This is a genomic window from Allobosea sp. RAF48, from assembly GCF_052114025.1.
Taxonomy (GTDB): domain Bacteria; phylum Pseudomonadota; class Alphaproteobacteria; order Rhizobiales; family Beijerinckiaceae; genus Allobosea.
Map to the genome: position 1 here is coordinate 338876 of NZ_JBFRDZ010000002.1, position 55774 is coordinate 394649.

At 62.2% G+C, this 55774-nt stretch carries 53 protein-coding genes and 1 tRNA gene (2 of these 54 cut by a window edge); 24 read left to right on the forward strand and 30 right to left on the reverse strand.

Going from position 1 to position 55774, the window contains the following annotated elements:
• Positions 1–1108: the 3' portion of an MFS transporter gene (locus tag AB4Z10_RS04950; protein ID WP_441469264.1), read on the forward strand. 233 nt of this gene lie to the left of the window's left edge; only the last 1108 of its 1341 coding nucleotides appear in the window; the start codon falls outside the window, past its left edge; its stop codon occupies positions 1106–1108.
• 197 nt (positions 1109–1305) lie between these two features.
• Here AB4Z10_RS04950 and AB4Z10_RS04955 read toward each other — a convergent pair whose 3' ends face one another.
• On the reverse strand, positions 1306–1851 hold the full coding sequence (locus AB4Z10_RS04955; protein ID WP_441469265.1) for a cupin domain-containing protein: 546 nt from the start codon (positions 1849–1851) through the stop codon (positions 1306–1308).
• A gap of 135 nt (positions 1852–1986) precedes the next feature.
• Here AB4Z10_RS04955 and hisD point away from each other — a divergent pair, with 135 nt between their 5' ends.
• The 5 genes from hisD to AB4Z10_RS04980 all read left to right on the forward strand — a co-directional run bounded on the left by hisD (position 1987) and on the right by AB4Z10_RS04980 (position 7719).
• Positions 1987–3294: a histidinol dehydrogenase gene (gene hisD, locus AB4Z10_RS04960; protein WP_441469266.1), complete on the forward strand. Its 1308-nt coding sequence runs from the start codon at positions 1987–1989 to the stop codon at positions 3292–3294.
• 125 nt (positions 3295–3419) lie between these two features.
• The gene (locus tag AB4Z10_RS04965; protein WP_441469267.1) at positions 3420–4472 is read left to right on the forward strand and encodes an ABC transporter substrate-binding protein; all 1053 of its coding nucleotides are present in this window, start codon (positions 3420–3422) and stop codon (positions 4470–4472) included.
• A gap of 180 nt (positions 4473–4652) precedes the next feature.
• Positions 4653–5723: an ABC transporter ATP-binding protein gene (locus AB4Z10_RS04970; protein WP_441469268.1), complete on the forward strand. Its 1071-nt coding sequence runs from the start codon at positions 4653–4655 to the stop codon at positions 5721–5723.
• Positions 5720–6889: an ABC transporter permease gene (locus tag AB4Z10_RS04975; RefSeq protein ID WP_441469269.1), complete on the forward strand. Its 1170-nt coding sequence runs from the start codon at positions 5720–5722 to the stop codon at positions 6887–6889. Before AB4Z10_RS04970 ends, AB4Z10_RS04975 begins: the two co-directional genes overlap by 4 nt.
• Positions 6886–7719 carry an ABC transporter permease gene (locus tag AB4Z10_RS04980; RefSeq protein ID WP_441469270.1) on the forward strand — a complete coding sequence of 278 codons (834 nt, stop codon included), beginning with the start codon at positions 6886–6888 and terminating at the stop codon, positions 7717–7719. The genes AB4Z10_RS04975 and AB4Z10_RS04980 overlap by 4 nt, the downstream gene beginning before the upstream one ends.
• A gap of 261 nt (positions 7720–7980) precedes the next feature.
• Here AB4Z10_RS04980 and AB4Z10_RS04985 read toward each other — a convergent pair whose 3' ends face one another.
• Complete coding sequence (locus AB4Z10_RS04985) at positions 7981–8394, reverse strand: DUF411 domain-containing protein (protein ID WP_441469271.1); 414 nt, start codon at positions 8392–8394, stop codon at positions 7981–7983.
• A 270-nt stretch (positions 8395–8664) separates the two neighbouring features.
• Here AB4Z10_RS04985 and AB4Z10_RS04990 point away from each other — a divergent pair, with 270 nt between their 5' ends.
• Positions 8665–9150, forward strand: coding sequence for a DUF6790 family protein (locus AB4Z10_RS04990; RefSeq protein WP_441469272.1), 486 nt, complete (start codon positions 8665–8667; stop codon positions 9148–9150).
• The gene (locus AB4Z10_RS04995; protein WP_441469273.1) at positions 9147–9365 is read left to right on the forward strand and encodes a hypothetical protein; all 219 of its coding nucleotides are present in this window, start codon (positions 9147–9149) and stop codon (positions 9363–9365) included. The genes AB4Z10_RS04990 and AB4Z10_RS04995 overlap by 4 nt, the downstream gene beginning before the upstream one ends.
• A gap of 203 nt (positions 9366–9568) precedes the next feature.
• Here AB4Z10_RS04995 and AB4Z10_RS05000 read toward each other — a convergent pair whose 3' ends face one another.
• Both AB4Z10_RS05000 and AB4Z10_RS05005 read right to left on the reverse strand, forming a co-directional pair.
• Complete coding sequence (locus AB4Z10_RS05000) at positions 9569–10201, reverse strand: HAD hydrolase-like protein (RefSeq protein WP_441469274.1); 633 nt, start codon at positions 10199–10201, stop codon at positions 9569–9571.
• A 316-nt stretch (positions 10202–10517) separates the two neighbouring features.
• Complete coding sequence (locus AB4Z10_RS05005; protein WP_441469275.1) at positions 10518–10742, reverse strand: hypothetical protein; 225 nt, start codon at positions 10740–10742, stop codon at positions 10518–10520.
• Between the two features lie 189 nt (positions 10743–10931).
• Between AB4Z10_RS05005 and AB4Z10_RS05010 the strand changes: the two genes are divergently transcribed.
• Together AB4Z10_RS05010 and AB4Z10_RS05015 are read left to right on the forward strand one after the other, a co-directional pair.
• Positions 10932–11174, forward strand: a complete 243-nt coding sequence (locus tag AB4Z10_RS05010) for a hypothetical protein (protein ID WP_441469276.1) — start codon at positions 10932–10934, stop codon at positions 11172–11174.
• Between the two features lie 128 nt (positions 11175–11302).
• Positions 11303–11563 (forward strand): PsiF family protein, encoded by a 261-nt coding sequence (locus tag AB4Z10_RS05015; RefSeq protein WP_441469277.1) that lies wholly within the window; start codon positions 11303–11305, stop codon positions 11561–11563.
• Between the two features lie 85 nt (positions 11564–11648).
• Here the strand turns inward: AB4Z10_RS05015 and AB4Z10_RS05020 are convergent, their stop codons facing one another.
• The 3 genes from AB4Z10_RS05020 to AB4Z10_RS05030 all read right to left on the reverse strand — a co-directional run bounded on the left by AB4Z10_RS05020 (position 11649) and on the right by AB4Z10_RS05030 (position 14136).
• Entirely contained in the window at positions 11649–12188 is a 540-nt protein-coding gene (locus tag AB4Z10_RS05020) for a hypothetical protein (protein WP_441469278.1), read from the reverse strand.
• 188 nt (positions 12189–12376) lie between these two features.
• On the reverse strand, positions 12377–12523 hold the full coding sequence (locus AB4Z10_RS05025; RefSeq protein WP_441469279.1) for a hypothetical protein: 147 nt from the start codon (positions 12521–12523) through the stop codon (positions 12377–12379).
• A gap of 140 nt (positions 12524–12663) precedes the next feature.
• A complete protein-coding gene (locus AB4Z10_RS05030) occupies positions 12664–14136 on the reverse strand; it encodes a DUF2252 domain-containing protein (protein ID WP_441469280.1) in 1473 nt (490 codons plus the stop codon).
• A 310-nt stretch (positions 14137–14446) separates the two neighbouring features.
• Between AB4Z10_RS05030 and AB4Z10_RS05035 the strand changes: the two genes are divergently transcribed.
• Complete coding sequence (locus AB4Z10_RS05035) at positions 14447–14653, forward strand: DUF3311 domain-containing protein (protein WP_441469281.1); 207 nt, start codon at positions 14447–14449, stop codon at positions 14651–14653.
• A 51-nt stretch (positions 14654–14704) separates the two neighbouring features.
• Positions 14705–16252: a monocarboxylate uptake permease MctP gene (gene mctP / locus AB4Z10_RS05040; RefSeq protein WP_441469282.1), complete on the forward strand. Its 1548-nt coding sequence runs from the start codon at positions 14705–14707 to the stop codon at positions 16250–16252.
• Between the two features lie 122 nt (positions 16253–16374).
• On the opposite strand, the gene AB4Z10_RS05045 is transcribed toward mctP, so the two are convergent.
• From AB4Z10_RS05045 to AB4Z10_RS05065, 5 genes are all read right to left on the reverse strand, one after another.
• Complete coding sequence (locus AB4Z10_RS05045; RefSeq protein WP_441469283.1) at positions 16375–17064, reverse strand: anti-sigma factor family protein; 690 nt, start codon at positions 17062–17064, stop codon at positions 16375–16377.
• Between the two features lie 107 nt (positions 17065–17171).
• Positions 17172–17702 carry a sigma-70 family RNA polymerase sigma factor gene (locus AB4Z10_RS05050; RefSeq protein ID WP_441469284.1) on the reverse strand — a complete coding sequence of 177 codons (531 nt, stop codon included), beginning with the start codon at positions 17700–17702 and terminating at the stop codon, positions 17172–17174.
• A 47-nt stretch (positions 17703–17749) separates the two neighbouring features.
• Positions 17750–18094: a cupredoxin domain-containing protein gene (locus AB4Z10_RS05055; RefSeq protein WP_441469285.1), complete on the reverse strand. Its 345-nt coding sequence runs from the start codon at positions 18092–18094 to the stop codon at positions 17750–17752.
• Between the two features lie 29 nt (positions 18095–18123).
• The gene (locus tag AB4Z10_RS05060; RefSeq protein WP_441469286.1) at positions 18124–19077 is read right to left on the reverse strand and encodes a metallophosphoesterase family protein; all 954 of its coding nucleotides are present in this window, start codon (positions 19075–19077) and stop codon (positions 18124–18126) included.
• Between the two features lie 504 nt (positions 19078–19581).
• Positions 19582–20262, reverse strand: a complete 681-nt coding sequence (locus AB4Z10_RS05065) for a hypothetical protein (RefSeq protein ID WP_441469287.1) — start codon at positions 20260–20262, stop codon at positions 19582–19584.
• 401 nt (positions 20263–20663) lie between these two features.
• Here AB4Z10_RS05065 and AB4Z10_RS05070 point away from each other — a divergent pair, with 401 nt between their 5' ends.
• From AB4Z10_RS05070 to AB4Z10_RS05090, 5 genes are all read left to right on the forward strand, one after another.
• Positions 20664–21890, forward strand: coding sequence for a tyrosine-type recombinase/integrase (locus AB4Z10_RS05070; RefSeq protein WP_441469288.1), 1227 nt, complete (start codon positions 20664–20666; stop codon positions 21888–21890).
• Positions 21891–22743: 853 nt separating this feature from the next.
• On the forward strand, positions 22744–25266 hold the full coding sequence (locus AB4Z10_RS05075) for a DEAD/DEAH box helicase family protein (protein ID WP_441469289.1): 2523 nt from the start codon (positions 22744–22746) through the stop codon (positions 25264–25266).
• An 87-nt stretch (positions 25267–25353) separates the two neighbouring features.
• Complete coding sequence (locus AB4Z10_RS05080; protein ID WP_441469290.1) at positions 25354–25545, forward strand: ribbon-helix-helix protein, CopG family; 192 nt, start codon at positions 25354–25356, stop codon at positions 25543–25545.
• 298 nt (positions 25546–25843) lie between these two features.
• The gene (locus tag AB4Z10_RS05085; RefSeq protein ID WP_441469291.1) at positions 25844–28189 is read left to right on the forward strand and encodes an AAA family ATPase; all 2346 of its coding nucleotides are present in this window, start codon (positions 25844–25846) and stop codon (positions 28187–28189) included.
• A 1-nt stretch (position 28190) separates the two neighbouring features.
• On the forward strand, positions 28191–29228 hold the full coding sequence (locus AB4Z10_RS05090; RefSeq protein WP_441469292.1) for an HNH endonuclease family protein: 1038 nt from the start codon (positions 28191–28193) through the stop codon (positions 29226–29228).
• 217 nt (positions 29229–29445) lie between these two features.
• On the opposite strand, the gene AB4Z10_RS05095 is transcribed toward AB4Z10_RS05090, so the two are convergent.
• From AB4Z10_RS05095 to AB4Z10_RS05115, 5 genes are all read right to left on the reverse strand, one after another.
• Positions 29446–30102, reverse strand: coding sequence for a recombinase family protein (locus AB4Z10_RS05095; protein WP_441469293.1), 657 nt, complete (start codon positions 30100–30102; stop codon positions 29446–29448).
• Between the two features lie 267 nt (positions 30103–30369).
• On the reverse strand, positions 30370–31995 hold the full coding sequence (locus tag AB4Z10_RS05100) for a type I restriction-modification system subunit M (RefSeq protein ID WP_441469294.1): 1626 nt from the start codon (positions 31993–31995) through the stop codon (positions 30370–30372).
• Complete coding sequence (locus AB4Z10_RS05105) at positions 31992–33221, reverse strand: AAA family ATPase (RefSeq protein WP_441469295.1); 1230 nt, start codon at positions 33219–33221, stop codon at positions 31992–31994. Before AB4Z10_RS05105 ends, AB4Z10_RS05100 begins: the two co-directional genes overlap by 4 nt.
• On the reverse strand, positions 33218–34582 hold the full coding sequence (locus AB4Z10_RS05110; RefSeq protein ID WP_441469296.1) for a restriction endonuclease subunit S: 1365 nt from the start codon (positions 34580–34582) through the stop codon (positions 33218–33220). Before AB4Z10_RS05110 ends, AB4Z10_RS05105 begins: the two co-directional genes overlap by 4 nt.
• Positions 34572–37595 carry a type I restriction endonuclease subunit R gene (locus tag AB4Z10_RS05115; RefSeq protein ID WP_441469297.1) on the reverse strand — a complete coding sequence of 1008 codons (3024 nt, stop codon included), beginning with the start codon at positions 37593–37595 and terminating at the stop codon, positions 34572–34574. The genes AB4Z10_RS05110 and AB4Z10_RS05115 overlap by 11 nt, the downstream gene beginning before the upstream one ends.
• A gap of 714 nt (positions 37596–38309) precedes the next feature.
• Between AB4Z10_RS05115 and AB4Z10_RS05120 the strand changes: the two genes are divergently transcribed.
• A complete protein-coding gene (locus AB4Z10_RS05120; protein WP_441469298.1) occupies positions 38310–39272 on the forward strand; it encodes a hypothetical protein in 963 nt (320 codons plus the stop codon).
• Between the two features lie 178 nt (positions 39273–39450).
• Here AB4Z10_RS05120 and AB4Z10_RS05125 read toward each other — a convergent pair.
• Positions 39451–39526, reverse strand: a tRNA-Ala gene (locus AB4Z10_RS05125).
• Between the two features lie 118 nt (positions 39527–39644).
• Here AB4Z10_RS05125 and AB4Z10_RS05130 point away from each other — a divergent pair.
• Both AB4Z10_RS05130 and AB4Z10_RS05135 read left to right on the forward strand, forming a co-directional pair.
• The gene (locus AB4Z10_RS05130) at positions 39645–39935 is read left to right on the forward strand and encodes a YggT family protein (protein WP_441469299.1); all 291 of its coding nucleotides are present in this window, start codon (positions 39645–39647) and stop codon (positions 39933–39935) included.
• 109 nt (positions 39936–40044) lie between these two features.
• On the forward strand, positions 40045–41640 hold the full coding sequence (locus AB4Z10_RS05135; RefSeq protein WP_441469300.1) for a gamma-glutamyltransferase: 1596 nt from the start codon (positions 40045–40047) through the stop codon (positions 41638–41640).
• Between the two features lie 56 nt (positions 41641–41696).
• Here the strand turns inward: AB4Z10_RS05135 and AB4Z10_RS05140 are convergent, their stop codons facing one another.
• Positions 41697–43277, reverse strand: coding sequence for an ABC transporter substrate-binding protein (locus tag AB4Z10_RS05140; protein ID WP_441469301.1), 1581 nt, complete (start codon positions 43275–43277; stop codon positions 41697–41699).
• 40 nt (positions 43278–43317) lie between these two features.
• Complete coding sequence (locus AB4Z10_RS05145; protein ID WP_441469302.1) at positions 43318–44811, reverse strand: amidase; 1494 nt, start codon at positions 44809–44811, stop codon at positions 43318–43320.
• Between the two features lie 131 nt (positions 44812–44942).
• On the opposite strand from AB4Z10_RS05145, the gene AB4Z10_RS05150 reads away from it, so the two are divergent.
• Positions 44943–45275, forward strand: a complete 333-nt coding sequence (locus AB4Z10_RS05150) for a DUF167 family protein (protein ID WP_441469303.1) — start codon at positions 44943–44945, stop codon at positions 45273–45275.
• A gap of 69 nt (positions 45276–45344) precedes the next feature.
• On the forward strand, positions 45345–46043 hold the full coding sequence (locus AB4Z10_RS05155; protein ID WP_441469304.1) for a carbonic anhydrase: 699 nt from the start codon (positions 45345–45347) through the stop codon (positions 46041–46043).
• Positions 46044–46160: 117 nt separating this feature from the next.
• Here the strand turns inward: AB4Z10_RS05155 and AB4Z10_RS05160 are convergent, their stop codons facing one another.
• Positions 46161–47090 carry a site-specific tyrosine recombinase XerD gene (locus AB4Z10_RS05160; protein ID WP_441469305.1) on the reverse strand — a complete coding sequence of 310 codons (930 nt, stop codon included), beginning with the start codon at positions 47088–47090 and terminating at the stop codon, positions 46161–46163.
• Positions 47087–47233: a histidine kinase gene (locus AB4Z10_RS05165; protein ID WP_441469306.1), complete on the reverse strand. Its 147-nt coding sequence runs from the start codon at positions 47231–47233 to the stop codon at positions 47087–47089. The genes AB4Z10_RS05160 and AB4Z10_RS05165 overlap by 4 nt, the downstream gene beginning before the upstream one ends.
• Before the next feature lie 174 nt (positions 47234–47407).
• Here AB4Z10_RS05165 and AB4Z10_RS05170 point away from each other — a divergent pair, with 174 nt between their 5' ends.
• Positions 47408–48001 carry a shikimate kinase gene (locus tag AB4Z10_RS05170; RefSeq protein ID WP_441469307.1) on the forward strand — a complete coding sequence of 198 codons (594 nt, stop codon included), beginning with the start codon at positions 47408–47410 and terminating at the stop codon, positions 47999–48001.
• Between the two features lie 5 nt (positions 48002–48006).
• On the forward strand, positions 48007–49146 hold the full coding sequence (aroB, locus tag AB4Z10_RS05175; protein WP_441469308.1) for a 3-dehydroquinate synthase: 1140 nt from the start codon (positions 48007–48009) through the stop codon (positions 49144–49146).
• 15 nt (positions 49147–49161) lie between these two features.
• Here the strand turns inward: aroB and AB4Z10_RS05180 are convergent, their stop codons facing one another.
• From AB4Z10_RS05180 to AB4Z10_RS05215, 8 genes are all read right to left on the reverse strand, one after another.
• On the reverse strand, positions 49162–49497 hold the full coding sequence (locus tag AB4Z10_RS05180) for a DUF1330 domain-containing protein (RefSeq protein ID WP_441469309.1): 336 nt from the start codon (positions 49495–49497) through the stop codon (positions 49162–49164).
• Positions 49498–49596: 99 nt separating this feature from the next.
• Complete coding sequence (locus tag AB4Z10_RS05185) at positions 49597–50706, reverse strand: calcium:cation antiporter (protein ID WP_441469310.1); 1110 nt, start codon at positions 50704–50706, stop codon at positions 49597–49599.
• 129 nt (positions 50707–50835) lie between these two features.
• A complete protein-coding gene (locus AB4Z10_RS05190) occupies positions 50836–52650 on the reverse strand; it encodes a glucan ABC transporter ATP-binding protein/ permease (protein WP_441469311.1) in 1815 nt (604 codons plus the stop codon).
• Between the two features lie 78 nt (positions 52651–52728).
• The gene (locus tag AB4Z10_RS05195) at positions 52729–53151 is read right to left on the reverse strand and encodes a hypothetical protein (protein ID WP_441469312.1); all 423 of its coding nucleotides are present in this window, start codon (positions 53149–53151) and stop codon (positions 52729–52731) included.
• A 126-nt stretch (positions 53152–53277) separates the two neighbouring features.
• A complete protein-coding gene (locus AB4Z10_RS05200) occupies positions 53278–53574 on the reverse strand; it encodes a hypothetical protein (protein WP_441469313.1) in 297 nt (98 codons plus the stop codon).
• Between the two features lie 5 nt (positions 53575–53579).
• A complete protein-coding gene (locus AB4Z10_RS05205; protein ID WP_441469510.1) occupies positions 53580–54578 on the reverse strand; it encodes a WD40 repeat domain-containing protein in 999 nt (332 codons plus the stop codon).
• Between the two features lie 182 nt (positions 54579–54760).
• Positions 54761–55723, reverse strand: coding sequence for a CobW family GTP-binding protein (locus AB4Z10_RS05210; RefSeq protein ID WP_441469314.1), 963 nt, complete (start codon positions 55721–55723; stop codon positions 54761–54763).
• A gap of 43 nt (positions 55724–55766) precedes the next feature.
• A protein-coding gene (locus tag AB4Z10_RS05215) for a metal ABC transporter substrate-binding protein (protein ID WP_441469315.1) crosses the window boundary here: on the reverse strand, positions 55767–55774 show its end. 931 nt of this gene lie beyond the right edge of the window; only the last 8 of its 939 coding nucleotides appear in the window; the start codon falls outside the window, past its right edge — the gene reads right to left on this strand; its stop codon occupies positions 55767–55769.

Genomic DNA, 55774 nt, shown 5'->3' on the forward strand with positions numbered 1-55774 from the left:
GATGCGTCCGGTCGGGGCGCTCGTGCTCGGGACGCTCGCCGACCGGCGCGGCCGCAAGGCGGCGCTCTCGCTGACGATCCTGCTGATGGCGCTCGGCACCGCCATGATCGGCTTCGCGCCGACCTACGCGACGGCCGGCGCCTGGGCGCCGGCGATCATCGTGCTCGCGCGGCTGATCCAGGGCTTCTCCGCCGGCGGCGAGATCGGCGGCGCCACAGCCTTCCTGGTCGAGCATGCTCCTCCCAAACGCCGCGGGCTCTATGCGAGCTGGCAGCAGGCAAGCCAGGCCGGGGCTCTGCTGCTGGGCTCGCTGACCGGCGCGCTGCTCACCGGCTTGCTGCCGCCGGCTGAGCTTGAGGCGTGGGGCTGGCGCGTGCCGTTCCTGATCGGGCTCTTGATCGCGCCGGTCGGTCTCTACATCCGCTCGCGCGTCGACGAGACCGAGGCCTTCAAGGCCATCCTGCGCGAGCGCGCCGCGCGGCCCGAGTCCGACTTCTCGCCGCTGCGCGACACGCTCGGCCAGCATCGTGCCGCCGTGATCACCGGCTTCGGCATCACCATCGCCTGGACGGTCTGCACCTATTTCTTCCTGGTCACCATGCCGACCTATGCGGTGCGCCAGCTCGGCGTGCCGCAGAGCGCGAGCCTTCTCGCCAACAGCGTCGGGCTCGTCCTGATCGTGGTGCTGGCACCCGTCTTCGGCGCCTGGTCCGACAGGGTAGGCCGGCGTCCGATCATGCTGGCTTCAGTGGTCGGGCTCTTCCTGCTGAGCTGGCCGGTGCTCTTCTGGCTGACGGGGCAGCCCAGTGCGTTCAACCTCATGCTCGCGCAGATCGTGTTCGCCGTGCTGATCGCCGGCTTCAGTGGCCCCGCGCCGGCGGCGATGGCCGAGCTCTACCCGCCCGCCATGCGCTCGACCGGCCTGTCCATCGCCTACAATCTCGCAGTCACCGTTTTCGGCGGGTTCGCGCCGTTCATCACCACCTGGCTGATCGCCCAGACGGGAAGCGCCCTCGCGCCGGCCTGGTATGTGATGCTGGCCGCAGCTATTAGCCTGAGCGCCTTGCTGATGGGCAGAAACCTGCTGAAGGCGTCATTCGGCCGCTAATTGGGGATCGCGCGACCAATCCGACGGGCGGCAGATCCGGGAGCTCGGCGGCAAATCGCAACAAGATTGCGGACGGAAGCCAAACCATGTGGCAACGGGACTTACTTGTCATGTTGGATTCGGTAGGGCGCACAACCAGACACCGCGCTTTGGCCCGAGAGCGGGCATATCCAACGCGGTTATCCTCGTCAGGGCCGCTAGTATGTCGGAGGCGTGATGGCGCTCACGATCTCGCTCGGCTCATTCGCGGCATTGCGGAATCGGTGCGGCTCCCGGCTGTCGAAATAATAACCATCACCGGTCTGCAAGATCGACGTTCGGCCCGCGACCGTGACCTCGACCGCGCCGCGGATAACGAGGCCACCTTCCTGAGCCGAATGGGAGAAGGCCTCGCCCGTATCGGCCCCCGGAGCGTAGGTCTCGTGCAGCATCAGCATCGAGCGGTTGGGAAATCCGGTTCCGATGACGCGGTAGGAGATGGCGTCGGCGCGGCCGATTTCGGCCATCTCCGCAGCTCGGCAGAAAGGATTTGGCGGAGAAACGGCATGAAAATCCAGAAAGAAGCCGGACATGGTCGTTCCGAGCGCGTCCAGCACGGCATGCAGCGTATCGAGCGAGGGACTGATCAGATCCCGCTCGATCAGGGAGATGGACGAGTGGGAAACACCTGAGCGCAAGGCGACGGCGCGGACGCTGAGCTTGCGGCGCTGGCGAAGCTCCCTCAAACGGTCGCCGATTTTCATGGAAGGCCTCCTTCACCAAGCCCTGCATGTGAGCGCAATTGGTGAGGATCTTCAACAGGCCCGCCGGCCCTCCTTGCCTTGTCGTCGCGTGCCGCTGAAGCTTGCAGCTCTCTCCTGCTCACCGGAACACGCTGCATGTCCAAGTCAGATCCCGCCCTGGAACGCCGGATAACGCGCATCAAGGCACCCCAGCGCAGCGCCTGGAGCGACAACACCCCCGTCGAGACAACCGTGAAAGCCGTTCTGGAGGCAGTGCGGCGTGATGGCGACGCCGCCTTGCGCCGCTATTCGCGCGAGTTCGACAAGGTCGATATCGAGGCGTTCGAGGTCACGCCGGCGGAGCGCGCCGCTGCGCTCGATGGACTGGAGAAGCAGACCCGCGCCGATACCGAATTCGCGATCGAACGGGTGCGGAGCTTCGCCGAGGCGCAGCGCCGGACCCTGCTGCCCCTCGACATCGAAGCGCTGCCGGGGCTGCATCTGGGCCACCGCATCATCCCGATCGCTCGCATCGGCGCCTATGTGCCGGGTGGGCGTTACCCGCTACTGTCGGCGCCGATCATGACGATCGTGCCGGCCAAAGTCGCCGGCTGCGACGAGGTTATCGCCTGCCTGCCGCCCGGAGCCCATCCCGCAATGGTCGCGGGCTGTCACCTCTCAGGGGCGGATCGGATTTTCCGTATCGGCGGCGCCCAGGCGATCGCGGCGATGGCGTTCGGCACGGAGAGCATTCCGGCCGTCGACAAGATCGTCGGGCCCGGAAACGCCTATGTGAACGAGGCCAAGCGGCAGGTCTTCGGCCAGGTCGGGATCGACCAGTTGGCCGGACCGAGCGAGATCTTTATCGTCGCGGATGAAACCGGCGATGCCGTGACGATCGCAGTCGATCTGCTGGCGCAAGCCGAGCATGACGTTCGTACCCGTGTCGGCCTCATCACCACCGATCGCGCTCTGGCCGAGAAGGTCCTAGTCGAGATCGAGCGCCAGCTCGGTAATCTCTCGACCGCGCCGGTGGCCGCCGCCGCCTGGCGCGACTATGGCGAGATCGTCGTCTGCGCTGACCAGGCGACGATGCTGGCCTACTCGGACCATATCGCCGCCGAGCACCTGGAAGTGCACACGCGCGATGCGCAGGCGACGGCCGCGAAGCTGCGCAATTACGGCTCGATCTTCGTCGGGGTCGCCGCCAGCGTGGTCTATTCCGACAAATGCTGCGGCACGAACCACACACTGCCCACCATGGCGGCCGGGCGCTACACCGGCGGCCTCTGGGTCGGCTCCTATCTCAAGACCTGCACGCATCAATGGCTCGACGAGCGCGGCGTCGCGGCCGTCGCTCCGCCGGCCATGCGCCAGAGTGCGAGCGAGGGCCTGGAAGGACACAGGCGGGCAGCGGCGCTGCGGCTCGCCCCGGCGCAGTTGCTGAGCGAGATCGGAGCCTGACCGGCGACAAGATTTTCCGGAAACCCTCTATCGCACCACGAAAAAGGGGGTTCCAATGAGGGCAACACCGATCCTGTCCGCGAGGGGCGGAACGGATCGCTGCAGCAGAAGCAGGGAGACAATCCATGACGTTTCTGAAGTCCATACTCGGCAACACCGCGCTCGCGGCGGGGCTCGTCATTGCCGGTCTCGGCGCGGCATCCGCCCGTGACCTGACCGTCGTATCCTGGGGCGGCAACTACCAGGACGCGCAGCGCAAGATTTACTTCAAGCCCTTCGCGGACAAGACCGGCAAGCCGGTCCTCGACGAATCCTGGGACGGGGGCGTCGGCGTCGTCCAGGCGAAGGTGAAAGCGGGAACGCCGAACTGGGACGCGGTACAGGTCGAGGCCGACGAGCTTGCCATCGGCTGCGCCGACGGCCTTTACGAAAAGCTCGACTGGAACAAGCTCGGCGGCAAGGACAAGTTCCTGCCGAGCGCGGTGAGCGACTGCGGCGTCGGGGCGATCGTCTGGTCGACGCTGCTCTCCTACGATTCCGAGAAGCTGAAGACGGCGCCGACCTCCTGGGCCGATTTCTGGGACACCAAGAAGTTTCCGGGCAAGCGCGCCCTTCGCCGGGGGCCGAAATACGCGCTCGAATTCGCGCTGATCGCCGACGGCGTCGCGCCGAAGGACGTGTACAAGGTGCTGCGCGAGAAGGGGGGCGTCGATCGCGCCTTCAAGAAGCTCGACGAGATCAAGTCCGACATCGTCTGGTGGGAATCGGGCGCGCAGCCGCTGCAACTGCTGAAATCCGGACAGGTCGTGATGACCTCAGCCTATAACGGCCGCATCAGCGGCATCAACAAGACCGAGGGCACCAAGTTCAAGACCGTCTGGCCAGGCAGCATCTACGCAGTCGACAGCTGGGTGATCCTGAAGGGCAGCCCCAACAAGGACCAGGCGATGGACTTCATCGCTTTCGCCAGCCTGCCGGAGAACCAGTCGAAGCTGCCGCAGGACATCGCCTACGGCCTGCCCAACAAGGCCGCCGCCACAGCCGTTCCGGCCGATCTCGCCGTGGATCTGCCGACCGCGCCGCAGAATCTCGAGAACGCGATCGCGATCGACGTCGATTACTGGAACGACAACATCGAGGACCTGACCAAGCGTTTCAACGCCTGGGTCGGCAAATAGCTCGGCGACGAGGGCGGCAACCTGCCGCTTTCGGTTCGCAGGTCTTCATGCAGCGAAGCCCCGGGTGCGCCAGAGCGTGCCCGGGGCCGTTCCGGCCGGCCGGCGTGGCGCGGCCATTCCCTCACGTTCCTCGCCGCGGCCGCAACGGCAGCGCCTTATTCGTCACGGGAAGATTGATCTTTGCGAGCTCCGGATCCGTTCATTCATTTCGCGGCCATCAGCAAGGTATTCGGCGCGGTAACCGTGGTCGACTCGCTCGACTTCCATGTCGCGCGGGGAGAGTTCGTCAGCCTCCTCGGCCCTTCGGGCTCGGGCAAGACGACCCTCCTGATGATGCTTGCCGGCTTCGAGACGCCGTCCGGCGGGAGCATCCATGTCGACGGGCGGCGCGTCGAGCATCTGCCGCCGCACAAGCGCGAGATGGGCGTGGTCTTCCAGAACTACGCTCTCTTCCCCCATATGACGATCGCCGAGAATGTCGGCTTTCCGCTCAAGATGCGCGGCGTCGCCCGGGCGGAACGCGAGACGCGGGTGAAGCGCGCGCTCGACCTCGTGCGCCTCGGCCATCTCGCCGACCGCAAGCCTTCGCAGCTCTCCGGCGGCCAGCAGCAGCGCATCGCGCTCTCCCGCGCCCTCGTCTACGAGCCCAAGGTCGTGCTGATGGACGAGCCGCTGAGCGCCCTCGACAAGCAATTGCGCGAGCATATGCAGCTCGAGATCCGCGCCCTGCATCGCGACCTCGGTCTGACGGTGATCTTCGTCACGCATGATCAGGGCGAGGCGCTGACCATGTCCGATCGTGTCGCCGTGCTGAACCGCGGCAAGATCGAGCAGTTCGATACGCCCTCGGGCCTCTACGACAGGCCGCGCACACGCTTCGTCGCCGAGTTCATCGGCGAGACCAATCTGCTTGCGGGACGAGTGTCCCAGCGTCAGGGCGAAGCCGGGACGGTCGCGCTCGCGGCCGGCGGGAGCGTGACCTGCGACAGGGCCGGAGCTTTCGAAGCCGGCCATGACGTCATGGTCTCGGTTCGTCCTGAAATGCTGCATCTCGTGCCGGATGCTGCGGCGAACGCATTGCCGGTGACCATCGAGGACCATGTCTATCATGGCGATCACATCCGCCTGCACCTCGCCTACGGCGAGAACCGCCTCGTCGCCAGGGCCGGGCGCCGCGATGCGGCACCGCCGATCGGCAGCAAGGCCTTCGCCAGCTTCGCGCCCGGCGACTGCTCGCTGGTGGCGCCATGAGCGCACGCCTCAAAGCCTTCCTCCTCGTGACGCCGATGGTGGTCTTCCTCGGCCTGTTCTTTCTCTGGCCGCTGTGGATGATGATTTCGACCGCGGTGCAGGGCGGCACGGTGCGCCTCGCCTTTCCGCAGACGGCGACCGCGATCACGAGCTGGGATGGCAACAGCCCGCCGTCCGCGCCGTTGCAGGCGGCGCTCATCCGGGATCTGCGGGCCGATACGCCGCAGGAGCGCTTCGGCGATGCGGTGCGCACGCTCAACAGCCAACAGGCCGGCTTCCGCACGCTGCTGCCCCGCACGGCGCGCGCCGTGCGGGAGGCCGGTGAGGCCGACGTGGTCGATCTCGCCGCCGTCGATCCGCGCTGGAGCGACCAAGCCTACTGGCTGGCGCTGAAGCGCAGCATGCCGGCCTATACGGACGCCAATCTGCTGGCGGCGGTCGACCTCAAGCGCAATGACGACGCGCGGATCGAGCCCGTGGAAGCCGACTTCGCCGTCAACCGCGCGATCATGCTGCGCACCTTCATCATTGCAGCGCAGGTCACGCTCCTCTGCGCAGCGATCGGCTTGCCTTTCGCGATGCTGGCGGCGAGCGTCAGCGGCTGGAAGCGCAATGCGCTGCTAATCGCCGTGCTGCTGCCGCTATGGACATCGCTGCTGGTGCGCACCGCCGCCTGGCTGATCCTGTTGCAGGACAACGGGCTCATCAACCAGACGCTGCGCGCGATCGGGCTGATCGATTCGCCGCTTTCGCTCATCTACAACCGCACCGGCGTGCTGATCGCCATGACGCATGTACTGCTGCCGCTGATGGTGCTGCCGATCTATGCCAGCCTGATCGCGATCCCGCGCAACCTGATGCCAGCCGCTGCGGCTCTGGGCGCCCCGCCATTGCAGGCCTTCCGGTACGTCCTGCTGCCGCTCGCCATGCCCGGACTGCTCTCGGGCTCGCTGCTCGTTTTCATGGTGGCGCTCGGCTACTACATCACGCCGGCGCTCACCGGTGGAGCCGGCGACCAGATGATCAGCTCGGTCATCGCCTTCTACGCCACCGGAACGGCGAACTGGGGCATGGCGGGCGCGCTCGGCCTGTTCCTGCTGGTGCCCACGATGGTACTCTACATCGCATACAGCCGGCTCTCGCGCACGCCGCTGGTGCAGACATGAGCGGCGTTTCGGTCCGCCCCGGCGGCGCCGCCTTCAACGCGCTGCGGCTCGCCTTCGCGGCACTGGCCGTCGCCTTCCTGCTACTGCCGCTCGTCGCGATCCTGCCGCTCGCCTTCACCGACAGCGTCTTCCTCGTCTACCCGATCAGCGGACCTTCGATGCGCTGGTTCGGCGCGCTCGCGGAAAGCCAGGCCTGGACGCGTGCGATCGTCAATTCGCTGATCATCGGCACGGGCGCGACCATCGTCGCCACAGTGGTCGGGACGCTGGCGGCGCTGGGCCTCAGGCGCGAACTCGTGCCGTTCTCCGGGCTGCTGCGTTCTGTGTTCCTGTTGCCGATGGTGGTGCCGGCGGTCGTGCTCGGCGTCGGCATGCAGATCCTCTACGCCCGCATGGGGCTGGCCTCGAGTTATCTCGGCGTCATCATTGCGCATGCCGTGCTGTGCGTGCCCTTCGTGCTCGTCAACGTCGCGAGTTCGCTCGCCAGCATCGATCCGGCGCTGGAGCGTGCCGCGTCCAGTCTCGGAGCCTCGCCGGTCAAGGTCTTCCAGAGCGTGACGCTGCCGCTGGCCATGCCGGGCATTTTGACCGGCGCGGTCTTCGCCTTCGCCACCTCGCTCGACGAGGTGGTGATCACGCTCTTCGTCGCCGGCCCCAACCAGACGACGCTCGCCCGCCAGATGTTTTCGTCTTTGCGTGAGAACATCAGCCCTGCAATCGCAGCAGCGGCCTTCATCATCATGATCCTGACGTTCGTGCTGCTCCTGACCGTCAAGGGCGCTTCGCTGTACCAGGCTTTGCGCAAGAGGCAGAGGATCGAGATCGGCTAGCTCGGGCATCATTAGAAGCCATCTGTCGCTTCGGTACTGGTCTGCGCAATAGCGGGATCTGGGCCCCGCTCGAAAGCAGACTTCCAGAGCTCCCGTGTCCGCATGACCGAAAATCGATCCAACTCAACGGAGGTGGATCAATGCCCGGTCCCCGGCCGGGCATCTTTCGTTTGTAGAATCGCGCGCTTCCGCTCGCTTGGCGTTCCGTCGAGACGCTGGAGATCCATCGTGCAAGTGGGGAAGGAGGATTGATTGCTCGGTTCAGATCTGTGCGAGCCCCCGGCAGCGCCCGAAGACGCTCTGTCTGCCCGCCGAGAAGATGATGACCTCGTGGGTATCGGGCGCCTGTCCACGCACCTCCATACCGGGCGAGCTGATGGGCATGCCTGCGACGACGAGGCCCGTCGCCTTGGGGCGCTCGACCAGCAGGCGCTTGATCGCCTCAGCCGGCTTGCTGCAGCCCTTATTCGGATAGTGCTTCGCGACGCAGGCGCGAGCCTCCTCGTCAGTCTGCTCGAAGCGCTCGCGCACCGGGACCATGCTGGCACAAACCACCCGCCGCGCCGTCGCGAGGCCATAGGCCAGCGTCTTGTCGCGGCCATCGCCGGCGTCCCCGAGGCCGTCGAGGATGCCCTCGATGCCCTTGACCTGACTGGTCAGCGACGAGCCGAACATCGGAGCCTTGCCTGATCGCAGACAACCGAACTGGGAACCGCAGCGGTAACCAGCCGCTTGGCGCTCTCTTCCTTGACCCTGCGGGCGATGTCCTGGGTCCAACCGCAACGCTTCGCGCGCTTGATGACGGCGACAGTGGAGATGCCGGCGCCGTTGGCGATATCGCGGACCGAGAGGACGCCGGCCCGGTATTCTCGCTATTCGGCTTCCCGATCAGTGGGTTTCCGCTCACGCAGCGTCTAAGCTCCGGCAAAATGCGCGGGGGGCACTATGGAAACGCTGATCCGGTTCGTGCTTGGCAATCTGACGGTGCTGATGTTCCCAGCGGCATTCGTCGCGGCCGCCGTCTCCAAGAGACCGGCACCGTACGAGGAGCGGCTGCTGGATTGGCTGCTTCTGCTTTTCCTGGGCATTGGCAGCATCTGGTCCGGGATATTTCACGTCTTCTTCCCGGCAATCGCCTCGAAGTCGATCGGGTGGAGCCCCAGCCCGTTCGAGACCGAGATTGGCATTGCCGACATCGCCATGGGGATCACCGCAATCGTTGCCTTCTGGCGACCGGTTCAGTTCAAAGGTGCGATTATTCTCTACGCAGTGGTCTTCTTCATCGGTGTCGCGATCAATCACGTCTACGATGCCGCCGCCGGCAACCTGGCAGTCAATAATTTCGGCTTGCTGCTAGTCTCTACGATTGTGAGCATCTTCCTGCTGCCCTGGCTCTACTTCAGGGCCCAGTCACGTGAGGCCGCCCGATGACCGATGTAAAGGCAGAGCCTGCAATCTTCGACGCGGCGCCAGCGCACCCGGAGGAAATCCGATCGGTGTTCGACCTGCGCGTTGGCAATCACATCACGCTGCAGGGCAAGTTGCGTATCACGCCGGCTGGACTGGTCTGTTCCGGGCTCGCGGTTGCCATGATGGGCTTCGGGCTCGGGTACATCGCCCGGTCCTTGTCGCGGCGAAACTGGTGAGCTTCTTCGAACTTCGGAACCGGCCAAGCCATAATGCAGCCCAGACCTACGCCGCCATTGGATGGCGAATTCCGGCTATCAGTCTAATCGGAAGGCCATGAGCCTAGCCTCGCCGCCCTGACATTGCGACACCAATGCAGCGGCCCGCTCTACGGCTCCCCAGTCGAGTCGATGGGCGTGCGGTCAGTCAATCCACGCATCCCTCAGGCGTGCGTCAGCCTCGCCGACAGTTCGCCGATGCTATCAAACGTCATGTCCGGCTTCGCTGCCCGCAACGCGGAAGCAGCATTGTAGCCGAAAGTCACTGCGCCGGCGGCGATTCCAACGCTTCGGGCAGCTTCGATGTCACGAACTTCGTCGCCCACGGCGATGGAACCTTGCTTGCTGGCCCCGCTGCGTTTGATGACAGCCTGAAATTTGGCGGCCTTGCCCCAGAGGGATGCTCCACAATTGAAATGGCTAACGTGGACAGCAGCAGAGCCGAGCTTCTCTCGAATTGCTTCCTCGCCATTCGAGCTCACTATGGCGACCTGAATATTGGATGCGGCCAAGCTGGCCAGCATGTTCTCGACGCCGGGAAATAGCCGCACCTCATCGCGGCTGTCTGCGCTCAGCTTGCGCATGTGCACGGCTATCGAAGGCATTCTCCAAAGGGGAACCTGAAGTCGCGCCACGATTTCTCGCGAACCTAACCCCCGAAGTTCTTCGATCTCATGCTCTGCGACCTCGCGAAATCCAAACCGCCGGGCAGTCTGATTGAGTACCGAGCAGAACCACGGGAAGCTGTCCGCCAGTGTTCCATCGTAATCGAATATGGCGAGCGAAAAGGGAGGCATAATGGCTCCTGAACTTCAGGTGTCATTGCCCCGAGCCGTCGAAGCGGTCAACCAGCCGCGCGCTAGCCAACCATGAGGCCGCGCGGGAATGTCGCCCCCCTCGCCGCGTCGAACTTTAAAATCGGCACCGGACCATGCGGCGGGCCCGCCCGCATCGGCACTCCGGGCCTTGCGGTGACGCGCGAAGCGGTCCGAAACGATCGAGGAGGCCTGGCGGCCATCCTTCCGGGGAGGCCGATCCTCGCAAGCGGCCTCTTCGAACTCTGAAAATGGTAGGCCGATGTTCGGCCTCACCTTCAGCCGCGGCGGAATAGCCTCAGAAGATCTCGTTCTTGATGCCCTTCACCAAACCGATGGTCGCTCCGACAGAGGCGCCGACGCCGAGGCCGAGCTTTCCGCCGTAGCTGCCGATTTCAATACCCTTGTCCAAATCGGTCTTCACCGACTCTCCGATGCGCCCCAGGGCATCCTTCAGGCCCGCGCCGTTCACGCTGTCCAGCGTCTCGTCGTCCAGAGCGACATTGTCTCGGTTGGCGTTCATCGTTGCGCTCCTGCTCATCGGGCTAGGCCCGTTGTTTCGTTGAGCAAGGTGTAGTCAGGCCGGCTTACAGAACGCTTACAGGGATAGCGGAGTTCTCGTCGAACTCCGAAGCCAGCCTCCCTGGCGGGCAGGAACATAGTGCTCCAGGGCCGGGTTGATCCACCACATCAACCTGCCAAGGAGGGCGCCATGATCAAAGCTGCGATAGTCGCAGGTTTCGCCGTTGCCGCGCTTCCCACCTTGGCCGCGGCCGAGCCCAACCGAGTTGGGCCTGCGTGTGAACTGCCGGGGCAACCTGTTGTTGACCCAGGCGTGCTCCGGACCGAGTTCTCGCCGGCTGCTGAAGCGCCAAAGGAACAGGTGATCGATATGACCCTGTCATCGCAGCAACTCAACGCGATCCGCGTCGGACCGAAAGGCAGCACCCGCTAGCGGGTCTGAAACGTTGCCGGCGAGCTGTTCAGTACCCGTTCAAGTCAGTCCGCGCGATCATTCGTCATCCGACAGCCGACCCGGCGACTGCCAGGAACCGACCATCCGGGTTAATGACGGACGATGCCATGAACCTCTCGCGCTATCTGCTGCCGGTTGCCGCGCTCGCGATGATGACGGGTTACGGCTTTGCGCAAACACCCGTGCAGATGACCCCAGACACAAAGCCCGCGATGACGGCCCCTGCGCCCGCAGCGCCGGCCAAAAAGGCTACGACAACCTCCGGTCAAAGGACCGCCAAGTCGAAGGCCTGCTCTGATCAAGCGGATCAGAAGGGCCTTCACGGGAAGGCCCGAAAGCAGTTCCGCGACGAGTGCAAGAAGGCCTAAGCTCGACGCGGCTGGGCGCCATCCTGAACGTTGGGTGGCGCCTCTGTGGCCAGCACTTCGCGGCCGCGAGCTCTGAATGCCGTAGTCACCCCGGAATCGTGAATCCGTACTTTCCGCCCAATGCTTTGAAATCGGCCCGGCTGATCATACCGCCGTCCGGTTTCACGTACTGAGGCATGGCAGCGTAGTTGTCTTCGATCGTGTTCGGCTTCAGTGAGCGATCGAGCGCCGGCCCCGTGTTCGTGACCACGTAGCAGCCGGTGATCTTCGCCAGCTTCTTGCAGAAACCCAGGCCGCTGCCTCCGATGTTGCAGGCAGAAAGCCAGATCACTCTGAGGCTGTTGATCCGCATCCATGGGAAGCAGACCTCCACGTTGTCCTCGAAGAGCATCTGCCCGATCGCGATGTAGGCCTTGTAGGGTGGCTTTGCAGAGAAGCCGTGGCAGTTGAAGACGACGTGTTTGTCGCCCTCCTTCACCATGCCCACCATATCCTCGTTGCTGGCGCCGTTCCGGATGTATGGATTCCGGGTCAGGCTCGTGCGGAACAGCACTCCCTCCCCGTTCAACCCCACTGAGGGGCCAACGAGAGTGACCAGCTTTTGAGGAGGAACACCGCTGCTCATGGGATAGCCCCCGCCAGGAGGTTGAACCTGATCAGGGGCGTCTCGGATAGACGTCAGCCAAATGGATGACGCGGCATCGTCGCAGGGGCCGTTTCGCGCTGAGCGCTGGCCGGGAGGTGCCGTCCTCGACACATTTCGTAACAATGGCCACGGCAAAAGCCCGACCCGCATAGTCGGCGCTGTGCGCTTTAGCTGCGATTGGCCTTTTTGGCCGCGCTCAACTCTTCCAGTTCGGAAAGGGCGTAAAGGGGCCACCGCCCGCGCGGCTCGTTGGGCAACGGCGGCGACAGGATCGCCGATTCGTGGTCGGCGAGTTCGTAGCGACGGCGCGTCATCAAGCCCCCATTGGAAGCCTTGAATCACGCAACAGCCTAAAACCCAAAAGGACTTATGAGTTTACGGCCTAGGGGGCGGCGCCCGCGATGCGCTCGACAACAAGTGATCGCCCGCGCCCGGGCCGAGGCTGCTCCTTCGGTCAGTGCCTGCCGGATGCCCGCGTCTCCGCATGGCGAGTTGGCTGACCGGCGCGACCGGAAACGGAAGCTTTCGGTCCAGGTTTGACCGTTGGTTTCTCCATCGTCTTGCCGGAGCCCTTGGCGGCAACGAGCGCCGCATGGTCCTGCGTGGTCTGCGCCGCATAGACCATTGCGAAGGACGCGACGGCCTCGTCGAATATCCCGGACCCGCCCATGTAGCCCGCGATGGCTGCCGCATCGCCGGAGCGGACATGCGCGCGCGCTAGCGTTCGGCCGCACAATTCTGCATATGCCGTCAGGGCTTGGCCCTCGACCACTTCGGCGATCGATCCCAGACGGCGGTTCTTGAGTTGCCGGACGTAGAACTGGCGCCCGCTGGCACTGTCGTCCGCCCACCCCAGGAACACGTCACTCGCCGCCTGCAGCATGCGCTGGCCTTCCACCACACGCTGCCCCTGATGGGGCTGCGCCGGGCTCCTGCCCTTCGTCAGCCGCGTGAGCACGGACGCCTGAGCCTCCTTGACCTGCAGGAACAGCGGCTCATCGTCCGCTGTCATGAACAGGCCGACCACGCAGAAGGTACCGACGCTGCCGACACCGACGACCTTGAAGGCGAGGTCCCGCAGGCCGTAGCGCGTAACCAGCACGCGGCGCTCCGGCGGCAAGGTCTCGCGGTAATGACGGAAGACCTTGTCGGCCTGCAGCGTTCGCGTGCCGTCGTGTTCCTCGGGAAGATGGTAGATCAGGGGCGGCCGATCCTCGATGTGCCAGGAGCCGTCGGCGGTGGCTTCGAGATGGGGAAAGTTGTCATCCTGCTGCGGGTTGTTCCGCGCTTTGGCGAGGAGGCCCTGCACATGCCGGCGCAGCGCCGGATCATCGATCCGCGCCAGTTCCTGCCCGAGTTCCGTGCGCGCCTGCCAAGCCTCTATCGGAGCGAGCTTGGCAAGCCTGCGCAGCCGGCGGCGGTAGGCCGCGACCGTCGCGGTGACAGTGAGACGGGCGGCCTTCTTGGAAAATCCGGCGTCGAGCGCCGCTACGGCGATACTCGCGGCCAGGCGCTTGAGGTCGACGGAGAAGTCGATGCCCGGCAGCGTTTCGTCGAAGTCGTTGATGTCGAAGAGGATATTCTCCTCCGGGGTGGCGAAGACGCCGAAGTTCATGAGATGGCAGTCGCCGCAGGCCTGCACGTCCAGCCCGGCCGATGGAAGATCCGCAAGATCCGCCGCCATCACCGCCGCCGCACCGCGCAGAAAGGCGAATGGATTCTGCATCATGCGCTCGTAGCGAATGGACAGAAGCTCCGGAATGCGGCTGCCATCGGTCTCGGCGAGAATGGAGACCGCGTCGCCGCCGTCGCGAAGCGACCATTGAGCATGGCTCTCGCGCGGAACCTTGCTGCGCAGGGCCTTGCCGGCGGCGTAGCGCTCGGCACGGGACAGGAGGAGTGGCTTGGTCGGTTGATGTCGTGCCATCGGTGACCTCGATCCTGACGTTTCGGCCCGCACGGCTTTCTCGTCAACGGGCCCGCCCCTGCCGGCGATATCCCGCGATCCGGCTTCGCATTCCGGCATCCCATGGAGAAAGGTGAGACGCCTCGCGCTGGTTCGTCAAATGACGCAACCGTGATCGCAAAACACTCGTTGCTCGGACACTGGCCAATTCCGAAACACACAAGTATCGGCCTTCGCCGTGGTGCGTATTCGGAAAGCCATTGCCAGGCCCTGCCCAAGAGGAGCATAATTTTCATTCTGACCCAAAGGCGCGATGTCGGGAGGGCTCGGAATGAACGGCACCGGAGAAAGACGGGGCAGATGGAGCTGGTGGTACCTGCTCTTCGTCATCCAGTTCGTCGCGGTCCTCTGGCCGCCCTTCTACAACCGGGCTGAGCCCGCCTGGGCAGGCATACCGTTCTTCTATTGGTACCAGATGCTCTGGGTGCTGATCGGGGCCGCCCTCACCGCCATCGTCTACTTTGCGGCAAAGGATTAGCTCGCCTCACCAGACCTTGCGCCTGAGGACGACGAGTTCGGGGAGCGTGTCATGCAGAACGTGAACTGGACCGCCACCATCGTGTTCGTGGCATTGTTCGGCTTCATTACATGGCTTGGCTTCGCCGCCGCCAACTGGCGCAAGGGAGATCTCGATCTCTTGCACGAATGGGGCCTTGGCGGCCGCAGATTCGGCACCTGGGTCACCTGGTTCCTGATCGGCGGCGACCTTTATACCGCCTATACCTTCATCGCCGTGCCGGCCCTCGCCTTCGGTGCCGGCGCGGTGGCATTCTTCGCCGTACCCTACACGATCGTCATCTATCCGATCCTGTTCCTCGTTTTTCCCAGGCTCTGGCACGTCTGCCACAGGCACGGCTACATCACCGCCGGCGACTTCGTCCGTGGCCGCTTCGGCAACCGCTGGCTGGCACTCGCCGTGACCATCACCGGCATCGTCGCGACCATGCCCTATATCGCGCTGCAGCTCGTCGGCATCCAGGTGGTGATCGGCGCGCTCGGCATTTCCGGCACCGGCCTTGCCGCGGACCTGCCGCTGATCATCGCCTTCCTCATCCTGGCGGCCTTCACCTATTCGAGCGGCCTGCGCGCGCCGGCCTCGATCGCGATCGTCAAGGACATCCTGATCTATGTCACCGCCTTCACCGCGATCATCGCCATCCCGATCCAGCTCGGCGGCTTTGCCAAGATCTTTTCCGCCGTGCCGGACGCGAAGATCCTGCTCGAGACGCCGGCTCCGGGCACGACAGGTGCCTACAGCACTTACGCGACGCTCGCCCTCGGATCGGCTCTCGCGCTGTTCCTCTACCCGCATTCCATGACCGGCATCCTCAGCGCCAGCAGTGGCCAGGCCGTCCGGCGCAACGCGGCCATGCTGCCGGCCTACTCCTTCCTGCTGGGTCTTTTGGCGCTGTTCGGCTTCTTCGCGATCGCCGCCGGCGTCCGCGCCATGCCGGAATATGCGGCGGGGTTTGCCGAGTTCGGCAATAATTTCGCGGTGCCGGCGCTGTTCCTGCACAGCTTCCCGTCCTGGTTCGTCGGCGTCGCCTTCGCCGCCGTCGGCATCGGGGCACTGGTTCCGGCGGCGATCATGTCGATCGCCGCCGCTAACCTCTACACCCGCAACATCCACCGGGAATTCATCAACCAGAACCCCACCGACCGGCAGGAAGCGCAGATGGCGAAATGGGTCTCGCTGATCGTCAAGCTCGGCGCGCTCATCTTCATCCTGTTCGTGCCGACGCAATACGCCATCCAGTTGCAGCTCCTCGGCGGCATCTGGATCATCCAGACGCTGCCGGCGGTGATGCTCGGCGTCTACACGCGCTGGTTCGACTCCTGGGCCCTGCTGATCGGCTGGCTCGCCGGGATCGTCGCGGGGACGCTGATGGCCGTCGCGTCCAATCTCACGCCCACCTATCCACTCAGCTTCGGCGGCCATGTCTTCCCAGGCTATACCGCCGTCTACACGCTCGTGCTCAACCTCGCCATCGCCGTCGTGTTGACCTTGGTCTTCAGGGCGTTGAAGGCACATTCAGTCCCTGCCGACGAGACGATTGCCGCCGACTACTACGGCTGACGTTCTCGCGGCCCGACCCGAACTTCACGAGCACGGCAGGCGCAACCGCAGGCCCTGCGAGCCTCCGCACCGGAGCTTGCAAGGGAGTAGCCCCGCCGGCCTTCCAGGCACGAAGACGCGCATCAGCCCGCTGCAGCCGCGGCCCGGAAGCGGCTGACGAAGTCTTCGAGCGTGGCGCGATCGGTATCCGAGATGGCCCAATAGGAGAAAGCGCCGTCGGTCCAGCGGAGCAGCGAAAAGCCGCCGGCGGAACGCTCCGCCGCGACTGGCATCGCTGCGCTTCCGCTGTCCTGCGGCGCGGCCACGAGGGTGATCAGATGCTCACGGTGCTTGTAGACGAGAGCCGGCACCGGCTTGTCCCCGATCACTTCGACACGGCCGCCCAGGAGCGAAAAGCCGTCCTTCGCCAGGTCCGGCGCGGCGGGAGACAGGCCAATCCGGGCGTCGAGCCAGGGCTTGACCGTGTGCCGGTCCGACGAGGCGACATCCACCGGGCTTGCGGCAAGCAGGCTGCGGCGATGGCTGCTGGCGATCGCCGCCGCAAAGCTGTCGGGCGCACCACGTGTCATCGCCCATTGGGTCGACCCACTCGCCAGAACCGTGGTGATGAGGACCGACGCCGCCATGGCGCGCCAGCCGAACGAGCCGAAGCGGGGAATTTCCGGCTGTCCCGCTTCTCCGCGACGAACGCCAAGCGCCGCGATGCGAGCCTGGAATGCCTCGCTGATGTCGGGCCGAGGCAATCTGCGAATGGCGGCCTGCGCCGCGGCGATACGGGCGTGCTCGGCCGCCAGCGCCAGATCGTTTGCCATACGCCGCTCCAGCGCCAAGCTCGTGGCCGCATCGAGTTCGCCATCAACCAGAGCGTGAAGCAGCAACCGAAGATCCGCAGGGTCCAGCGGCAATCCCATCGCTTCCTTCATCGGTTGCCCCCAAGTTCCGAGATCAGCAGCCCGCGCGCCCGCGACAGGCGCGACATCACCGTGCCCAGCGGCACATCGAGCATCGCCGCGATCTCCCGGTAGCTGAGGCCGTTAATATCCCGCAGCACCAGAACCTCGCGGAAACAGTGCGGCAGCATGGCGATCGCCGCTTCCAGCGCCGCCGCGTCCGCCTTGGCAATCAAGGCCGCCTCCGGCGTATCGACGCCTGTTTCGGCGCAGGCCCCAAGGGCGTCGAGATCGGCAAGGTCGCCAACGGCAACAATGCGACGTGGGTGGTTTCGCGCGAGCCAGGCGTAGGACACATTGCGCACGATCGTCAGCAGCCAGGCTCGCGCATTGCCGCCCGCATAGCCTGCCAGCCCCTTATGCGCCTTCAGGCAGGCCTCCTGCACCACGTCCTCGGCGTCATCGGCATTGCCGGTCAGCCAGCGGGCGAGCGCCAAGGCATCGGAGAGATGGGGCAGGACCACCTCGCCAAAGCGTTCCGCCGAGGCTTTGTCGCTCAACACCGCGGCATCGTCCGGTTCTCCGGGAACGGCTCGCCCGGCCACTCTCACGGGGTGACGGTGATGGTACCCTGCATATGCGGATGAAGCGCGCAAAAATAGGGAAAATCGCCGGTTTTCGTGAAGGTGAAGGCGTAGGCATCGCCCGTGTCGAGCGCCTTGGACCGAAACGAAGCATCGTTTGCAACGACGAGATGGGGAATGTCGTCATCGTTCTCGAAGGTCACGGCCGTCCCGACCTTCACCGTGAGGGTCTTGGGGGCAAAGGTGAAGTTCTCGATCTTGACGTGGGCGGCATCGGCGCCCCGAAGCGGGTTCTGCGTCAAGACGATGAGGCCGAGACCGACGAGCGCGGAGGCAAGCCGTCGAGCATTGAGGCCTGTGCGGATCATGGGAGGCGTCCTTGTTTGCGCCACGGGGGTCAGCTTCCCGCGAGCGTGCTGTCGATGATCGCGAGTTCCTCCTTGCCCCGCTTCACTGCGACATTGGTGATGCCGAGGAGATTGCGCAGCTGGCCGGGAGGCACGGTCATCGGCCCGGGCGATGGCGCGGTGCCGGGCGCCGGCTGCGGGAAGGCGGTCGAGAGGGCCGTGTGGAAGGTGACGTTGCCCTCCACCTTCTGCATGATCTGATGGATATGGCCGTTGAGCACGGTGACCGAGCCGAAACGCCTGAGCAGAGCAAGCGCCTGCGACGCATCGTCGGTGCCCCAGCCCCATTCCGGGTAGACCGCCCAAAGCGGAATATGGGCGAAGACGACGACGGGCGTGGAGGCACTGACAGCCTTCAGATCGTCGGCCAGCCAGGCGAGTTGCTCTGCCCCCAGATTGCCGAGGCCTCCGGCCTTGAGATTCACGACATTGACCAGGCCGACGAAGTGCACGCCATTCTGGTCGAAGGAATACCAGCCGGCCCCCCGTGTGCCGGCGCCGTAGCGGTCGAGGTAGGCGCGCCCGTTGTTCTCATCGATGACATCATGCTCGCCGGGCACATAGTGCACGTCGAACCCGGCGCCGCCGATGACCTGCGCGGCGGTGTCGAACTGCGAAGCCGTCGACAGATGGGTGATGTCCCCGGTGTGGATCATGAAGGACGGCTTTTCGGGCAGCGCCCGAACCTTGCCGATCGCCTCCTTCAATGTGTCGATGGCATATGGATTGGCGGCCTTGTCGAAGCCGATATGGCTGTCCGAGATTTGCAGAAACGTGAAGCCGGTGGATGCCCCTTCAGCCGCGCTGGCCTCGCCAAGTAGGCCGAGCGATACGGGCACACCGCTCGAAACCGTCCAGAGAATGCCGGTGCCCGCCCAGATCATGCACTCGAGCGCATGCCGGCGGTCGATAGGTTCGCCATTGCTGTCGCGATGATGAGTCATGTCGGTCTCCTGCAATGCCGCCGATGGCAGATGCTGAGAAGACCGGGAGAGAAGCGGGTTTATTCCCGTCCCCGCCGCGCCGGACGTTCACAGGGGCGTGATGGCATGAGGTCGGGGGATTGTACCGCGCGTCCGTGCATTCCTGCCAATGGGCGCGACGTCCATACAGGTGGCGCTCGCCTGGCTGTTCCGGTGGGCTCAGAGCATTCTTCCAGCGCTGAATGCGAGCGAACGACGGGCTGGATTGTTGTTGCGTATTGTTTGCCCGGTCACACCGGCGAGGCAGCGACGCGCGCTCGCGCCATCGCGACCGGGCTGAGCACACCTATGCGCACGACGCGCATCACCAAGGCTCCAGCGGAATCTCTGCCTGGCTGAGCCTTGGTGTCCGGTGAGGGCTTCGATCGCCCAGCTACGACTACTCCGGCTTTCGGGCTTCCTGCACAGCCGGGACCCTACTGGCGGCGAAAGCAGCCGTCGACGCTTCAAGCGGTCCGATACGGACTAGTTGATCGACTTGATGCTGCCAAAAATGGCATCGAGCGCTTTGCCGTGTGTCTCGCGTTCCTTGTCATTGCCCCACACCGTAAGCATCATCACCCGATTGTTGGTGGCCGGCATCAGGATCAGGTCGACAGTCGTCGGGCCGTTTTCGTCGGCCGTCCGGAACTGGAACACGGTTGAGTCGATGCCATTGATCTTCATGTCGGCTTTGATCGGCTCGACAGCTTTGATCTTGTTGTCGCGCATCCATTTCTGGGTGTCGGACAGCATCTTGTCGATTTGACGTGCGTTTGCCGATTCAATGGACAAGAAGATTGCTTCGTCATCGGGCCGAGCCTGAAAGCCGAATTCGATCTCCTCGGTCGACCAATCATCCGGCAGAGCGATTGTGATCGTAGGATTTTTGGCCGGAACCGCGAAATTCTTGGCGAAGGCTGGAAATGCAAGGAGACCAAGCGCCAAGGCGCCCGCGGCAATACGAGTGAAGAACATCGGGAATGGTCTCTTGCGCCAAGTCAAGAAGATGGCCTGCAGCGCGCAACCCGAATACCGAGAATGAACGACCTTACGCAATGGGAAGCCGCGAAGAAATATAATGTCCGGCCAGGCATCAACGGAATAACGAAAGCGGCATCCCGACGAAGCCCAAATGCATGCAGGCCAGGGCAACGATGACGCCATGGGCGCGAATCTCCGCGCCCCCAACTGCACCCGGATCGAGGATCGACGCGGCACAGAGGCCCCAGCGGAATTGCCGCCTGCATCAGCCATCGATTGCAGCCGAGGGCCTCGCCCGCGCGCGCTTGCGGAGTTCTGGCTTGTTTCAGCCCGACCTCAACCGCGTACGATCTTGGGGCAAATGCAGCGATAATGGCGGCCGCACAGAAGCGATGCCAACACTATCGCCCACTTAACGGAAAGCCTTGGTGGAGCTGAGGGGAACCTAAGCATAGTCCACACCGATCCAACTCCAGTCGACTTTTCTTCATATTTTCGCTTATTCTGCGTCGTTCTGGCTGTTTCAGTCCAGACCAATCCGCTATCATCCGGCGCAATCGTTGGGGTGAATGTTGGGGTAAATGATGGCTCGCGCTGTCAAGAAACTTTCGGTAAGGACGGTCGCAGCAATAACCGAAGCCGGTCGGCACAGCGACGGTGATGGGCTCTACCTCGTCGTCGATCCCGGCGGCGCACGCAGATGGCTCTTTATGTTCCGCTGGCAGGGCAGACTAAAAGAGATGGGATTGGGCGGTTTTTCGCGAGTTTCGCTCGCGGAGGCTCGGGAGCTAGCCGCCGCTGCTCGCCGCCAAGTTCATTCAGGCACCAATCCAATTGAGGCCCGGCGGGTTGCCAAGGCCGAAGAGAAGACTGCTCATGCCGACCGAACCTTCGGCGCGTTCGCCGACGATCTTGTCGATTCCATCAAGGTCGGATTCCGGAACGAAAAGCATCGTTGGCAGTGGTCCCATACCTTAAAAACGTATGCGGCGGCGCTTTACCCACTGGATATCGATACCATTGAAACCAAGCATGTAGTCGATGTGCTCAGGCCGCTTTGGTCGACCAAGCAAGAAACTGCCTCTCGGCTTCGCGGACGCATTGAACGCGTACTCGACGCCGCCAAGGCGAACGGGTTGCGCTCCGGCGATAATCCGGCTCGCTGGCGCGGCCACCTCGATCAGTTGCTACCTCGTCGGCAGAAGCTGCAGCGCGGACATCATCGGGCCTTAGCCTATGAAAAAGTGCCCGAATTTATCACGGAATTGCGCAAGAGAGCCGCGGTAGCCGCTCTCGCGCTCGAATTCACGATCCTCGGCGCCAGCCGGTCTGGAGAGGTAATAGGCGCAAAGTGGACCGAGATTGATCGGAAATCTAAAATCTGGACGATCCCGCCGGAGCGGATGAAAGGCAATAAGGAGCATCGCGTGCCGCTGACAGCCCGGATGCTGGCCATTTTGGACGAGATCGAAAAGGTGAAGACAAGCGAGTATGTTTTTCCGGGGGGACGGAAGGACAAGCCGCTTTCCAATATGGCGATGTCGATGCTGCTGCGCGACAGGATGAAACGCACGGACATCACAGTTCACGGGTTCCGCAGTTCATTTCGAGATTGGGTAGGCGAGAAAACGCAATTTCCGTGGGACGTCGCAGAGGCAGCGCTCGCCCACATAGTCGGCAATGAAACCGCGCGCGCCTACCGACGTGGAGACGCTCTCGAAAAAAGACGCGAGCTGATGCAGGCTTGGGAAAAATTTCTGACGAATCCGGCTTCCAGCCTTCAAGCATCTATGGAAACCAATGCGGCTTAACGGGCGCGCCCCACCAAAACGGCCACCTATTTCGCAAGACGCGAAGCGAATACCGTAGGTATCCGTAATATATGTCACCTCTCCAGCGCGGGAAACAAATCTGCCGCGACCGAAATCCCGCAGAATGACGCAGGAATTACACCGCAGTGCGTATTTTTACAACTAATACTCATGCCTATATACTTTACTTATGATTTAAAATGACGCTAATTCTATGGCTAACATTTATATTTAGGCTAGCATTACGACTTTACTCTGAAATAAACGACATTAAAGCACGAGATTGCGGGCATTATACAATCTTGACATCCTGCCATAGTTCAATTAAATGAAGAAAAATCGGATTGATTATTAGAGAGCCTGCAATTTCTTTGTTGTCCTAAGCAATCGACTTCTCAATCACGAAAGGAACCCAATTAAAGGACTCGATAACCTATGGCAGAAGAGCGCAAAAAGTATTTTCCCCTAGCATATGACATTAATGGCCTAGCCAGCGCCTGTGGGCGAGGTCGATCTACAATCTTTGAAGAGATCGCCGCTGGCCGCCTCATAGCCCGAAAGGCTGGAGGCAAAACCATCGTGTTGTACGCTGACGCCATTGCGTGGCTAGAAGCCCTACCCATTCGCGAACCGTCCCGTTCCGCATTACAAGTGACGGCATCTGCTTGAGCGCGATCCGCGCCGCCAAAGCCGACTGGAGCCAACACGCCGCTTCCTCGTTTTCGTTCAAGTCCTCTAGAGCGTAGCACCAGCGCCGGGGATCGTGGCTTGATCGGAGAGGCGACGGGCGTGTGCGGCCACAGAAAAACTGTCTCTTCCAATTGAAACGACAGGTTTAGGCGCCCCGCGTAGCGTGGCGTCCAAAGATAATATTGCCAAAAAAATTTCTAATATAAATGGAGAAAAAATGACTTATAATAATCGATTAACTATTGGTGGGCATTCAGAGCCATTAAATCATTCATTTTACTACGATAGCGAATTAATATCGAATAATTCTATCATACTTCATGATGCGCCTGCCGGTGCGGGGAAGACGTATGCCAGCTGCAAGATCGCTAGCCAACTAGTACGATCCGGAGAGCGCGTTCTATTTGTTCAACCGACTAAAGAACTTATCGGCAAAACCATCAAGGAATTGAAGACTATGAAAGGAGATGTCAGAATTCACCGTCTCGACGGGGATGTCTGTCAAAAAGTTATTGCACGTATATCAAGTCACTTAAGGAAAACTGATGCTGACGGCCAGGTCCTGTTCATTACGCAGGATGCCTTCATGCAACTTCCCTATGTCCATAAACCGGACCATTGGAATCTAATTGCCGATGAAATTCCTCAGGTCCATAAGGTATTTAACCTCAGATATAAGAAAATACACAGCCTGCTGACATCGATTTTAACAACAATTCCAGTCGATGACGTTTGGTCGCAGCTCGTAATCGGAGACCACAAAGGCCTGTTGAAACTCGAAACGGATATGAAATCCGACAATGGCGTCGCGAAGTTCAAGGAGGCCCTCTCTCTAATTAAGTCCGCTCATTGGTCGACGTATGTCAATACGAATGAATATTCGCAATATGTGGCAAGCGACTCGAAAAAGGAAACTGCCCCCGTTCTGTATGCCGAGATGAACCCTTCAATCATGTCAGGCTACAAGTCGGTTCGTGTTGCAGGCGCAGAACTTAAAGAAAGTCTCCTGTACAAAATATGGCAAACAAAAAATATCAGATTTAAAGAAGAACAACTATCCGAGTTAAAATATTACAGCCACCAGAACGGAGAGAGCGTGAATATCTACTACGCCACTAATACAAATTGGTCAAAGGAAAAGCGGAATAAACATAAAGACGACATTTGGATTCCACTTCTAAAGAAAGTATCTGACCTGTCGGAGAACAAGCGATTTTTGTATCTAGGTAATAATGATACCGGTGATCTATTCCCCCATAGTGACAACGCTACAAGACTTCCAGGCATGCCTCACGGCCTGAATGACTACACGAATGTGGACATGGTTGCCTTTCTGGCGGCTTACAATCCGAGTCCCCAACAGGCTGCATTCCTAAGATTTCGCGGATTGACCGACGAAGACATCATTCGAGACATGTATTACGTGAAAGCTTATCAGGCGATTCTGCGTGGAGGTATCCGCAATCCGAAAAAGGCGGAACCGCAGATCGTTGTGGTGCCAGATCGCGGTCTTGCCGAGTGGCTTCAATCCGTACTGCAGGGCTCCAAAATCGAGTGGCTTGGATTAGGCCCTCCGGAAGATTCATTCAAGAAAGCCGGTAGACCTCAGATTCATACGAGTAGCGCGGAGAGGAATCGAAAATACCGACAGCGGCTGTCGACGAAAGACCATTTGGCTGTTTGGCAAAATCTCATGGACAAAATCCCAAATCATGGTGAGGACGGTAAGGTTAAATGCAATGAATTCTGTGACGAAATACCTTATATCTATAGGTATAACGTCCCGCAATTTCGCGCATGTATTTGGGATTTCCTTTGGTCTACGCATAGTTCGAAATACATAATTGCCTCATCTCACGACATGTTTATTGATAAATTGAGAGAGTATCACCAGAGAACTGTGCCGTCCAAATGCGCTAATCAAGTGATGACGATGGGATGCCCAGCTCTTCATCCGACTAATATGCGGACGGAATCCAATATCGTTTGTGCAAATGGGATAATGCTCGATAATGACGAAGGCGATCTGACGCCTGAGAAATTTGCCGAATTATTCCCTCATACAGAAATGATACTTTTCAATACGTATTCTTGTACGTCTCTTCATCGCAGATGGAGAGCGTACATTCCAACGGAATTCATCATGACGCCACCAATGTATAAGAATGTTATTGAGCAAATACTGAAGGCTGTCGAGAAAGAGGGTTACAACCAAAAGGGGACTGGAGGAAAGAAAAAAGACGGGTTTGATCGAAGCAAAAAGAACTGCGCCGATCTGATGTATCTACCATGCCAGGCAAGGGAGAAAAGCGCGAGTTTCTTTCTCGAATTTCGAGGCCCGGAACGCAAGCCTCTCGATCCTACTCAGTGGGTCAACTTTGACGAAGAGCCTGAAATTATTCGGGAATTCGTTGTCAGCTCCTCATCCGGTAAGACCTGCAACGTTCACAGTGACCTTCTCCAAGAGGAGATCGATTTCGAGATCGAACGCTGGCGAGCCGGAAATATCCCCAAGCAGAGGAATGATGCGTATTCCACCTTGTATTATGCCCTCAAGCGCAGATGCATAGCGTCCGAGAGGGTTGAGGAGATAATGACCAATGAAGCTCTTCTGTGCTCAACCAAACGTCTAAAAGACCAGAGGTTAGGCCAGCTCAAGAGATTAATACGACTGTCAAAAAGGTAAGAGCTATCCAGTTCTGCCGCCCTTTGTCACATCGGTAGATTGATAAATAAATCTGTACCGGTTCTCTCCGGTATAGACGGAGGCGAGATGGACACCGGAGACACGCGGATTAGAGTCGAAATTCTCTGTGATCAGCATTTGGTTGATCGCCTACACCTGATCACGGCCTCAACCGGTGCATCTAGAAATTTCCTGATCAGGAAAGCCATCAGGCTGTATCTGGACAACCGGGAGAAACCGGTCTCCCAGCAGTCCCAGGCGCTGATTGGCCAAGCCTGAAAGGCATCAACTTGGGACGCGGATTTTTGCGAGAGTAACAGCGCGGGATCAACCTTGTCATTCAGTCCGATCACCGCACTGCCGTCGACGAGGCGTCCTTTCGAGGCACCAGAAACCGGCGTTCTGCCGCTCGCACTGATGCTAGAGCCCACTTGTGCTCGATTGTATAGCACGGCTACGGTCTATTAGGGAGGCTACCGAGCCCCTCGTGCGCGGAAGCCAAAGCCTGCCCTATCCTTGCCTTCTAGGCATGGACGGTGATGTTAGGTCCTTCCGTCAATTAGGGCGGTTGGAGACGATGCAGCACTTTAACAGGGCGGATGTCGAGCCTCCTTCCTGCCTCACCGACGAGCGGTCGTCCCGGGCTAGGGAGATGTTGGAAAGCATCTTCGCGGTGGACGCGGCAAAGCTCGAGCAGACCCGAGTGCAAATGTCGCCTTATGAGATCGAGGATTCCGAACTCGGCGAGGCGGTGCGGAAACTCTTCCATGACCGATGCGCCTTTTGCGAATCAAATGCCGAGGTCAGGCCGTACCGATTCAGGCCTCCCGAGGAGGCTGGGCCGTCATCGAGCGTTGCCCCCGAGTTTGCCCGCCTGAGCCACCTTTACTACACGTGGCTCGTCAACGACTGGGCTAACATCTACGCAATTTGTGACGATTGTCGACCACTAGAGCCCTCTGTGTTCCCCATGCGGACGGGGCCCCGGATGCCGTTGCCGGAGCGTGCGCAGGTCGAAATTTACACGCGCAGCTCCTCAGGCGTTTGGCCGTTCCCCGGAACCGAGCGGCAGGTATTCCTCGACCCGTGTGGCGACGAAAACTTTCGGCTGAACCTAGCCGCACTGCCCGACGGTCGGATTGTAGGGCTTTCGGAGCGGGCGGATGCCACCGTCCGCCACTTTCGGCTTAACCGCGCCGACCTCGTGTCTCGACGTGGTAACAGATTCCATCAGTATCTTGATGAACTCCCCCAGTTAGCTAGCCCCGGCTATCCAGTCGATGGTCCCTTCAGGTTCGCGGACCTGGAATATGGCGGGACGTGGTACGTGCTCCTATACCAATTGGCTCGGAGGATCGGAAGTGGCCCCTCTAGCTCTGTACGCCTGACACCGAACAGGATTCGGGAATATTACGCACAGCGAATAGGAGCCGCAAACTTTAGAAAGCAGCTGGCCGAGGCGTTGCTTTCCCTGAATGCTGATCCCAACTCGCTTCGTCGCCCCTCGAGGCGACGACGTGTGGTGATGCGCGGGAAGGCGCGACCAGTCTCCTTTGATATCTGCAACTTCAAGTCAGTGGACCACTTGCGGCTAGAGCTGCCGCTGCTCGGCGGGGAGCTGTCGCAAAAGGTCGGTGTCGCGCTCGCCACTGACGAGGTCATGAAGCGAGCCCATGCCGATCACCGCGCTCCCGCGTTGATGATCCTTGGCGAGAACGCCGTCGGAAAAAGCTCAATCCTCGAAGCAATCGCCTACCTTCTGGCGGGCGAAGCAGCTCGCTCTGATCTCGACCTGCCGTCCGGCTCGTTGATGCTGGATCCGGATCTGCTCGGAGGCAGCGGCGAGCTGCGCGCGGCTAAGCTGACGGCCACGTTCGAGGACGGCAGCAGCGTAAATCTCGAAATCAGTTCCGGAAAGCTCGCAGGCGACCGCGAAGACAACGAAAGCCGCACACCAGTGTTTGCCTACGGTGCGTTCAGGATTTTTGCCAACGACAGCGTCGGTCAGCGGGCGAGCTCCTCCGTAATCTCAATCTTCCGCCCGGAGAACGTTTTACCCAATCCGGAAAGGTGGCTGGTCTCAATTTCCGAGAAGCCGCTCTTTTCTGAAGTCCGACGCGCCCTGAACCAAATTTTGGCGATTGACGACGAGTATGACGGCATCACGATCCAGGAAGGCAGGTGCCTGCTTATCACTAGCGGCATAGCTGACGACGGATCGCGCGTGACGACCCGTACACCGTTGAACCTCGTGTCGTCGGGTTTCCGGTCGGTCCTCAGTATGGCCTGCCACGTCCTGCGCGGGCTCGCTGAGGCGCAGGACGCGAGTAGCGCTTCGCTCGCGAACGCCAGAGCCGTTGTCCTGATCGACGAGATCGAGGCCCACCTCCATCCTCGATGGAAGATGCGGGTCGTCCAGGGACTGCGCAAGGCGCTGCCCGGCGTTACCTTCATCATGACGACTCACGACCCTCTCTGCCTACGCGGACTGTCGACGAGCGAGCTCGTAGTGCTGCGAAGAGCTTTCAGGCGTGGCGATGCCGGGCTCCCCTCAGCGGTCGAGCAGTTGGAGGATCTCCCACCCGTCTCCGCACTCACAGTGGAGCAGCTGCTAACGTCCGACTTCTTCGACCTGTTCTCCACCGACGAGGTCGGCACCGAAGTCACGCTGGCCAGGGCGGGCGATCTTCTGGCGTCCGATCCGCGCGACGAGCAAGAAGTTTTGGCTCTCCGAGACCTCCGCCGTTCAATAGGTGAACAGGTAGCTCGGGCACTCCCAATCGGATCCACGGAAATTGAAAGGCTAGTCCAAGAGGCAGTCGAGCAGTTCCTGAGGAGTAGGGCGACCGCTCCGGCGGCGGAACGCCGGGGTCTGCGCGAGACGACCCGTGCGAAAATCCTCGATTTGCTCGGACGCTACTGAGGTGAGGAACGTCGAGCGTGCTGGAGTCAAGGCGCCGGCCAGCCTTACAGGTCCAGGGAAATCCGGCGCGAGCGAACTCGTGCGAGCACGAACATTCTTCGGCGGACCGGTCCAATACGATGCTAAGGGCAGGCGGAAGTCGTTCAATTTCAAAGCTTACAAAGAGGATGACGTCCGGCACACGCTGCAGCTGCTGTTCCACAGCAAGTGTGCCTACTGCGAAGCCAGTTACGAGGCAGTTGGCCCCGTGGACATCGAGCATTTCCGACCCAAGGGCGAGGTGGAGGGCGAGCCGGCACATCAGGGCTATTGGTGGCTGGCCGCAGATTGGGGGAACCTTCTGCCCAGTTGCATCGACTGCAACCGACGCCGGTTCCAGCCAACCCCGCGCGACATGCGCAGCCTCACTGCGATGGCGGATACCTCTCGAACGGGCGGCGCCTACGTCAGCATCAAGACCGGCAAGGACTCATGCTTCCCCGTCGAGGGCGCACGGGTCATGGCAGAGCCTTCCGAACGCGACCGTGCGCGTCTTCTCGCCTCTGAACGCGCGCTGCTCCTGAATCCGTGTGAGGACCGGGCAGAAGAGCACCTGCGGTACTGGATCGACCGGCGGGACCACATCGGACTGATCTTGCCAGTAACTGGAAATGGTGTGGCCCCGGCTCTCCCGGCGCTCACCGATGACGCTAATGCCATCATTGCCCACGCGCAGGTCGCCAGCATGAGTATACGTGGCGCGCTGTCAATACAGGTATTTGGTCTCAATCGACTGGCGCTCGTCCAGGAACGTACCAGGCTCCTTCGCCGGCTGGAGTTCTTGGGTGCGCTCTTGGTCGATGCTTCGACGCTCGCGGACGATTTGGAAGACGCTCTTCCCCAAGCCGGGACCGTCGCGAATCTCATCCAAGCGGCGATAGACCGGCTAAGGGCGATGGCTAATCGGACAATGGCAGAAATTGTGGCGATGGCTGATCCGCGAGCGCCGTTCTCCGAACTGGTGAGGGAGTGGATTGCCGTTTTCAAGGACGAGCTGTAGGCAGCGCCATCGTCACCGATCTCCGAAATAGCGCTTTCGGAAGGGCAGCTTTCTGCCTGCACCTTCTGAACGAGCCGTTCTGCTTCCGACCAAGATCGGGCATGGCGTTCAACTGAAGCTCTGCCAAGGTTGCAAAAGGATGCGCCCAACGGTCATGCGGGCGCAGTCGACTTCCGCCAGACACGATAGAGCAAGCTAAGTCGCCGCACCCGTTCGATCATGCAGCCTTGCTGCGTACCACCTCCCACTCAACGAGTGACATTTGCGCAGCGGCGGGATCATCAATGATCCGATAGATCGTCTGGCGGCTCAGTCCCGTCGCTTTGGCAATGGCGCTTACACCAGCCTTTTGCTCCAGGAGGTTCAGAACCCCGGTCAGCTGCTCTGCGTTGAAGCTCGGCTTTCGCCCCTTGTAGCGCTTCTCACCCACGAGACTCTTGGCATGAGCGATGCCAGCGATCTGCGCGGCCTTCGTCACCTCAGCATGCGATTGGGCTGCTGCAGCCATAAACCCGATGAGTGCATCACGGACAGCCATCTGCATTGGGTCCTTGGTAGACCCATCGAACGTCATGTTGTTGATGATGGTTCGAACGATCACGCCTCGACGCATGAACTGCTCGATGGCCTGCTTGACGTCATCATAGTTGCGACCGAGACGGTCGATCCATCGAACCACCAGAATGTCACCGGCTCTCAGGATATCATAGAGCCGCCTTCCCTCGGGTCGTTCCTCCAGCTTGGTCTTGACCCCGGAAACTCCGTGATCCGCGAGAACACGATCTAGCTTGAAACCCGCAGCTTCAGCCTGCGTCTGCTGATGCTCGATGGTCTGATCGAGAGTGCTTACCCGCGCATAGAGAACGGTCTGCATTAGGCTCCAGAAACGTCCGTTGAGATCATGACCGATAGATTCCATGACCGTTGATAGGAGTCAACCCTTACGGACATATTTGATGACCCAACGCACGCTGACCGTTGGGCCATACTTCAGCGGACATAGCGGCGATAATACGCCGCGCAGCTGCCCGGAAGCAGTCGCCGTATATAGGGGCTTTGCGCGTCCCTATCCCCATTGGCGGCCGATTCTGCCTCCCACGAAATGAAAATCCTAGTTACAGACTCCTCGAAGGCAAGCATCTTAGTTATTTGCAATTGGCATCAGCGGGAGGCCAAGCTCCTGCAAAAACGCGTTGTGTTTCGCCGTGGCTTTCCGAATTTTCTCGTCGAGCTCAACCAGTTCCTTATGCGTCGCCGCCAGTTCGATCTCGTCCTCACCCACAGCCGTACTGATGTAGCGCGATATGTTGAGGTTGAAGCCTTCCTCAGCAATTCGGTCCATGCTCACGCGCTTGGAATAGCGCTCCTCTTCCTTTCGGAACTGGTACGTGTCGATGATCTTGGAGATGTGATCATCGGTGAGCTGGTTCTGGCGCTTGCCCTTCGCGAAATGTTCGGCTGCGTTGATGAAGAGCACGTCATCCGGCTTCTTGCACTTTTTCAGAACAAGGATGCAGACTGGGATGCCGGTCGAATAGAACAGGTTTGCAGGCAGGCCGATCACCGTGTCGATGTGCCCATCCTTCAGCAGCTTCGTGCGGATACGCTCCTCTGCCCCGCCTCGGAACAACACCCCGTGCGGCAGGATGATTGCCATTACGCCCTCATCCTTCAGGTAGTGGAAACCGTGCAGGAGGAAGGCGAAGTCAGCGGCTGACTTCGGCGCCAGCCCGTAGTTCTTGTGCCGCACATCGTCGCCCATCGCTTCAGTCGGCTCCCAGCGGAGGCTGAACGGCGGGTTGGCCACGATGGCATCGAAGGAAGGCTTCTTGGCGGGGTTCAACTCGCGCAGAATGTCCCAGTCATTGTTTAGGGTGTCGCCGTGGTAGATATCGAACTCAGTGTCCTTCACGCCGTGCAACAGCATGTTCATACGGGCGAGGTTGTAGGTGGTGATATTCTTTTCCTGGCCATAGATTTTACCGATGCCGTGCGGCCCCATGCGCTTGCGCACGTTCAGCAGCAGCGAACCTGAGCCGCACGCGAAGTCAAGCACGCTGGCGAGCCGTTCTTTTCTGCCGGTCGCAGGCTCCTGGCTGTCGAGCGTCACGATCGCAGAAAGGATGTCTGACACCTGCTGCGGGGTATAGAACTCGCCCGCCTTCTTGCCGGAGCCGGCGGCGAATTGTCCGATCAGATATTCGTAGGCATCGCCCAGCGCATCTACATTCGAGGAGAAGTCAGCGAGCCCTTTAGCGATCTCGGTGATGATGGAACATAGCTTCTTATTCTTGTCCGCTTGGGTCCTGCCGAGCTTTTCTGAGTAGAGGTTGATCTCCGAGAACAGGCCGCCGAATGTGCTCTGGAACGACTCGTTCTCGATGTATTTGAAACCTTTATCCAGCGTCAGAAGTAACTCGTCGTTCTGCATGCGCGCCATATAGGCGATGCTGGTCCATAGGTGTTCCGGCTTAATAACGTAGTGCGCCTTGAGGCGCATCTGCTTTTCAAAAGCCGCAACATCGTCAGGGTTCTCCGCGTACCAAACCGAGAGGGACGAGCGCCCGCCATTGCCGATCGCGTTGGGATCGGGATAGTCGCGCCCCAGCTCCTTCTTCGCCGCCACCTCGTAATTGTCGGAAAGGTAGCGCAGGAAAAGGAAAGACAGCATGTAATCGCGGAAATCGTCCGCATTCATCGCACCGCGCAGTTGGTCGGCGATGTTCCAGAGCGTTTTGCCAAGCTGCTTTTGGTTTCTGTCGTTCATCGTGCGGATGCTCCCTCAGCGGTTGGTGCAAGCGCGAGGGCTGCGGTTTGGGTGGCGACTACTCCTGGCAAAGCAAATTCAAACCGCGCGACAAAATCCCGCAGGATCCGACGGAAAAGTTCCTTGTTGTCCTCGCCCATCTCTGTGGGTTCATGGATAGCATAGGCGCCGTGGCTCAAAAGATTAAGTGCGCGGTTGAAAAGTGCTTTGTCTTCAGCGCTGTCGAGCGCCTTCAGGCAAAACGCAATACTCGGGTGTCCAAAGAAAGACGCCGTCTTCTCCATGACACTGCGCAGGGCGTTGAAGTGAAAGGTGTAGAGTTTTCCCTTTGTTGGGTCGGCTGCTCGCTGCAATTCAGCGAGCGTTGCCACGTGGTGAAAAAATGGTGTGTCTTCCGTTGTTTGTAGCGTGTATTTTCCATCTTGACTCGGGCGGTGCAGAAAATAGCGTCGATGGTCAACTGAAGGCGCATCATCAATCTTTCTGCTCATTTCGTTGCACATCACGTTAAAGAACAGCGCGTGGTGTGAAGAAAAGATCACCCTGATAGGGGTGGGTGCACCGTCGGCATTTTTTCGCGTGGCTGCCCGACGAATGAGCTTCGCTAGGTCGCAGGCGACAGAGATTGCATTGTTGTCGTCAAGCGACGAGATCGGGTCGTCGATGTAGAGGTACTTCTTATCCTGATAGGATTCATGTCCATCCAACATCCGTTCGCAGATGGCCATGAAAATGCACCAGATGAAGATGTTCTGTTCGCCCCGCGACACCTTGATGTTGGCTTCTCCACCCTTTCGGAAGCTGACGAAATCAGGCTTGGAGATTATATCCTTGCCCTGCTGAACGTCCTTGTAGGTGAAATCAAATTCAAAGTCGGTGTAGCGGGAAAGGTAGCGGGCGATGGCTTCGTCCAGCGCGAGTTCCGTCATTGCGTTGAAGAAGGACGACCTCTCGTTTAGATGCAAGCGGCGCACGCTGTCGCCTTCGAGGTCGTTCTCCCAGAAGAACAGATCCTCAGTGAAGGCGTTGAAGTACAGCGTGTCGGGCGTGCCGGTCGGGTTCCTCTTGTTCTTGCGCTTCCCCGCGTCCTTGAACTCCATCGACAAACGGGTCTTACCGGTGCGGTTGTAAGCATAGATCAATAGCAGGGAAGCTGGTCCTGTGGGATTATTCAAATCGTCACGAAGCCGCGCCACCAGGCTTTTCAGGTTCTTGTAGGTGCTCACGCGCCAGCCTCCCTAACCTGGGGGAAAAGCTGCTGCATCAGCCCCTTCTTGTAGGTCCTGAAGGTTTCCAGCCTTCGGGTCTCGGCAGCGATAAGCTCGTCAACGGAGGTGAGGCAGTCGGCGATGCTCTGCTGTTCTTCAATCGAAGGAACCATTAGGCCTATGTTTTGTATGGTTGTTAGATTCATCCCAGCCTTTGTTCCATTGTCAGTTGACGAGTGGAACAGCCGTTGGGCTTGGTCGGACGCAAGAAAATAGGCGACAAACTTGCTGCACAGTTTGCTCTCTTCAAAACGCACCAAGGCGATGTGCTGATTGATATATGCTGGCGATGGCACCCTTTCGTCGACATATCCAATAATCCCAATATCCGCCGTAATTGATATCAACAAATCATTTGTCTTCAGCTGAGTGCGGATGCCCTCACTCACGTTACTCGGCAGCTGGACAAACTTCTTATCGCTTAAATCCATGTAAATGGACTCGCGCGAAAGATTTGTGATGCGGATAAACATTTCGCCCGCGTCAGCGTAGAACGCCGCCCATCCCCTCGAACCACTGGTTACAAAGGGCTTGAAACCACCTATGGTTGATTTAGCCCACTCGCCCGCCCCTTCGAACGCTGGGAAACGGAGGCGAGGTCGAGTTTCGGCAGGTATCTTGATGCCGTTCTCGACGCGCTCAGGTTGCGGGAAAAGCTGCTGCATTAGGCCGTTCTTGTGGGCCTTCAGCGCCTCCACCTTCCGGCCCTGCGCAGCAATCAAAGCGTCCGCCGATTTTAGACAGTCGGCGATCTTTTGTTGCTCCTTCAGAGAGTTCGGGCCCGATGGGACCGGCACGGGCAAGGCCAATAGGTCACGATCATTGATGCTCAGCGATCCGTGGGCGCGGGCACCAACTTCAATGAACTTCCGCAACCACCGCCCATGTAGATTTCCAAGAAACAGGTAGTTCAAATAGCTCGGCCAAATCGTATCTTCCTGAACTCGGAAGCACGTGAATATGCTGTTTGGAACGGCAGCAAGCTCGTCACCGGTGTAGAGAGCAATAAATCCCTCTGGGTATTCCTTTGTCGCGCTCTTGTTATAGGCGAAGTCGTTTTTCTGAATCTGCAAATAATTCTTGTAAGAATCACCAGCGATGATCCGCCCGAACTTCTCCATCTGGCTGACAAGGCCAACGCCAGAAGTGACGCTCATCGGGACACATTTCTTGTCCCCAACCTTCTTGGCTCTGATCGACGCCACAGATCCGAGAGCAACATTATCCCAGGCCCCGGCTTCGTGAAACTCAGGGAAGCGCCGTTCCGGCAACGCAGCCCCGCCGTCTGTCGCGGCCGATGATTTCCGCTTACTGCTCATAAGCGCTCAGCCCCGCAATCTCGCGCCCACCAGCCCGCTTGAGCAGCAAGGGCATCAGGTCGGCCATCAGGTCCAGTTCCTTCAACCGTCGCGCCTTCCAATTCAGACCAAGGATTTCCATTAGGTCGGTCAGCGCCTCTCCGTCAAAGATCATACGTTGCAGGATGGTGTCGACAAAGGCTTGCAGCGCCTCCTTCGCCAGCCCATGCTTGCCCGCAATGTCTGCCACCTCCGCCGCGTTCTTTTCCGCCTTGAAGCGGCTGTAGCCCTCGCGGATGGCCTTTTCGCTTAAGCCCTCGCCCGCTTTGAGGGTGTTGATGTAGGCGGCGATATCCTCGCGCTCGTCCATGAACTTGGCATCGGACTGGATTAGGCCGATCAGCTGCTCGCGGCTCATCTTCTGCTTGCCGGGCGCGCTTTCCGAATAGCGGGCGATCAGGCCCATGATGTAGTCATAATCGATGATGGCCGAGGCGAAGAGTACGAACTCGAAATCCAGCTGGTCTGCTTCCTGCGTCGGCTTGTCCGCACCCTTACCTTGCTGGGTCCGAAGGCGCTGCGCCGCTTCCAGATAGGCACCGCGGAAACCCAGAAGACTCTCGCGCGGCAAGAGCCGTTCGATCGTAGAAGCGCTTTCCGGCGTCAAGTCAGTGTACTGGTCAAGTTGGGTCTTGAGACGCTGGACCTCCTTGAAATACTCGATGAAGGCCGCACGTGCAGCGTCGCCCTTGAGGTTGGGAACGGCTTCGGGCGCGGAGGCGAGGCCCTGCGACTTCATGAAGTCGTCGAGCTTTTGCACTGCGGTTTCCAGCTTTTGGATGACCACAGGGGCCTTGTCGACAAGCCAGATTTCGCGGGCTTTTTCGGCAGCAGCTTCGCCAGAGAACAACGCAATGGCGGCATCAACCGCACCCTGCTGCTGGCGGAAGTCGATGATGTTGCCGTAGGGCTTTGTGGCGTTCAGCACCCGGTTAGTGCGCGAGAAGGCCTGGATCAGGCCATGATGCTTTAGGTTCTTGTCGACGTAGAGGGTGTTCAAGAACTTTGAATCGAAGCCAGTCAGCAGCATGTCGACGACGATCGTGATGTCGATTTTGTGGTGCGGCTGGTTGGGGTAAGCCTTCTTCAGGTCAGCATCCGGCCATTGCTGATCTTTGATGCGCTTCTGTACGCCCTGATAATAGAGGTCGAATTCAGCGATCTTGTGATTGGTGCCGTAGTTGGCGTTGTAGTCGGTAAGGATGGCCTTAAGAGCTTCCTTCTTTTTTTCGGGCTCAACCGCATTGTCTTCCTTCTCCTGAGGCAGGTCTTCCTGAATCTGCTTCACGTCGGGATCGCCGTCAGCCGGCGGGGAGAAAACGCAGGCGATGTTGAGCGGCCGGAAGCTGGGATCGGCGGCCAGTTTCTCAGCCTGCATGGTCTTAAAAACGGTATGATACTCGATGGCATCATTGATCGACGACGTGGCGAGCAGGGCGTTGAACCGGCGCTGCCCGGTGGCAGCGTCGTGCTTGGCGAGAATCGCTTCGATCACCGCCCGCTTGGCCAGCGGTTCGCCCGGCTTGGGCACGCTCTTGCCCTGCGGCTTGTAATAGTCGACGTGGAACCGAAGGACGTTGCCGTCCTCGATGGCGTGGGTGATCGTGTAGGTGTGAAGACGCTGCTGGAAGAGGTCCTCCGTCGTCTTCATGCTGGCCTGCGTGTCTTCGATCTTCTGCTGGGCCGCGTTTTGATCGAAAATCGGCGTGCCAGTGAAGCCGAAGAGCTGCGCGCGCGGGAAGAACTCCTTGATCGCCTTGTGGTTCTCGCCGAACTGCGACCGGTGGCATTCGTCGAAGATGAAGGCGATGCGCTTGTCGCGCAGGGGCTCCAGTTGTTCCTTATAGCTCTTCTTACCGTCCTTCCTCTGTTGTTTATTGCGCTTGCTGTTTTCGTCCAGCGCGAGGCCCAGCTTCTGGATCGTGCAGACAATGACCTTGTCGGCGTAGTCGTCTGAAAGCAGGCGACGAACGAGGGACGCGGTGTTAGTGTTTTCCTCGACGCAGCCTTCCTGGAATTTGTTGAACTCCTCGCGGGTCTGCCGATCCAGATCCTTGCGGTCCACGACGAAGAGGCACTTTTCGATGTCCGGATTGTCCTTTAGCAGCGTTGACGCCTTGAACGACGTGAGCGTCTTGCCGCTGCCCGTCGTGTGCCAGATGTAGCCGTTGCCGCAGTCCTGGGCGATGGAATCGACGATCGCCTTTACCGCGTAGACCTGATACGGCCTCATCATCAGGAGCTTCTGGTCGCTTGCGACCAGAACCATGTAGCGGCTGATCGTCTGGCCGAGCGTGCACTTCACGAGGAAGGTCTCGGCGAAGCTATCGAGATGGACAATCTTCTTGTTATCTACATCGGCGAACTCGTAGACCGGCAGGAAACGCTCCTCGGCATTGAATGCGAAGTGCCGAGCATTGTTGTTCGCGAAGTAGAACGTCCTATCGCGGTTGCTGACGATGAAGAGTTGAAGGAAACACAGAATTGTCTTCGTGTAGCCGTTCCCCGGATCGTTCTTGTACTCGACGATCTGCTCCATAGCACGACGTGGGCTGATCCCGAGCGTCTTCAGTTCTACCTGAACGACCGGCACCCCGTTGATGAGGAGAACTACGTCATAGCGATGGTGGCTGTTGTCCGTGTTGATGCGGAGCTGGTTGACGACTTCGAAGGAGTTTTTGCACCAGTCCTTGATGTTGACGAGCGTGTAGTTGAGCGGCGTGCCGTCATCACGAATGAGGCTGTTGCGCTCTCGCAGCGTGCGTGAGGCTGTGAAAACGTCGGGCGTGACAATTTCTTCGAGAAGCCTGGCAAACTCGGTGTCAGTAAGGCGAACGCCGTTCAGCGCTTCAAATTTCTGTCGAAAATTGTGTTCTAGCGAAGTGCGGTCGCGGATGTCGGGGCGATACTCATATTTCAGATCTTGTAATCGTGTGACGAGCGACTGCTCCAAGGCGCGTTCGAATATGTTCATGGTGAGAGCATCGCTCCGCAGCCTCTGACAGCGCATCAGTGAATCAAGCTTTGGCGCTTGTATCCGTAATCTGAAGCGAAGGGGAGGCTGCCGTTGCCTGCTGCTTCAGTCTGATTTTAACGCCCAGCGAAACGGGGATGGGATTGGAAGCTAATCGATAGGCGGGCAGGCAGCGATCGGCGGGCCACGGAGGCACCCTGAAGCGTAGAGTTGGGTCTGTTTGCCAATCGGCCAATGATCTACTGAAATCGGCTCCATAGCTGACCATCGCCTCGCCGGGGGGCATGTCTGGGCTTCACGCGAGTCCTCGCTTCTACGAGATTGCGAGGTCATGGATGCGGCTGCGAGCGAGAAATGGACCCAAAAACCAACCTATCTGCTCCCACTTCTGCTTCCACTGGCATCACACGCGAAGACCTGTACGAGCGCGTCTGGGCCACGCCGATCAACCACTTGGCCGAAGAGCTCGGGGTGAATCACTATCACCTCACGCGCATCTGCGAGGTGCTGAACGTGCCCCGGCCGCCCGCCGGATATTGGCAGAAGAAGGCAGTTGGGAGGGAGGCGCCCCGTCCTGACTTGCCCGCTGCATTGCCCGGAGACCAGGCCCGTTGGACCAGAGGCACACTCCTCTCAGCGCCTCCGCCGAAGCGCGCGTACCGTCGTATGGAGCGGAAAGCTGCCAACCGCCCTCACAAGCCTACGCGCCATCCCATGCTGATCGGCGTCGACGAGTCTTTCAGAAAGTCGCGCAGCGACGAGAAGAACGAGTTTTTGCGCCCTTACAAGCATCTCCTACCTGACATCGTAGCTTCGGCTGACCATCTCTCTGCCGCGCTCGATATCGCAAACCAGATTTACGACGCCCTCGATCAGAAGGGGTATCGCGTCATGTTCGCGCCTGCCGACCAAGAGATGCGGCGCAGGCACGTGGATGAGCAGGAGGTCCCGCGCAAAGACCGCAAGTATGGGCGTTATCAGACTGGCAGCATCTGGTCGCCGCGCCGCCCCACTGTCACCTACGTTGGCACTATCCCAGTCGGCTTAGTGCTGACCGAAATGACCGAGCGCGTGACGATGCGGTATCTCGACGGCTCTTACGTGCGTGAAGATAGCAAGCTGGTTCGGTCCGCTCGGCCCTGGCAGCTCACTAACTCCTGGACGACGGAGCAAGACCTGCCCTGCGGCCGGTTTCGGTTCGTCGCGTACTGTCCGCTCGCCAACATCGAATGGTCGACAAGCTGGCAGGACACGCAATCGGCTGACCTCAAGTCGCTTGTCCACTCGATAGTCTCACGGTTGGAGAACTCCGAGACGGAACTCCAAACTCTGATCGTCGCAGAAGAAAAGGCTGCAGCTCAACGGCGGAAGGAGCGGGCTGAGGCGCATGAGCGGTACCTCCGCCAAGAGGACCGCCGGGCCGTCGAGCGAGCTTTGGCGGAGAGCAAAGAGCAGCTCGCTGACATTATGCAAAAGTGGGCAGCCGCAACAGCCGTCGAGCGCTTCTTTCAGGAGGCTGAGAAGCGGATGGAGCAGGTCGACGATGAACGCCGGGCCCATATTCAGACACGCTTGGCTTTGGCGAGAGCGATGCTAGGGGAACAAGATCCTCTTGCATTTCTGTCGGATTGGCTCGCTCCCGACGAGCGGTATCAACCGAAGTATCCTCAGGCGTGAGAATTCTGGATCAACAAGCTCGATGGTATCTGCGCGGGGTGCCCAAAATGCCCCGGAGATTGGCGCCGAATCCAAATCGATCCAGATCAAACCACGGATAATGTTGGGGTAAATTTTGGGGCATTTCCCCCAAGGCCTCGCAAACCGTGACTGAAATCAATCACTTAGCGAAAAGCCTTGGTGGAGCTGAGGGGATTCGAACCCCTGACCTCTGCAGTGCGATTGCAGCGCTCTCCCATCTGAGCTACAGCCCCAAGGCGCTGGCCTTCTAGGCTGTGCGCCGCGTGGATGTCAATCACTTCCGCCATCTGTTTTGGCGCGAGCAGGGGATATTCCGCGAACCCTCTCCGGTCAGGCTTAAAAGGAAGATCGATGCGTGCCGTTCTCGACGTGGTTCTGCTCGCTCTGCAGATCTATGTGTGGCTTCTGATCGCCTCGGCTGTGCTGAGCTGGCTGATCGCCTTCAACGTCATCAACACCCGCAACCAGTTCGTCTCCACCGTCTGGGACACGCTCTACCGCATCACTGAACCGGCTCTGCGCCCGATCCGCGAACGCCTGCCCAATCTCGGCGGCATCGATATCTCGCCGATCATCCTGGTATTGATCATCTACTTCATCCAGAGCGTGATCGTCCGCTACATCTACCCCAACGTGTTCTGACCGCGCCCGTCCTGCAAGCGACGCGGCTCTCAGGCTGCGACGACGCATTCGACGCCGCCATGAGCGGTATGCAGTATGGCGGCCTCCGCAATCGCCCGAGGTCGCCAGCATGGCCGCAGCCGCCCGCCCCTATCGCAGCCAGAACTGGGTTCTGACCAAGCCTTCCGCGCGCGGAAGGCACGGCATCGTCGTCTCCCAGAGCCGCGAGGCCGCCGAAGCCGGAACAGCGATCCTCGAACAGGGAGGCAACGCCGCCGACGCCGCGGTTGCGGCCTGTTTCGCGCTGGCCGCGGTCGAGCCCTGGAACAGTGGCCTGGGCGGTATCGGCTTCGCCGTAGTGCTGAAGGCCGGCGAGAGCCGGGCACAGGTCGTCGATTTCGGGCCAATCGCCCCGCGGCGCGCCGATCCCGCCGAGTACCCTCTCACCGGGGAGATGAAGAAGGATCTCTTCACCTGGCCCGAAGTCGTCGGCGACCGCAACATCCACGGCCCGCTCTCCTTCTGCATCCCCTCCTCCGTCGCCGGCTATGCGAAGTTGAAGGAGGCCTTCGGCTCCGCTTTGCCGCTCGCCGAGATCCTCGCCCCCGCTGTCGCGCTCGCGAAGCGCGGCCTGCCGGCCGATTGGTACACGACACTGAAGGTCGCCTCCTCGGCTTCGGTGCTCAGGCTCTACGAAGAGAGCGCGCGGATCTATCTGCCCGGCGGGCTGCCGCCGGTGCCGCCCTATCAGGGCACGCCCGGCTTCATGACATTGGGCAAGCTGCCAGAGACGCTGGAGCGGCTCGCCGTGGCCGGCCTCGACGACTTCTATCGCGGTGACGTCGCCCGTCGTCTCGCAGCCGACATCGCCGCCGTCGGCGGCGTCGTGGACGAGCAGGATCTGGCGGGCTGCGAGGCGCAGCTGCGCGCCGCGCCGACGATCGACTGGCGCGGCAGCCACCTCGTCCATACCGCTGGCGGCCTCACCGCCGCCCCGACGCTGGAGCGCGTCATTGCCGGCATGGCAGATGCGCCGATTGACGGCGAGGGTCCTTCAGCCGCCTGGTTCGCGCAGCTGTCGCGCGTGATGCGGCAGGCCTATCGCGAGCGCCTCGACGGCCTCGGTGCCGCGACGGCTGCGAAGGAGCCCGGCGATACCTGCACCACCCATCTCACCGTGGTCGATGGCGAGGGCAATCTCGTCACCGTCACCACCACCCTGCTCTCCTCGATGGGCAGCCGCGTCGTGCTGCCCTCGACCGGCGTGCTGATGAACAACGGCATGATGTGGTTCGACCCACGCCCCGGCAGCGCCAACGCGATCGCGCCCGGGGCCCGGCCGCTCTGCAACATGTGCCCGGTCGTGGTGACGCCAAAGGATGGCGGCTGGCCGCGCCTTGCGGCCGGCTCCTCCGGCGGGCGGCGCATCCTCGCCAGCGTCTACCAGACGCTGGCCTGGCAGCTCGATTTCGGCATGGGGACCGAGGAAACCGCGCATCAGCCGCGCATCGACGTCTCCGGTCCGGATTCCGCCAGCGCAGATCTGCGGCTGCCGGCCGGGACGCTGGCCGTTCTGGAACAGGCCGGCCCGACGACGCTGGCCGAACACGCCGTCATGCCGATCAACTTCGCCTGTCCCAACTTCATCCGGGTCGATCGCGACGGCGCCGAAGGCTCGAGCGACGCCGCCTCGCCCTGGTCGGCGGCGGTGGCGGCGCAACGCTGACACAGCGAAGGCGGGGCGGCACATGCCCGCCCCGCCGCGAATCTCCGGAGACGGTCTCAGACCCGCTTCAGCCCCCAGGGATAGGGCGCCGAGCCCGGCAGCATGCCGGTCAGGTTCTTGCGGTAGGCGGTGCGGATCACGAACTGGCCGAGCGGGATGGTCGCGCATTCCTCGAGCGCCAGCCGGCCGAGCTCGACCGCCGTCTTCTTCTGCGCCGCCTCGTCGGGGGCGTAGAGCCATTGCTCGGCCAGGCCCTCGGCCTTGTCGCTCGTCCACCAGCCGAACCAGCCCTTCTCGCCCTGCCCGCGCACGAGGTTGGACAGAGCCGGATTGCCCCAGCCGACAGCCGACCCGGTGGTGTGGAAGATGCTCCAGCCGCCCTTCTCGACCGGCTCGCGGCTGTTGCGGCGCTGGATCACCGTGCCCCAGTCGCTCGCCGCCATCTCGACATTCATGCCGAGCTGCTTGAGCAGTTCGTAAGTCACCTCGCCGAGCGGACCGATATCGGGGAAGTCGGTCGGATTGATGATGACGACCTTCTCGCCCTTGTAGCCGGACTCCTTGAGGGCAGTCTTGGCCTTCTCGACGCTGCCCGGCATCAGGTCTTCCTGCTCGCCGGTATAGTAGGGCGTGCCGCGCCACCAGAGATTGCGGCAGACCTGCCACATCGAGGTGTCGTCGCCCTGGGCGGCGCGCATGTAGTCCTCCTGCTTCACCGCCATGCGGACGGCGGCGCGCACCTTCGGATTGTTGAAGGGCGGCTGCAGGTGGTTGAGCCGGATGATGGCGCCGCGGCCTGCCTTGTCGATGACCTCGCGCTTGATGTCGGGGCTCTGGGCCAGCATCGGCTGCAGGTCGGCAAGCGGACGCTCCCACCAGTCGACCTCGCCGGTGGTCAGCGCCGCCGCCGCCGTCGCCGGGTCGGGCAGGATGTGCCATTCGATCCGCTTGAAGTTCGCGACCTTGCCGCCTGCATTTCGGCTCGGCGGCTCGCTGCGCGGCTTGTAGCCGTCGAACTTCTCGTAGACCGCGCGGCTGCCGGTGACGAACTCGCCGGCAACGAACTTGTAGGGGCCGGAGCCGATCATCTCCGTCACCTGCTTGGTCGCGTCGGTCTGCGCCAGCCGCTCCGGCATGATGAAGGGCGGATTGTCGGCCTTGGAGAGCAGGTCGAGCATCATCGGGAAGGGCCGGGTCAGCTTGATCTCGATGGTGCGCTCGTCCGGAGCGCTCCAGGCCTCGACAACCTTGGTCAGCAGCTGCCCGTAGGGATCGCGCTGGCACCAGCGCTTCATGCTCTGGATGCAATCGGCCGGTTTCACCGGCGCGCCGTCATGGAAAGACAGCCCCTCGCGCAGCTTGATGCGCCAGGTCTTGCCGTCGGCCGAGACTTCGTGCCCCTCGGCCATCTGCGGCTGCGGCTTCAGGTCCAGATCGCCGCCATAGAGCGTGTCGAAGACGAAATAGCCGTGATTGTTGGTCACGGTCGCCGTCGTCCAGATCGGATCGAGCGCCGTCAGGTTGGCCTGTGGAACGAACTTCAGAACCGTGGCGCTCTGCGCGGCTGCGGAACGGGTCAGGCTCGGGCCGGCAATGGCGAGAGCCGCCGTCCCAGTGAGAAAATCGCGACGCTTCATATGTTCTCCCCTCTTATGGTTGGCAGTCGGTGCGTATTGCTTAGGCAAACCCCATGAAATTCGGGCTCTCGCTGATCGGCCGCGCCTTGGCGAGCATGGCCAGATCCGGAACCGGGCGCGCCGTCAGCGGATCGCCCGCCAGTGCGGCCTCCAAGGCGGCGGCCACCGCCAGCACCTTGGCGTCGCCGCCGCGCGGGCCGACAATCTGCAGCCCGAAGGGCATGCCGTTGCGGTCGAGGCCGACGGGCAGCGAGATCGCCGGATGGCCGACGACGGTGACGGCATAGGCGAGCGCCAGCCAGTGGAAATAGGTCCGTGTCGCCTTGCCGTCGATCTCGGCCGGGAACAGCTCGGTCCAGGACCGCGGGCTCAGCGTCACCGCCGGCGACAGGATGACGTCGTAGCGCTCGAAGAACTGCTGCCAGCGATCATAGAGCACCGTCTGGTGCTTCATCGCTTTGGTCACGTCGAGGGCGGAATAGCCCAGCCCTTCCTCGACATTGGCGCGGACATTCGGCCCGACCATCTCGGGCGTGTCGCGCACCTTGTCGAGATGGCTCGCGAGGAAGCCGACGGCGCGCAGGACCTCGAAGACCTCGTCCGTTCCCGCACAATCCGGCGTCGCTTCCTCCGCGGCATGGAAGAGATGGCTGAAGGCGCCCGTCTTCTCCGCAAAAACCTGGCTGATGTGACGCTCAGTCGGCGCGAAGCCGAAATCCGGCGTCACCGCGACCTTGAGCGACGCCAGGTCGATCGTCGCCGGCCGGGCGAAATCCTCCGCCCGGCGCACGGCCTTGCCGTGAATCGTCGTGGCAAGAGGATCGCAGGCGCTGTCCGACACCATGGTCGAGAGCAGCAAGCACAGATCAGGCACGTTGCGCGCCATCGGTCCCAGCACCGAAAGCGGGCTCCAGCCCAGTGCGCGCTTGTCGCTCGGAACGAGGCCGGGCGTCGGCCGGAAGCCGACGATGCCGTTGAAGGCCGCCGGATTGCGCAGCGAGCCGCCCGTATCCGAGCCGGTCGCGATCGGGACCATGCCGGTCGCCAGCGCCACGCCCGAGCCGCCGGAGGAGCCGGCTGCGCTCTTCGAGGGGTCGAAGGGATTTCCGGTCGCGCCGTAGACGGCATTGCGCGTATTGGCGCCCGCGCCCCATTCGGGGCTGTTGGTCTTGCCCGCTATGATCGCACCGGCATTGCGCACCGAGGCGACGATCAGCTGATCCTCTTTCGGCACGAAATCGCGATAGAGCGCGCTGCCATAGGTGGTGCGCAGGCCCGCGACGTTCTCCAGGTCCTTGATGCCGACCGGCAGGCCGTGCAGCGCACCGAGGCTGTCGCCGCGCGCCGTCGCCTCGTCCGCGGCAGCTGCCGCCTTGCGCGCCGCCTCGTCGTCGCGCGCCACCATCGCATTCACGGCGGGGTCGACCGCATCGATACGGTGGATGCAGCTTTCGAGGAGTTCGCGGGCGGACAACTTCTTGGCGCCGATGAGGGCGCGCGCAGCGACGGCGCTGAGATCGCAGGGTTCAGACAAGGCTCGGTCTCCGTTGCGCACGGCCCCTCGCTAGCGCTATGCCGCACGAGCCGGCGCCTCAGACTAGGCGACGACAGCCATATGTCCATGCGGCGGCGGCGCATGGCCGCCCCTTCCGGGAGAGAGGGCTCATGAGCGACCCGGCCGCCCGGCCCTGGCGGGAAACGAAGGAGGGGATCGCGCTAGATGTCCGCCTGACGCCGCGCGGCGGGCGCGATGCGCTCGACGGCGTCGAGACGCTCGCGGACGGCCGCATCGTCCTGAAGGCCCGTGTCCGTGCTGCCCCGACGGATGGCGAGGCGAATGCCGCGCTCATCCGCTTGCTGGCGAGCGAGCTGCGGCTGACCCGCTCGCAGCTTGCCATCGTGGGCGGAGCCACCGCACGACTGAAAACCGTGCTCCTTCGAGGCGAAGTGGCCGCCTTGTCGGCGACGCTCGCCCTGTGCCTCGGCGGGATCGCCTAGACGGTCTCCGCGATCCCGCATCGCAACATCGACTTGACGAAAGCCGCTGTTTCCTGTTCCAGAAGGGCCATGGACAAGCCTGCTGAGCCGTTCCCGCAGCGCCTGACGGAAGGCTACCGTGCCTTCCTCGACGATCGTTTCGTCCGGGAGCAGAGCCGATATGAAGAGCTCGGCGAGCACGGGCAGACGCCGAAGATCATGCTGATCGGCTGCTGCGACTCGCGCGTTTCGCCGGAAGTGATCTTCGATGCGCGGCCGGGCGAGATGTTCGTTGCCCGCAATATCGCGAATCTGATCCCGCCCTTCGCGCCGGACGACCAGCTCCACGGCACCTCGGCGGCGCTCGAATATGCCGTGCAGGCCCTCAAGGTCCAGCACATCGTCGTGCTCGGCCACGGCCGCTGCGGCGGCATCCGCGCCTTCGCCGACGACAGCCAGGAAGCGCTCTCGCCGGGCGATTTCATCGGCAAATGGATCACCCTGATCGGCCCGGCGGCCGAACGCACCGGCGGGCGCGGCCGCAACGAGAGCTTCGACGACTATCTGCACCGGCTGGAGCTGGCCTCGATCCAGCAATCGCTCGCCAATCTCCGCACCTTCCCCTGCGTCCAGATTCTGGAGAGCAAAGGCCGGTTGCATCTGCATGGCGCCTATTTCGCCGTCGCCTCCGGCGTGCTGATGATCCTCGACCCGGTCACCGGCCAATTCATCCCGGCCGTCGGCGAGATGCCCAAGCGCGTCCAGCAGATCCGCTGCTCCGAGGCGTGAGCGCTGTACTTCATGCTCGGGCTTGACCCGAGCATCTCGGAAACCAGCTGCTCTGACCCTGAGATTCTCGGGGCTGCGCTTCGCTCGGCCCGAGGGTGCTTCGGCATCGGCTGCGCCTCACTCCCCATCCGCCAGCGGGTGGAGATCGCGCACCATGCTCTTCAGCCGCTCATCGAGGACATGGGTGTAGATCTGCGTCGTCGCGATATCGGCATGCCCCAGCAGTTCCTGCACCACCCTGAGATCGGCGCCGTTCTGCAGCAGATGACTGGCGAAGGCGTGGCGCAGCACGTGGGGGCTGAGCGCGGCGGCTGAAAGCCCCGCCGCTCCGCCAAGCGTCTTGAGATCGCGCGCGAAGACCTGGCGTGTCAGGTGCCCGCTCTCGCCATCGGATGGGAACAGCCAGCGCCCTTCGGCCTGCCCGGCCTCCGTCAAAGCCGCCAGCCAGTCGCGCGCGGCCTGGCGTGCCGCCTCGTTCAGCGGCACCAGCCGTTCCTTGTCGCCCTTGCCGCGCACGATCAGGAAGCGTTCGCGCGTCGTCGCGGCCGAGCGTGGCAGCGCGATCAGCTCGGAGACGCGCAGGCCCGTGGCGTAGAGCATCTCGACGAGGCAGCGCATCCGCAGCGCCTTCAGCCGGGCTGCCCTCGTCGCGCCCTCCTGCGAACAAGCCGCCCGCGCAACGTCAAGCAACCGGTCGACATCGCCGACAGAGACCACCTTCGGGAGCGGTCGCCCCTGGCGCGGCCCCGAGATCGCGGCGGTAGGGTCGGTCCCGGCGAGCCCCTCGGTGTAGAGGAAGCGGTGGAACTGCCGGACGGCGGACAGCCTGCGCGCGGCGGACGAGGCCTTGAGCCCGCGCTCCGAAAGGTCCGCCAGCCAGCCGCGAATGTCCGCGGCGGTCGCGTCTCCCGGCGCCTTGCCGCCAAGGAATTCGAGATAATCCTCGACATCGCGCTCATAGGCGTCGAGCGTATTGCGCGCCGCGCCGCGCTCGGCGGCGAGCATGTCGAGGAAGGTATTCAGCCGCTGGCGCGACAACCGGCTCATTTCGGCTGGAGTTTCGAAGGCGGCACGATCTCGACCATCTCGCGCTGCACCGGTTGCACGAAGGTGACGAGCGCCACCATTCCACCGAAGACCAGACCGGCGATGATCGCGACGAAGGCGAGAAAACGGAATAACGTCGGCACGTCGGGCGGACTTTCGCAATCGCGCGATCTTGGGCCGAGTCACTATCCGCGATGCCGTCCACATCGCGCAAGGGCTGGCACGCCACAGCTGCGTGCAAAGCGCGGCCAAAAAGCCATGACGAAGGCATGACGCGGCCGGCAGCTGCGTGCTACAGCCCTCCCAGGGAAAATACATTGATGACCGCCGCTGCCACCATCGCCGCCCCGGACATGGCCGATCTCCGCACCGCCCTCGGCGGGCGCACCATCGTGCTCGTCGGCATGATGGGCTCCGGCAAGAGCTCAGTCGGGCGCCGGCTGGCCTCGCGGCTCGGCATGCCTTTCATCGACGCCGATGTCGAGATCGAGACAGCGGCCCGCATGACGATCCCCGAGATCTTCGAGCAGCGTGGCGAGGCCGAATTCCGCCAGGGCGAGCGACGCGTGATCAGCCGCATCCTGGAGACGCAGTCGCCTGTCGTGCTGGCGACCGGCGGCGGTGCCTTCATGAATGCCGACACGCGTGAGCGGATCAAGCAGTTCGGCATCTCGATCTGGCTCAAGGCCGAGCCGGACGTGCTGATGCGCCGCGTCCGCAAACGCTCGAACCGCCCCCTGCTTCAGACTGCCGATCCGGAGGCGACACTGCGCCGGATGCTGGCCGAACGCGAGCCCGTCTATGCCCTCGCCGATCTGACCATTCTGTCGAGCGACGAGCCTCACGAAGTCGTGGTCGGCGATACCATTGCCGCATTGGGCGGCTATCTGCGCCTGACGGCCGGAGAATAAACGTCATGAACGCCACCCTGACCGAGAAGGCCGGCGCGCGGATCGTCGTCCCCGTCGCGCTCGAAGGCCGCGCCTACGACATCCATATCGGCCGCCACCAGCTCTGCGAGGCGGCGGCGCTGATCGCGGCCTTCGCGCCCGGCGCCAAGGCCGCCCTCGTGACCGATACCAGCGTGGCCGCCCTGCATGGCGCCGCCTTCGAGACCTGCCTCCACCAGGAAGGGATCACGGCGACCCGCATCACCATTCCGCCGGGCGAGGGTTCGAAATCCTATGCCCAGTTCATCGCGCTCTGCGACGCGCTGCTGGCGGCGAAGATCGAGCGCAACGACCTCGTCATCGCCTTCGGCGGCGGCGTCGTCGGCGATCTCACCGGCTTCGCGGCGGCGGTGCTGCGGCGCGGCGTGCGTTTCGTGCAGGTACCGACCACGCTGCTCGCCCAGGTCGATTCCTCGGTGGGCGGCAAGACCGGCATCAACTCGCCGCATGGCAAGAACCTGATCGGCGCCTTCCATCAGCCTGCGCTCGTGATCGCCGACACCGCTCTGCTCGACACGCTGAGCGAGCGTGAGTTCAAGGCCGGCTATGCCGAGGTGGTAAAATATGGGCTGATCGACGATCCCGATTTCTTCGACTGGTGCGAAGCCAATTGGAGCCGCGTCATCGCCGGCGGACCGGAGCGCGACCATGCCGTCGCCGTCTCCTGCCGCGCCAAGGCGGCGATCGTCGCCCGCGACGAGCGCGAGGAAGGTGATCGCGCCCTGCTCAATCTCGGCCACACCTTCGCCCATGCACTGGAGCGGCTGACCAACTACGATTCCAGCCGCCTCGTCCATGGCGAGGCCGTCGCTATCGGGCTAGCGCTCGCCTTCCGCTTCTCGCAACGCCTCGGTCTCTGCACGGGACAGGATGCCGGGCGTGTCGCGCGCCATCTCGACCATGTCGGCCTGCCAAGCCGTTTGCAGCAGGTGCCCGGCGGCGCCGGCACCGCCGATGAGATCGTCAGCGCCATGACGCAGGACAAGAAGGTCAAGCGCGGCGTGCTGACTTTCATTCTCACTCGCGGCATCGGCAAGAGCTTCATCGCGCCGGGCGTCGCTGCCGACGAGGTGCGCGGCTTCATCGAGGCCGAACTGGCAGCGTAAGGCTGGCGCACCGACTCAGGCGAGGCCGGACTTCGCAAGGAAATCGGTCGCGCGGTAGCCGGACTCCACGCCCTTCACGATCATCGCAACGCTGAGCGAGTTCTCCGTCCGCAGCGGCAGGATATCGCGATAACCCGGCGAGTCGTACCAGGCGCGCGCCCGCTCCAGATCGGGAAAGGCGATGATCACGAGATCGCCCGGCCACGGCCCCTCGATGATCTCCGGCGCCGCGCCATGGATCAGGAACCGACCCTCATAGGGAACAAGCGTCGCGTCGATGCGCCGGATGTAGTCGATGATCTCCGGCCCGAGCCGGACATCCTGCAGATGGGCGATGGCGTAGGCGGCCATGATCATCTCCGTTGAAAGGCCACCGATGGCAGCCGTCGCGGGAGACCATGTCGCGCCGGGCGGCGCGGGTCGATTACCTCTCGGGTTATCGCGTGCCGGTCAGGGGCTGAACACCAGCACCAGGAAGACGAAGAACACGGCGAGATGCACCGCCCCTTCCAGCATCGTGGTGCGCGTGCCCGTAAAGGTCAGCGTCGAGAGCAGCAGCGTCATGGCGGCGATCACCATGTTCGTCGCCGACAGGCCGAGCACAACCGGCTGACCGGTGAAGACGCCGATCAGCAACACCGCCGGTACCGTCATGCCGAGCGTCGAGGCCGCCGCGCCCAGGCACAGATTGACCGCGCGCTGGAGCTGATTGGCGGTGATCGCCCTCAGTGCCGCGATGCATTCCGGCGTGAACACCACCATAGCGATCAGGATGCCGCCGAGTGCCGTCGGGGCGCCGAGCTGGGCAATGCCGAAATCGAGCACCTTCGCCAGGCTCTTCGAGAGGATGACGATCGGCAGGATGTTGGCGAGGAGCAGGCCGACGCGCGGCAGCAATTCACCCGCGGAAGACAGTGAGGTCGGCCCGCCCTCGGCGACGGCCGCGGCAGACGCCGGCTTGCCGTCCTCTTCGGGCTCCCGGAAGAACATGCTGTGCCGGCCCGTCTGGAGCGCGAGGAAGGCGCCGTAGAGGGCGACCGTGAAGATCGAGAAGGCGATCGCCTGGAACGAGGTCAGCGTCCCGTCGGGCGTCGAGGTGGTGAAGTTCGGCAGGAAGAGCGGGATCACCGTCAGCGGGATGATGACGGCCAGATAGGAAGAGGCGCCCTTCAGGTTGTAGCGCTGCTGGAAATGCCTCAGGCCGCCGATGAGCAGCCCGACGCCGACCACGCCGTTGAGCACGATCATCAGTACCGCGAACATCGTGTCGCGTCCGAGCGTCGGCGCGCCCTTGGCGCCCAGCATGACGGCGCCCACCAGCGCCACCTCGATGATGACGATCGAAAGGGTCAGGATCAGCGTGCCATAGGGCTCGCCCAGTCTCTCGGCCAGTTCCTCGGCCTCGTGCACGACGCCGAAGGACGCCCAGACGATGATGCCGAGCAGCCAGAAGAACAGCAGCAGCGACGGCAACGGCGCGCCAAGCTGGCCAAGCAGGGTGTCGCCGAACAGCAGAAAAGCGGCAACCGAAAGCCAGGCACAGGCAAGGCGAAGGATCATCATCGTCGTCGTCACACGGAAGTTCTGTTGCGGGAAGGGCGCGATCTAATAAGCGGGAAAGGCGACATCGGCGCAACGGCTGATGTCGCATGCGACCTTCGCGACGGCCTTCCGAGAGCCGGCGGCGTATCAGCCGGCGCTGATTTTTTGCGCCAGCGGACTGGCATCGCTTTCGGCGAGCGGCACCGGATTGTCGGTGACGAGATACTGCGCCCGCGCCAGCGCCGCGAAGCGCCCGCCCTTGGCGACGAGCTCGTCGAAGGTGCCCATCTCCTCGACCTGCCCCTGCTCGAAAACAAGGATGCGGTCGGCATTGCGGATGGTCGCGAGGCGATGCGCGATGACGAAGGTGGTGCGCCCTTTCATCACCTCTTCCAGCGCCTTCTGCAGCTTCACCTCGGTCGCCGCGTCGAGAGCAGAGGTCGCCTCGTCGAGGATCAGGATCGGCGGGTTCTTGAGCAGCGCGCGCGCGATCGAGATTCTCTGGCGCTCGCCGCCGGAGAGCGTGCGGCCGCGCTCGCCGACGAGGGTGTCGAGGCCGTCGGCCTGGCGCGCCATCACCTCGGTCGCCTGGGCGCGGTCGAGCGCCTGCATCAGCTCGGCATCGCTCGCCTCCGGCTTGCCGACCAGCAGGTTCTCGCGGATCGAGCGCGCGAACAGCATCGGCTCCTGGAAGACGACGCCGATATTGCGCCGGAGCGACAGCAGCGAGATGTCGCGGATGTCCAGGCCATCGACCGTGATCCGCCCCGACTGCGGATCGAAGGCACGGTGCAGCAGCCCCAGCGTGGTCGATTTGCCCGAGCCGGTCGAGCCGACGACCGCGATGGTCTCGCCGGGCCTGACCGAGAAGGAGACGTCGCGCACCGCGGTGCGCTTGCCGTCATAGGAGAAGGAGACGTCCTCGAAGGCGACGGCGCCGCTGAGTCGGCCGGGGTCCGGAGCGTTCGGCAGGTCGCGCACGGTCGGCAACGTGTCGAGGACTTCGAAGAACTCGCGCATCTTCGGCGCCTGCATGAAGATGAAGTTCACGAAGGCGACGATCTGCTCGAGACGCCCGACCAGCATCGTCGCGAAACCCATGAAGGTGACGATCTCGCCGACAGTGGTCTGGCCGTGCATCAGGAGCCAGGTGCCGACGATGAAGATCGCCAGCACCGTCAGCGTCGCCGAGGCCCGCGTCGCGACATTGGCCACCGCCCACCAGGACAGCACCGGCAGTTGCGCGTTGAGGAGGTTCGTGATGGTCGAGCGCAGGCCGCGCACCTCGGCCTCGATGCGGGTGAAACTCTGGATCACCGGCACGTTGCCGAGCGCGTCCGAAGCGCGTTCGGCCAGGCTGGAATGATACGATTCGACACTGCGCTGGAGCTGGTCGGTCCGCCGCAGCACGAAGGCCGTCAGCGAGCCGAACAGGATGACGAGGGCGATCAGCAGCAGGCCGAGCTGCCAGTTCTTCCAGATGGTGAAGGGCAGCAGCACGAACAGCGCGACGATCGAGGCGCAATGCTCGCGGAAGAAGGAGAGCCAGAGCGCCCACATCGCGCTGGCGCCGTCGAGCATCACCTTGAGCACGCGGCCGGAATGGGTCTGCGTGTGATAGGCGAGCGGCAACGTCAGCGCATGCTCGAAATATTGCGCCATCACCGCGAGCCGGCGGCGATGGGCGAGCTTGTCGGCATGGAGCGCGACGAAGACGCCGAGCCCGATATTGGTGAGGCCGAAGCCGACCCAGGCGAGGATCAGATAGTCGATGCTGTCCCAGGTCAGCTTGCCGCCGGACATCTGGATCGTGGTCAGCCGGTCGATCAGCGTGCCGAAGAGCATCGGCTCTGCAAAGGCGACCGCGGCCAGCAGGACATTGGCCAAGGCCAGGATGAGACCCAGCCGCCTTTCCGGGCCGAGTTCACCGAGGACACGGGCATAGAGCGAAAGAAGCGACATCGCCCAGAGCTTTAGCCGAATGGGCGCTGCGGGCAAGCGGTCAACCTCAACGCTTCCTTCAAGAGCTGATCATTGTCGTTAATCCAGGTCTCGGCATTGCGGCAGCGCTTGTCCGGGTGATCGCTGCGCCGAGGTGCTGTCATGGATCCCGCTACGGGCATCGGCTTTTTCGCCGGCATCGGCGTGCGCGTCGGCCTGATCATGCTCGATGGCGGTAACTTCAAGGCCTATTACGACGTCGACGCAGTGATCGTGTTCTTCGGCGACGCGACCGCCGCGACGATGATCCGCTTTCCGTTTTCCGTCATCCTGCACGGCCTGCCGATCGGTATGCGCTTCGCGTTCACGATGAGCGCAAGCCACCCGCACGAGCTGATCGACGAGATCACCCGCCTCGCCGAGATCGCGCGCAAGAGCGGGCCGGTCGCACTCGAAAGCGTCGAGATCTCCGATCCCTTCCTCACCCAGCGACTGCGCTACATCGCCGACGGGCACGACCAAGAATTCATCCGCGGGCCGAGGCGCCGGCGTTGCCGAACGGCCTCAAGCCGTGAGCGTGAAAGCAGACGCCCGGGCTTGCCCCGAGCATCTCACGACAACAAGGCACAGATTTCCGAGAGGCTTAGATCAAGCCTGAGCAGGACGGAGAACCTCCACCAGCGCTTCGGCAGTAACCTCGGCCATCGCCATCTGCAATTTGTAGGCGCGGGTCTTCTCGCCGGGCTTCATCACCAGGATCACCGTCTCGCTGCCCGGGCAGGCAGGGTCGGCACAGATGATCTCGTTGACGGCGATCGCAGCCGTCTCGGGCAGGCCGAGGAACTCCCTGACCTGAACCTTCATGCGTTCGGCCAGGGCCTTGGCTTCGGCCTTCGCATCGCCGCCCTTGCGGGTCTCAGGCTTACCGAAGAGACCGAAGCGCATCGCGCTCAGCTCGGCAGGACGAGTACGCCGGCCGCGCCGTCCTCGGCGCCGAAGGCGAGCCGCTTGCCGCCCTTGTCCCAGGCGAAGGCGCTGATGCCGCTGTCGCGTTCGGCCGGCCGCACCAGCAGTTCGGAGCCGTCGGTCAGCCGCACCAGCAGGATGCAGCCATCATCGTAGCCGATCGCCAGCACCAGCGCGCCGGGGTGGAAGGCGACGCGGGTGACGCGGGCACGGCGCACGCCGCATTCGCGCGGCGCCTTGCCCTGCGGGCCATCGCCCTGGAACGGCCAGACGATCGCCCCATCCGCCCCGCTTGAGGCGAGCCAGAGCCCGTCATGCGACCAGGACAGCGAGCGCGGCTTCGCCGGATAGCCAGTCATCCGCATATGGCCGGGCTTGTCGCCGAGCTTCCAGCCATGCAGCGCATTCTCCTGCATCGAGCTGACGATGAAGCGCCCGTCCTGCGACCAGACGACGTCGAGGTGCGAGCCCTTCCATTCCAGGAATTCCGGCGTCGCCTCGGCGTTGGGATACCAGAGCGAAACACCGTTCATCTGCGCAATGGCGAGGCGGTAGCCCTTCGGCGCGAAGACGAGGCCCTGCGGCGTGCTCGCGGCTTCCAGCGTGCGGACGCGGCCCTTCTCGTCGCGGGCCTGCACGGTCTTGCCGTTGTTCCAGGCGAGGTTGCCCGAGGCCGACAGCGTGATCGCGTCGATCCAGCGCCGCTTGGGGTCCTTCGCCAGCTCTTCCGGCTCGCCTTCGATCCGGGTTGCGACGACGCGCCCGTCATCGCCGCCGGTGATGAGCCGATCGGCATCGCTCGTCGCCGACAGGATGCCGCCGGCATGGGCCTCGACCATATCGGTCGCGCCGTCGCGCCAGCGCAGCACGCGCCCGTCGGCGAGCGCGAGCGCGAGCCCCTGCTTCAGCCAGCGAGCGGCGACGACATGCGTCTCCGCGGCGATCGGGGTGACATGCTCGCGCAGCGAGACGGGTGGAGTCATCGTCGTCATGGCCGGGGTCTAACGCAGCTCGCGTTCGATGAAAACCGCGACGTCATCCCGGGCGACCGAAGGAAGACCCGGGATCCATTCCGGAACGCCTCCGATGAAGGCTCCGGCATGGATCCCGGATCGGCGCCGCTTACGCGGCTTGTCCGGGATGACCGCGTTGGAGGTAGGAGCCCTCAGGCCGCGCAGGCTTCAAACCCCCTGCGCAATTCGTTCTCGTTGAGACCGCGCCCGATGAAGACGAGGCGGCTCTCGCGGGTCTCGCCATCCTTCCAGTCGCGCTGCAGGTCGCCGTCCAGGATCATGTGCACGCCCTGGAAGACGAAGCGGCGCGGCTCGTTCTTGAAGGCGAGGATGCCCTTGGAGCGCAGGATGTTCGGACCCTGGATCTGGGTGAGGTCGTTGATCCACGGCATGAACTTCTCGGGATCGACATCGCCGGGCACGGTCAGCGAGATCGAGCGCACATCCTCGGCATGGTGATGGTGATGCCCGGCCTCGAGGAAATCCGGCTCGATGTCGAGGATGCGGTCGAGGTCGAAGGCGTTGCGGTCGAGCAAGGCGGCGATATCGACATTGGCGCGCTCGGCCTTGTGCAACTTGGCATAGGGGTTGATCGCGCGGATCGCGGCCTCGACATCGGCCAGCTCTTCCGCGGTCACGAGATCGGTCTTGTTGAGAACGATGACATCGGCGAAGGCGATCTGGTTCTTCGCTTCGGGCGCGTCCTTCAGCCGGTCCTTGAGCCACTTCGCGTCGGTGACGGTGATGACGGCATCGAGGCGGGTCGCGTCGCCGACATCCTGGTCGACGAAGAACGTCTGCGCGACCGGGGCGGGATCGGCGAGGCCGGTGGTCTCGACGATGATCGCGTCGAACTTGCCCTTGCGCTTCATCAGCCCGTCGAGAATACGGATCAGGTCGCCGCGCACGGTGCAGCAGATGCAGCCGTTGTTCATCTCGAAGATTTCCTCGTCGGCGCCGACGATGAGGTCGCCATCGATGCCGGCCTCGCCGAACTCGTTGACGATGACGGCGAATTTCTTGCCGTGGTCCTCGGTCAGGATGCGGTTGAGGAGCGTGGTCTTGCCGGCGCCCAGATAGCCGGTGAGCACCGTGACGGGGATTTTCTCGGACATGGCTTGACCTGAATGACTGCGACGCAAGGACGACACCGCCCGGTCAGGCCG

Excerpts from the sequence above, each read along its gene's own strand:
- AB4Z10_RS04955 (WP_441469265.1), bottom strand. The coding sequence starts at position 1,851 with ATGAAAATCGGCGACCGTTTGAGGGAGCTTCGCCAGCGCCGCAAGCTC.
- hisD (WP_441469266.1), top strand. The coding sequence starts at position 1,987 with ATGTCCAAGTCAGATCCCGCCCTGGAACGCCGGATAACGCGCATCAAG.
- AB4Z10_RS04965 (WP_441469267.1), top strand. The coding sequence starts at position 3,420 with ATGACGTTTCTGAAGTCCATACTCGGCAACACCGCGCTCGCGGCGGGG.
- AB4Z10_RS04975 (WP_441469269.1), top strand. The coding sequence starts at position 5,720 with ATGAGCGCACGCCTCAAAGCCTTCCTCCTCGTGACGCCGATGGTGGTC.
- AB4Z10_RS04980 (WP_441469270.1), top strand. The coding sequence starts at position 6,886 with ATGAGCGGCGTTTCGGTCCGCCCCGGCGGCGCCGCCTTCAACGCGCTG.
- AB4Z10_RS04985 (WP_441469271.1), bottom strand. The coding sequence starts at position 8,394 with ATGTTCGGCTCGTCGCTGACCAGTCAGGTCAAGGGCATCGAGGGCATC.
- AB4Z10_RS04990 (WP_441469272.1), top strand. The coding sequence starts at position 8,665 with ATGGAAACGCTGATCCGGTTCGTGCTTGGCAATCTGACGGTGCTGATG.
- AB4Z10_RS04995 (WP_441469273.1), top strand. The coding sequence starts at position 9,147 with ATGACCGATGTAAAGGCAGAGCCTGCAATCTTCGACGCGGCGCCAGCG.
- AB4Z10_RS05000 (WP_441469274.1), bottom strand. The coding sequence starts at position 10,201 with ATGCCTCCCTTTTCGCTCGCCATATTCGATTACGATGGAACACTGGCG.
- AB4Z10_RS05005 (WP_441469275.1), bottom strand. The coding sequence starts at position 10,742 with ATGAACGCCAACCGAGACAATGTCGCTCTGGACGACGAGACGCTGGAC.
- AB4Z10_RS05010 (WP_441469276.1), top strand. The coding sequence starts at position 10,932 with ATGATCAAAGCTGCGATAGTCGCAGGTTTCGCCGTTGCCGCGCTTCCC.
- AB4Z10_RS05015 (WP_441469277.1), top strand. The coding sequence starts at position 11,303 with ATGAACCTCTCGCGCTATCTGCTGCCGGTTGCCGCGCTCGCGATGATG.
- AB4Z10_RS05020 (WP_441469278.1), bottom strand. The coding sequence starts at position 12,188 with ATGAGCAGCGGTGTTCCTCCTCAAAAGCTGGTCACTCTCGTTGGCCCC.
- AB4Z10_RS05025 (WP_441469279.1), bottom strand. The coding sequence starts at position 12,523 with ATGACGCGCCGTCGCTACGAACTCGCCGACCACGAATCGGCGATCCTG.
- AB4Z10_RS05030 (WP_441469280.1), bottom strand. The coding sequence starts at position 14,136 with ATGGCACGACATCAACCGACCAAGCCACTCCTCCTGTCCCGTGCCGAG.
- AB4Z10_RS05035 (WP_441469281.1), top strand. The coding sequence starts at position 14,447 with ATGAACGGCACCGGAGAAAGACGGGGCAGATGGAGCTGGTGGTACCTG.
- mctP (WP_441469282.1), top strand. The coding sequence starts at position 14,705 with ATGCAGAACGTGAACTGGACCGCCACCATCGTGTTCGTGGCATTGTTC.
- AB4Z10_RS05045 (WP_441469283.1), bottom strand. The coding sequence starts at position 17,064 with ATGGCAAACGATCTGGCGCTGGCGGCCGAGCACGCCCGTATCGCCGCG.
- AB4Z10_RS05055 (WP_441469285.1), bottom strand. The coding sequence starts at position 18,094 with ATGATCCGCACAGGCCTCAATGCTCGACGGCTTGCCTCCGCGCTCGTC.
- AB4Z10_RS05060 (WP_441469286.1), bottom strand. The coding sequence starts at position 19,077 with ATGACTCATCATCGCGACAGCAATGGCGAACCTATCGACCGCCGGCAT.
- AB4Z10_RS05065 (WP_441469287.1), bottom strand. The coding sequence starts at position 20,262 with ATGGCGTCATCGTTGCCCTGGCCTGCATGCATTTGGGCTTCGTCGGGA.
- AB4Z10_RS05070 (WP_441469288.1), top strand. The coding sequence starts at position 20,664 with ATGGCTCGCGCTGTCAAGAAACTTTCGGTAAGGACGGTCGCAGCAATA.
- AB4Z10_RS05080 (WP_441469290.1), top strand. The coding sequence starts at position 25,354 with ATGGACACCGGAGACACGCGGATTAGAGTCGAAATTCTCTGTGATCAG.
- AB4Z10_RS05085 (WP_441469291.1), top strand. The coding sequence starts at position 25,844 with ATGCAGCACTTTAACAGGGCGGATGTCGAGCCTCCTTCCTGCCTCACC.
- AB4Z10_RS05095 (WP_441469293.1), bottom strand. The coding sequence starts at position 30,102 with ATGCAGACCGTTCTCTATGCGCGGGTAAGCACTCTCGATCAGACCATC.
- AB4Z10_RS05100 (WP_441469294.1), bottom strand. The coding sequence starts at position 31,995 with ATGAACGACAGAAACCAAAAGCAGCTTGGCAAAACGCTCTGGAACATC.
- AB4Z10_RS05110 (WP_441469296.1), bottom strand. The coding sequence starts at position 34,582 with ATGAGCAGTAAGCGGAAATCATCGGCCGCGACAGACGGCGGGGCTGCG.
- AB4Z10_RS05115 (WP_441469297.1), bottom strand. The coding sequence starts at position 37,595 with ATGAACATATTCGAACGCGCCTTGGAGCAGTCGCTCGTCACACGATTA.
- AB4Z10_RS05120 (WP_441469298.1), top strand. The coding sequence starts at position 38,310 with ATGCTGATCGGCGTCGACGAGTCTTTCAGAAAGTCGCGCAGCGACGAG.
- AB4Z10_RS05130 (WP_441469299.1), top strand. The coding sequence starts at position 39,645 with ATGCGTGCCGTTCTCGACGTGGTTCTGCTCGCTCTGCAGATCTATGTG.
- AB4Z10_RS05135 (WP_441469300.1), top strand. The coding sequence starts at position 40,045 with ATGGCCGCAGCCGCCCGCCCCTATCGCAGCCAGAACTGGGTTCTGACC.
- AB4Z10_RS05140 (WP_441469301.1), bottom strand. The coding sequence starts at position 43,277 with ATGAAGCGTCGCGATTTTCTCACTGGGACGGCGGCTCTCGCCATTGCC.
- AB4Z10_RS05150 (WP_441469303.1), top strand. The coding sequence starts at position 44,943 with ATGAGCGACCCGGCCGCCCGGCCCTGGCGGGAAACGAAGGAGGGGATC.
- AB4Z10_RS05155 (WP_441469304.1), top strand. The coding sequence starts at position 45,345 with ATGGACAAGCCTGCTGAGCCGTTCCCGCAGCGCCTGACGGAAGGCTAC.
- AB4Z10_RS05160 (WP_441469305.1), bottom strand. The coding sequence starts at position 47,090 with ATGAGCCGGTTGTCGCGCCAGCGGCTGAATACCTTCCTCGACATGCTC.
- aroB (WP_441469308.1), top strand. The coding sequence starts at position 48,007 with ATGAACGCCACCCTGACCGAGAAGGCCGGCGCGCGGATCGTCGTCCCC.
- AB4Z10_RS05180 (WP_441469309.1), bottom strand. The coding sequence starts at position 49,497 with ATGGCCGCCTACGCCATCGCCCATCTGCAGGATGTCCGGCTCGGGCCG.
- AB4Z10_RS05185 (WP_441469310.1), bottom strand. The coding sequence starts at position 50,706 with ATGATCCTTCGCCTTGCCTGTGCCTGGCTTTCGGTTGCCGCTTTTCTG.
- AB4Z10_RS05190 (WP_441469311.1), bottom strand. The coding sequence starts at position 52,650 with ATGTCGCTTCTTTCGCTCTATGCCCGTGTCCTCGGTGAACTCGGCCCG.
- AB4Z10_RS05200 (WP_441469313.1), bottom strand. The coding sequence starts at position 53,574 with ATGCGCTTCGGTCTCTTCGGTAAGCCTGAGACCCGCAAGGGCGGCGAT.
- AB4Z10_RS05205 (WP_441469510.1), bottom strand. The coding sequence starts at position 54,578 with ATGACTCCACCCGTCTCGCTGCGCGAGCATGTCACCCCGATCGCCGCG.
- AB4Z10_RS05210 (WP_441469314.1), bottom strand. The coding sequence starts at position 55,723 with ATGTCCGAGAAAATCCCCGTCACGGTGCTCACCGGCTATCTGGGCGCC.